The organism is Nonlabens sp. (assembly GCF_039941875.1).
GTDB lineage: Bacteria > Bacteroidota > Bacteroidia > Flavobacteriales > Flavobacteriaceae > Nonlabens.
In genome coordinates this window covers 1-57,671 of record NZ_JBDVDQ010000011.1, presented here as the reverse complement: position 1 = coordinate 57,671, position 57,671 = coordinate 1, and the positions used below count along the sequence as shown (strand labels likewise).

The 57,671-nt window shown below is 33.9% G+C and carries 58 protein-coding genes and 1 other RNA gene (1 of these 59 running past the window's edge); 27 read left to right on the top strand and 32 right to left on the bottom strand.

Features of this window, described 5'->3' with window-relative positions:
• Together ABJF08_RS06755 and ABJF08_RS06750 are read left to right on the top strand one after the other, a co-directional pair.
• Positions 1–32, top strand: the 3' portion of a protein-coding gene (locus ABJF08_RS06755; protein ID WP_348115322.1) for a histidine kinase. It extends 2,800 nt beyond the left edge of the window; 32 of the gene's 2,832 nt are visible here — the last part of the coding sequence; its start codon lies beyond the left edge, outside the window; its stop codon occupies positions 30–32.
• Entirely contained in the window at positions 19–756 is a 738-nt protein-coding gene (locus ABJF08_RS06750) for a LytTR family DNA-binding domain-containing protein (RefSeq protein WP_348115321.1), read from the top strand. The genes ABJF08_RS06755 and ABJF08_RS06750 overlap by 14 nt, the downstream gene beginning before the upstream one ends.
• A gap of 542 nt (positions 757–1,298) precedes the next feature.
• Here the strand turns inward: ABJF08_RS06750 and ABJF08_RS06745 are convergent.
• From ABJF08_RS06745 to ABJF08_RS06730, 4 genes are all read right to left on the bottom strand, one after another.
• Complete coding sequence (locus tag ABJF08_RS06745; protein WP_348115320.1) at positions 1,299–2,135, bottom strand: hypothetical protein; 837 nt, start codon at positions 2,133–2,135, stop codon at positions 1,299–1,301.
• 188 nt (positions 2,136–2,323) lie between these two features.
• The gene (locus ABJF08_RS06740; RefSeq protein ID WP_348115319.1) at positions 2,324–3,127 is read right to left on the bottom strand and encodes a hypothetical protein; all 804 of its coding nucleotides are present in this window, start codon (positions 3,125–3,127) and stop codon (positions 2,324–2,326) included.
• Between the two features lie 92 nt (positions 3,128–3,219).
• The gene (locus ABJF08_RS06735; protein ID WP_348115318.1) at positions 3,220–3,978 is read right to left on the bottom strand and encodes a LytTR family DNA-binding domain-containing protein; all 759 of its coding nucleotides are present in this window, start codon (positions 3,976–3,978) and stop codon (positions 3,220–3,222) included.
• Between the two features lie 3 nt (positions 3,979–3,981).
• Positions 3,982–5,733, bottom strand: coding sequence for a histidine kinase (locus ABJF08_RS06730; protein WP_348115317.1), 1,752 nt, complete (start codon positions 5,731–5,733; stop codon positions 3,982–3,984).
• A gap of 229 nt (positions 5,734–5,962) precedes the next feature.
• On the opposite strand from ABJF08_RS06730, the gene ABJF08_RS06725 reads away from it, so the two are divergent.
• Together ABJF08_RS06725 and ABJF08_RS06720 are read left to right on the top strand one after the other, a co-directional pair.
• Positions 5,963–7,363, top strand: coding sequence for an exonuclease domain-containing protein (locus tag ABJF08_RS06725; RefSeq protein ID WP_348115316.1), 1,401 nt, complete (start codon positions 5,963–5,965; stop codon positions 7,361–7,363).
• A gap of 141 nt (positions 7,364–7,504) precedes the next feature.
• On the top strand, positions 7,505–7,630 hold the full coding sequence (locus ABJF08_RS06720) for a hypothetical protein (protein WP_348115315.1): 126 nt from the start codon (positions 7,505–7,507) through the stop codon (positions 7,628–7,630).
• Positions 7,631–7,678: 48 nt separating this feature from the next.
• Here the strand turns inward: ABJF08_RS06720 and ABJF08_RS06715 are convergent, their stop codons facing one another.
• From ABJF08_RS06715 to ABJF08_RS06695, 5 genes are all read right to left on the bottom strand, one after another.
• Positions 7,679–8,113 carry a hemerythrin domain-containing protein gene (locus tag ABJF08_RS06715; protein ID WP_348115314.1) on the bottom strand — a complete coding sequence of 145 codons (435 nt, stop codon included), beginning with the start codon at positions 8,111–8,113 and terminating at the stop codon, positions 7,679–7,681.
• A gap of 3 nt (positions 8,114–8,116) precedes the next feature.
• Positions 8,117–8,617: a pyridoxamine 5'-phosphate oxidase family protein gene (locus ABJF08_RS06710; protein WP_348115313.1), complete on the bottom strand. Its 501-nt coding sequence runs from the start codon at positions 8,615–8,617 to the stop codon at positions 8,117–8,119.
• A gap of 139 nt (positions 8,618–8,756) precedes the next feature.
• Complete coding sequence (locus ABJF08_RS06705) at positions 8,757–9,746, bottom strand: YihY/virulence factor BrkB family protein (RefSeq protein WP_348115312.1); 990 nt, start codon at positions 9,744–9,746, stop codon at positions 8,757–8,759.
• Between the two features lie 83 nt (positions 9,747–9,829).
• Positions 9,830–10,960, bottom strand: a complete 1,131-nt coding sequence (locus ABJF08_RS06700; RefSeq protein WP_348115311.1) for a DUF2891 domain-containing protein — start codon at positions 10,958–10,960, stop codon at positions 9,830–9,832.
• 189 nt (positions 10,961–11,149) lie between these two features.
• The gene (locus ABJF08_RS06695; RefSeq protein ID WP_348115310.1) at positions 11,150–12,817 is read right to left on the bottom strand and encodes an alpha-amylase family glycosyl hydrolase; all 1,668 of its coding nucleotides are present in this window, start codon (positions 12,815–12,817) and stop codon (positions 11,150–11,152) included.
• A gap of 133 nt (positions 12,818–12,950) precedes the next feature.
• Here ABJF08_RS06695 and ABJF08_RS06690 point away from each other — a divergent pair, with 133 nt between their 5' ends.
• Positions 12,951–13,826, top strand: a complete 876-nt coding sequence (locus tag ABJF08_RS06690; protein ID WP_348115309.1) for a sterol desaturase family protein — start codon at positions 12,951–12,953, stop codon at positions 13,824–13,826.
• 27 nt (positions 13,827–13,853) lie between these two features.
• Here ABJF08_RS06690 and ABJF08_RS06685 read toward each other — a convergent pair whose 3' ends face one another.
• The 5 genes from ABJF08_RS06685 to ffs form a co-directional block, all read right to left on the bottom strand.
• Complete coding sequence (locus ABJF08_RS06685; protein ID WP_348115308.1) at positions 13,854–15,137, bottom strand: hypothetical protein; 1,284 nt, start codon at positions 15,135–15,137, stop codon at positions 13,854–13,856.
• A 4-nt stretch (positions 15,138–15,141) separates the two neighbouring features.
• Positions 15,142–16,446 carry a hypothetical protein gene (locus ABJF08_RS06680; RefSeq protein ID WP_348115306.1) on the bottom strand — a complete coding sequence of 435 codons (1,305 nt, stop codon included), beginning with the start codon at positions 16,444–16,446 and terminating at the stop codon, positions 15,142–15,144.
• Positions 16,447–16,706: 260 nt separating this feature from the next.
• Complete coding sequence (locus tag ABJF08_RS06675; RefSeq protein ID WP_348115304.1) at positions 16,707–17,183, bottom strand: hypothetical protein; 477 nt, start codon at positions 17,181–17,183, stop codon at positions 16,707–16,709.
• On the bottom strand, positions 17,173–17,976 hold the full coding sequence (locus ABJF08_RS06670; RefSeq protein ID WP_348115303.1) for an SDR family oxidoreductase: 804 nt from the start codon (positions 17,974–17,976) through the stop codon (positions 17,173–17,175). The genes ABJF08_RS06675 and ABJF08_RS06670 overlap by 11 nt, the downstream gene beginning before the upstream one ends.
• A 51-nt stretch (positions 17,977–18,027) precedes the next feature.
• Positions 18,028–18,127, bottom strand: an RNA gene (ffs, locus tag ABJF08_RS06665) — signal recognition particle sRNA small type.
• Positions 18,128–18,214: 87 nt separating this feature from the next.
• Between ffs and ABJF08_RS06660 the strand changes: the two genes are divergently transcribed.
• Genes ABJF08_RS06660 through ABJF08_RS06650 form a run of 3 tightly spaced genes read left to right on the top strand, consistent with a single transcriptional unit; the run spans position 18,215 to position 21,206 of the window.
• Positions 18,215–19,264 (top strand): glutaminyl-peptide cyclotransferase, encoded by a 1,050-nt coding sequence (locus ABJF08_RS06660; RefSeq protein WP_348115302.1) that lies wholly within the window; start codon positions 18,215–18,217, stop codon positions 19,262–19,264.
• A complete protein-coding gene (locus ABJF08_RS06655; protein WP_348115301.1) occupies positions 19,264–19,671 on the top strand; it encodes a thioesterase family protein in 408 nt (135 codons plus the stop codon). The genes ABJF08_RS06660 and ABJF08_RS06655 overlap by 1 nt, the downstream gene beginning before the upstream one ends.
• Positions 19,668–21,206 (top strand): hypothetical protein, encoded by a 1,539-nt coding sequence (locus ABJF08_RS06650; RefSeq protein ID WP_348115300.1) that lies wholly within the window; start codon positions 19,668–19,670, stop codon positions 21,204–21,206. Before ABJF08_RS06655 ends, ABJF08_RS06650 begins: the two co-directional genes overlap by 4 nt.
• A 491-nt stretch (positions 21,207–21,697) precedes the next feature.
• Here the strand turns inward: ABJF08_RS06650 and ABJF08_RS06645 are convergent, their stop codons facing one another.
• The 8 genes from ABJF08_RS06645 to htpG all read right to left on the bottom strand — a co-directional run bounded on the left by ABJF08_RS06645 (position 21,698) and on the right by htpG (position 31,527).
• Positions 21,698–23,161, bottom strand: coding sequence for a hypothetical protein (locus ABJF08_RS06645; RefSeq protein WP_348115299.1), 1,464 nt, complete (start codon positions 23,159–23,161; stop codon positions 21,698–21,700).
• 3 nt (positions 23,162–23,164) lie between these two features.
• On the bottom strand, positions 23,165–24,694 hold the full coding sequence (locus ABJF08_RS06640) for a CsgG/HfaB family protein (RefSeq protein ID WP_348115298.1): 1,530 nt from the start codon (positions 24,692–24,694) through the stop codon (positions 23,165–23,167).
• A gap of 22 nt (positions 24,695–24,716) precedes the next feature.
• Entirely contained in the window at positions 24,717–25,145 is a 429-nt protein-coding gene (locus tag ABJF08_RS06635; RefSeq protein WP_348115297.1) for a curli production assembly/transport component CsgF, read from the bottom strand.
• Positions 25,146–25,163: 18 nt separating this feature from the next.
• Entirely contained in the window at positions 25,164–25,874 is a 711-nt protein-coding gene (locus ABJF08_RS06630; RefSeq protein ID WP_348115296.1) for a CsgE family curli-type amyloid fiber assembly protein, read from the bottom strand.
• A 3-nt stretch (positions 25,875–25,877) separates the two neighbouring features.
• Positions 25,878–26,372, bottom strand: a complete 495-nt coding sequence (locus ABJF08_RS06625; RefSeq protein ID WP_348115295.1) for a hypothetical protein — start codon at positions 26,370–26,372, stop codon at positions 25,878–25,880.
• Between the two features lie 68 nt (positions 26,373–26,440).
• Positions 26,441–27,721: a hypothetical protein gene (locus ABJF08_RS06620; protein WP_348115294.1), complete on the bottom strand. Its 1,281-nt coding sequence runs from the start codon at positions 27,719–27,721 to the stop codon at positions 26,441–26,443.
• A gap of 78 nt (positions 27,722–27,799) precedes the next feature.
• Positions 27,800–29,083 carry a hypothetical protein gene (locus ABJF08_RS06615; RefSeq protein WP_348115293.1) on the bottom strand — a complete coding sequence of 428 codons (1,284 nt, stop codon included), beginning with the start codon at positions 29,081–29,083 and terminating at the stop codon, positions 27,800–27,802.
• A gap of 554 nt (positions 29,084–29,637) precedes the next feature.
• Positions 29,638–31,527 carry a molecular chaperone HtpG gene (htpG, locus tag ABJF08_RS06610; RefSeq protein WP_348115292.1) on the bottom strand — a complete coding sequence of 630 codons (1,890 nt, stop codon included), beginning with the start codon at positions 31,525–31,527 and terminating at the stop codon, positions 29,638–29,640.
• Between the two features lie 532 nt (positions 31,528–32,059).
• Here htpG and ABJF08_RS06605 point away from each other — a divergent pair.
• The 7 genes from ABJF08_RS06605 (at position 32,060) to ABJF08_RS06575 (ending at position 37,229) form a co-directional block, all read left to right on the top strand.
• Complete coding sequence (locus ABJF08_RS06605) at positions 32,060–32,605, top strand: hypothetical protein (RefSeq protein ID WP_348115291.1); 546 nt, start codon at positions 32,060–32,062, stop codon at positions 32,603–32,605.
• A gap of 4 nt (positions 32,606–32,609) precedes the next feature.
• Positions 32,610–33,254 carry a hypothetical protein gene (locus ABJF08_RS06600; RefSeq protein ID WP_348115289.1) on the top strand — a complete coding sequence of 215 codons (645 nt, stop codon included), beginning with the start codon at positions 32,610–32,612 and terminating at the stop codon, positions 33,252–33,254.
• Positions 33,247–34,044: a histidine kinase gene (locus tag ABJF08_RS06595; protein ID WP_348115288.1), complete on the top strand. Its 798-nt coding sequence runs from the start codon at positions 33,247–33,249 to the stop codon at positions 34,042–34,044. Before ABJF08_RS06600 ends, ABJF08_RS06595 begins: the two co-directional genes overlap by 8 nt.
• Positions 34,041–34,784, top strand: a complete 744-nt coding sequence (locus ABJF08_RS06590) for a LytTR family DNA-binding domain-containing protein (protein WP_348115287.1) — start codon at positions 34,041–34,043, stop codon at positions 34,782–34,784. Before ABJF08_RS06595 ends, ABJF08_RS06590 begins: the two co-directional genes overlap by 4 nt.
• A gap of 74 nt (positions 34,785–34,858) precedes the next feature.
• Entirely contained in the window at positions 34,859–35,581 is a 723-nt protein-coding gene (locus ABJF08_RS06585) for a class I SAM-dependent methyltransferase (protein ID WP_348115286.1), read from the top strand.
• An 87-nt stretch (positions 35,582–35,668) separates the two neighbouring features.
• Entirely contained in the window at positions 35,669–36,448 is a 780-nt protein-coding gene (locus ABJF08_RS06580; protein ID WP_348115285.1) for an SDR family oxidoreductase, read from the top strand.
• Between the two features lie 70 nt (positions 36,449–36,518).
• Complete coding sequence (locus ABJF08_RS06575; protein WP_348115284.1) at positions 36,519–37,229, top strand: flavodoxin family protein; 711 nt, start codon at positions 36,519–36,521, stop codon at positions 37,227–37,229.
• A 1-nt stretch (position 37,230) separates the two neighbouring features.
• Here the strand turns inward: ABJF08_RS06575 and ABJF08_RS06570 are convergent, their stop codons facing one another.
• Positions 37,231–38,253, bottom strand: a complete 1,023-nt coding sequence (locus tag ABJF08_RS06570) for a hypothetical protein (RefSeq protein ID WP_348115283.1) — start codon at positions 38,251–38,253, stop codon at positions 37,231–37,233.
• A gap of 9 nt (positions 38,254–38,262) precedes the next feature.
• Positions 38,263–38,862 carry a DNA-3-methyladenine glycosylase gene (locus tag ABJF08_RS06565; RefSeq protein ID WP_348115282.1) on the bottom strand — a complete coding sequence of 200 codons (600 nt, stop codon included), beginning with the start codon at positions 38,860–38,862 and terminating at the stop codon, positions 38,263–38,265.
• Positions 38,863–38,915: 53 nt separating this feature from the next.
• On the opposite strand from ABJF08_RS06565, the gene ABJF08_RS06560 reads away from it, so the two are divergent.
• On the top strand, positions 38,916–39,770 hold the full coding sequence (locus ABJF08_RS06560; RefSeq protein WP_348115281.1) for an OmpA family protein: 855 nt from the start codon (positions 38,916–38,918) through the stop codon (positions 39,768–39,770).
• Positions 39,771–39,817: 47 nt separating this feature from the next.
• Complete coding sequence (locus ABJF08_RS06555) at positions 39,818–40,957, top strand: DEAD/DEAH box helicase (RefSeq protein WP_348115280.1); 1,140 nt, start codon at positions 39,818–39,820, stop codon at positions 40,955–40,957.
• A gap of 80 nt (positions 40,958–41,037) precedes the next feature.
• Here ABJF08_RS06555 and ABJF08_RS06550 read toward each other — a convergent pair whose 3' ends face one another.
• Positions 41,038–41,748, bottom strand: coding sequence for a DM13 domain-containing protein (locus ABJF08_RS06550; RefSeq protein ID WP_348115279.1), 711 nt, complete (start codon positions 41,746–41,748; stop codon positions 41,038–41,040).
• Positions 41,749–41,952: 204 nt separating this feature from the next.
• On the opposite strand from ABJF08_RS06550, the gene ABJF08_RS06545 reads away from it, so the two are divergent.
• On the top strand, positions 41,953–42,624 hold the full coding sequence (locus tag ABJF08_RS06545; RefSeq protein ID WP_348115278.1) for a hypothetical protein: 672 nt from the start codon (positions 41,953–41,955) through the stop codon (positions 42,622–42,624).
• Positions 42,625–42,635: 11 nt separating this feature from the next.
• Here the strand turns inward: ABJF08_RS06545 and msrB (ABJF08_RS06540) are convergent, their stop codons facing one another.
• On the bottom strand, positions 42,636–43,010 hold the full coding sequence (gene msrB / locus ABJF08_RS06540) for a peptide-methionine (R)-S-oxide reductase MsrB (protein WP_348115277.1): 375 nt from the start codon (positions 43,008–43,010) through the stop codon (positions 42,636–42,638).
• 105 nt (positions 43,011–43,115) lie between these two features.
• Positions 43,116–43,649 carry a peptide-methionine (R)-S-oxide reductase MsrB gene (msrB, locus tag ABJF08_RS06535; RefSeq protein ID WP_348115276.1) on the bottom strand — a complete coding sequence of 178 codons (534 nt, stop codon included), beginning with the start codon at positions 43,647–43,649 and terminating at the stop codon, positions 43,116–43,118.
• 132 nt (positions 43,650–43,781) lie between these two features.
• Between msrB (ABJF08_RS06535) and purE the strand changes: the two genes are divergently transcribed.
• The 5 genes from purE (at position 43,782) to ABJF08_RS06510 (ending at position 47,482) form a co-directional block, all read left to right on the top strand.
• Positions 43,782–44,276 (top strand): 5-(carboxyamino)imidazole ribonucleotide mutase, encoded by a 495-nt coding sequence (gene purE / locus ABJF08_RS06530; protein ID WP_348115275.1) that lies wholly within the window; start codon positions 43,782–43,784, stop codon positions 44,274–44,276.
• Positions 44,269–44,508, top strand: a complete 240-nt coding sequence (locus ABJF08_RS06525; RefSeq protein ID WP_348115274.1) for a hypothetical protein — start codon at positions 44,269–44,271, stop codon at positions 44,506–44,508. The genes purE and ABJF08_RS06525 overlap by 8 nt, the downstream gene beginning before the upstream one ends.
• A gap of 82 nt (positions 44,509–44,590) precedes the next feature.
• Positions 44,591–46,654, top strand: coding sequence for a M3 family metallopeptidase (locus ABJF08_RS06520; protein WP_348115273.1), 2,064 nt, complete (start codon positions 44,591–44,593; stop codon positions 46,652–46,654).
• A gap of 14 nt (positions 46,655–46,668) precedes the next feature.
• Entirely contained in the window at positions 46,669–47,232 is a 564-nt protein-coding gene (locus ABJF08_RS06515) for a sigma-70 family RNA polymerase sigma factor (protein WP_348115272.1), read from the top strand.
• Between the two features lie 4 nt (positions 47,233–47,236).
• Positions 47,237–47,482 (top strand): hypothetical protein, encoded by a 246-nt coding sequence (locus ABJF08_RS06510; RefSeq protein WP_348115271.1) that lies wholly within the window; start codon positions 47,237–47,239, stop codon positions 47,480–47,482.
• 49 nt (positions 47,483–47,531) lie between these two features.
• Here the strand turns inward: ABJF08_RS06510 and ABJF08_RS06505 are convergent, their stop codons facing one another.
• Complete coding sequence (locus ABJF08_RS06505) at positions 47,532–48,368, bottom strand: hypothetical protein (protein WP_348115270.1); 837 nt, start codon at positions 48,366–48,368, stop codon at positions 47,532–47,534.
• Positions 48,369–48,505: 137 nt separating this feature from the next.
• On the opposite strand from ABJF08_RS06505, the gene gcvP reads away from it, so the two are divergent.
• From gcvP to ABJF08_RS06490, 3 genes are all read left to right on the top strand, one after another.
• Positions 48,506–51,349, top strand: coding sequence for an aminomethyl-transferring glycine dehydrogenase (gene gcvP, locus ABJF08_RS06500; protein WP_348115269.1), 2,844 nt, complete (start codon positions 48,506–48,508; stop codon positions 51,347–51,349).
• A gap of 160 nt (positions 51,350–51,509) precedes the next feature.
• Positions 51,510–52,082 (top strand): hypothetical protein, encoded by a 573-nt coding sequence (locus ABJF08_RS06495; protein ID WP_348115268.1) that lies wholly within the window; start codon positions 51,510–51,512, stop codon positions 52,080–52,082.
• 174 nt (positions 52,083–52,256) lie between these two features.
• Positions 52,257–52,631: an ester cyclase gene (locus ABJF08_RS06490; RefSeq protein WP_348115375.1), complete on the top strand. Its 375-nt coding sequence runs from the start codon at positions 52,257–52,259 to the stop codon at positions 52,629–52,631.
• A 131-nt stretch (positions 52,632–52,762) separates the two neighbouring features.
• On the opposite strand, the gene ABJF08_RS06485 is transcribed toward ABJF08_RS06490, so the two are convergent.
• The 4 genes from ABJF08_RS06485 to ABJF08_RS06470 all read right to left on the bottom strand — a co-directional run bounded on the left by ABJF08_RS06485 (position 52,763) and on the right by ABJF08_RS06470 (position 56,044).
• Positions 52,763–53,740 (bottom strand): hypothetical protein, encoded by a 978-nt coding sequence (locus ABJF08_RS06485; RefSeq protein ID WP_348115267.1) that lies wholly within the window; start codon positions 53,738–53,740, stop codon positions 52,763–52,765.
• The gene (locus ABJF08_RS06480; protein ID WP_348115266.1) at positions 53,715–54,755 is read right to left on the bottom strand and encodes a cytochrome c peroxidase; all 1,041 of its coding nucleotides are present in this window, start codon (positions 54,753–54,755) and stop codon (positions 53,715–53,717) included. Before ABJF08_RS06480 ends, ABJF08_RS06485 begins: the two co-directional genes overlap by 26 nt.
• A gap of 72 nt (positions 54,756–54,827) precedes the next feature.
• Entirely contained in the window at positions 54,828–55,622 is a 795-nt protein-coding gene (locus ABJF08_RS06475) for an MbnP family protein (protein ID WP_348115265.1), read from the bottom strand.
• A 71-nt stretch (positions 55,623–55,693) separates the two neighbouring features.
• Complete coding sequence (locus tag ABJF08_RS06470; RefSeq protein WP_348115264.1) at positions 55,694–56,044, bottom strand: hypothetical protein; 351 nt, start codon at positions 56,042–56,044, stop codon at positions 55,694–55,696.
• A gap of 357 nt (positions 56,045–56,401) precedes the next feature.
• On the opposite strand from ABJF08_RS06470, the gene ABJF08_RS06465 reads away from it, so the two are divergent.
• Positions 56,402–57,460: a ketoacyl-ACP synthase III gene (locus ABJF08_RS06465; protein ID WP_348115263.1), complete on the top strand. Its 1,059-nt coding sequence runs from the start codon at positions 56,402–56,404 to the stop codon at positions 57,458–57,460.
• Positions 57,461–57,671 lie beyond the last annotated feature (211 nt).

Sequence of the window (57,671 nt, the reverse complement as noted above, 5' to 3'; positions counted from 1 at the left end):
ATCTTAAAAAATTAAACAATGAAAACATATAGCGCTATTATCGTTGATGATGAGTTCTCAGCATTGCAAAATTTACATAATAAGATACTAAAAATGAGTAGTCAGGTAACGGTAATAGAAACCTTTCAAGACCCTAAACTTGCCATAGAATCGATTATTAAAAACACTCCAGATATTCTTTTTCTAGATATCCAGATGCCTGGTATGACTGGCTTTGAATTGCTACAACAGCTCCCTACTCTATCTTCACAAGTTATATTTTCTACCGCTTACAATGAATATGCTCTAGAGGCATTAAAGTTAAACGTTGTAGATTACGTTCTAAAACCTGTAGATAATGAAGAGTTAAAAGCAGCGATAAATAAAGCCATATTCCACATAGAAAAAGTTACCGCAGACCAAAATGAAAATCTAGTACAGCTTCTTAACAAGATTATAGATCGCGATCACAAACTTAAAGTACCTACACAAAAAGGTATTTCATTCATTCCACAAGAAGAAGTCATGCATCTAGAAGGCTATGAAGGATATACTAAGATACACCTCGCAGATGGCAAAGTACTGACCAGTTCCTACAGTTTGGGAAAATTCAGCAGTTATCTAGACGACTACTTTTTTAAATGTCACAAATCTCATATTGTAAATATAAAAGCAGTGCGTGCCTTTGAAAATGAAGGATATGTAGTCTTAGGAGATGACTACCGCGTTCCTATTACTAAGACGTATAAGCAAGCGTTTTTAGAATTGTTTAGTTAGGATAGGTTATTTTTCCCGAAAGCGAATAATAAACAGCACTTTTCTATTTTTAGAAGATAAAAAAAGAACAGTTGTATAGTTTTATTTTTGTATTTATTGATTGTTTTATATCTAACTGAGTAACTAAATACTATTACATTTCATAGATAGATATATAAGAATCCTAAAATATAAATTAGTTGCGTCCAGACCTAGTAAAATCATTTTGTGTAATTAGACACCTAGTAGTTCGTGAATTATTTCAAGAAATATACAATCTATTTGATCCATGTGTAAGCTTCCACTTTTCAGCGAAGCCTATACTTCCAATGGGTATTTCTTTAGAACTACTGACTACTGACTAATAGATATATACTGATTAATATCAAACCCACATCTTCTGTTTAAAAAGTATAGTGCTCTTAGCGATAAGATTTATCTAGTTTCATATGAATGAAACTTAGAATATGAATCACTAACCTTTTAAAAGCTGAATTAATAAAAAAAGCCTGAAAATTTCTTTTCAGGCAGAATGAATACATCAATTATATATTTATAATTACTTAAAAACACCCTAATAAAAGAGAATTACAACCATCAAAATCTTCTTCTTCATCATCAAAAATTCCATTATTGTTATCATCTTGATCATTTTCATTAATAACACCATCACCATCGCAATCACATGGAGAAATTGTTGATGATGATCCACCACCTGCATCACCAATAGGAGGAGTTATTTGAGATGGATCACCTACTCCATTATAACTAGGTCTACAACTTTCCACATTTGTAGGATTAGGCACAGAATTATAATTTGCAGTTGTATCTACTCTATTAAATCCATCTGGAAATAAACTATTATCTGAAGGTACTAGATCTGTAACTTTAGTAATATTCATATTTATAAGTCCCAAATTGGATTCAGTAATCCAATCAAATGGAATACTAATTGAATGGAAAGATCTTGCTGGTATAGTTAGCGTTCTAACTTCGAAAACGTAACCTAATCTTTCAAACTCTACTTTGACAAGCCTAGCATAACTTGATCTTTTTTGAGCTGTAACATATAGATCATAATTAAGACCTTCATAAGTTATACCTGCGTAAGTTGTTCCTCCACAGCTAGAGTTAGGCATTAATATTCCAATTATGTCTTGCTGCGATAATATAGTTTGTTCCCCTACTACAGGTACTTTTTCAACTCTGTTTTTTAAATGGAATAAGCCATCCGATTCCTCAATTAAAAATGGGTTATGTTCCAATATTAGTTGTTTTGCTTTGTTTACACTTATCTCAGAGTAATTAGTACTTGATGATACATTTGTTAAAATTTCATCACTGTCATCATCACAAGAAATCAACAGTGTTAAAAGAACAAATAAAAATATTTTTTTCATAATAAAAAATTTAAAAGATTCCTACTCATTCGCTTTTCGGTTACCGCGGTATTCAATGAATTATTTTTTTGAATACGTTGGTAAAAATAGAGAGCTACTTAAATCAAAACACATCATATACATAAGTTGAGGTAGGTTTTTCATATTTGATTATTCCTCGTTCAAATTTGAAAAAAAGAATAAAAAATTTATTCAAAAAGAGTTCCGTCATCTGAAGAAACATGTTTTTTCATGTAATCGGTTAATTCAAAATTCTCAAAAGTACAATTAGAAGGTCTACTCAATACAACAAATTTTTCTTGATATGTCATTACATTATTAATATTCATTGGATAAGAATAAAAATAATTAATTTGATTAGTATAACGGTTAAAATTTTCTATAGCTGTTTTAAAAATCACATGCCCCTGACTATATTGGTTCTCATTTAAAGGGTGTCCTACACTATAAAAGTCACCACCTGTATATTTATTAGGAATGTATAATTCCACATCTTTACTTAAAAGTAAATTAATGTGAGATTGAACGCTAACCCCATCTGATATTCCTTGATTCCCAGAACTATTAGTAGATGGATTACTAGAAATGGGAGGTTGTACTTTTGGAGGCCATTTGGAGCTACCGTCTGGAAATGTAACTAAGTCAGAAAACAAAGAATTTGTATAATAAAATCTATAAGTACTAGATAATAAATTATCACTACTCAAATCTATAATATCTGATAAACGAACTACTCTATTTGATTGATTCAAATTACTTAAAACACTCGATCTAAAAACAGGGTTATCCCTCATCATTTCAGAAATAATGTAAGAGTTTTTTTTCAAAGCATTAAAATAATTGTAATCATTACTACAATTTGTAATAATCATTCTTTTGGATATAGCAGATGGTCTTTTCTTTTGAACCTCAAACCTCTCTTCTTCTATACTGTCTGATGAGCAACTGATTATTGTAACAGTAACAAATAATAAAAAAGATATTTTTCTCATAATTATAATATTTTAATCAATAATAATATCTGATATCATTAAATAAGTTTGGACTTTATATTTGACTACTATGATTTCAAATTTGGATTATATCATTTCATTTTTGACATAACTAATTTCAAAATACTCTCTTTATTTCTTCCAGAAACAGGAATTTCAATTTTGTCTTGTAGTATGATAGTTCCTGATTTTAAAAATTTAGTTACGTATTTTGTATTGATAATATAAGATTGTTGACAACGTACAAAATTTAGTTCTGGTAATAATTCCACTGCATATTTTAAAGGCCTAGAAATAAGAATAGATGACTGACCATCTAAATAAAATGTGGTGTAATTCCCCTCTGACTTGCAATACATTAATCTATCTAGTTTAACTAAATGAACTGTATCTGATGTTTTTAAAACAATATGTTCTTTTTTTTCAGTGTTATAAAATTGTGAGGCTACTTCTGTACTTTCTTGTGTGGAATTTCTTTTCTTTTCTTTTCTATTAGAAATTGCTTTATTCAGAGCTTCTTCAAGTTCTTCCTCATCAATAGGTTTTAATAAATAATCTAAAGCCCCTAATTTAATTGCTTGAATTGCTTTATTATCAAAACCTGTTATAAATATAATTTCAAAATCAATTTTTTCTAGTCGTTTTAAAATATCAAAACTGACTCCATCTTCTAATTCTATATCTAGCAAAACTATGTCTGGTTTTATCCTATTGATTAATGCTAAGCCGTCTTTTATAGAAGCTGCTTGTCCACGAACATCTATTATATTTTGAAAATTTTTATTAATTTCTTCTATTAAAAAATCACGCACGTATTTCTCGTCATCTATAGTAATTAATTTTAATGCCATAATTTATTTACTTGGTATATTGAATTTAATAATAGTTCCTGAATTTTTAAATGTATCTAAAAAAGAGATTTTAATCTCTTTACCTGTTGATTTATTTATAAAATCAGAAATTAATTTAATTGACATTGATTTTTTTAAGCTATTATTTTTTTCCATATACCCTACTCCATTATCAGAAATAATGCATTGAAGATATTTTTTTTTACCAGATTTTTTAAATCTAAGATCCAAGATTATTTTTCCTTCATAATCTATTCCTTTAAAACCATGTTCCACAGCATTTTCTATAAACGGCTGAATTAACATAGGTGGAATATGTATCATATCATCCCTCAACTCTTCATCTATATTTAATTCATATTTAAAAAGCTCTGGAAATCTTAATTTTTGAAGATCTAAATAGTTTTCTATCACTTCAACTTCATCGATTATTGATACATAGTTTTGAGTAGAATTTTCTAAAATCCTCCTCAATAATCTAGAGAATTTAGTAATGAATTTAGGAGCTACATGAGGGGTAATTCTAATTAGATTTTGTATACTACTCAGTACGTTAAAAATAAAATGAGGGTTCATTTGCGACCTTAACAGACGTTGTTGAAACTTAAGGTTCTGAATTTCATGATCTCTTTTTTGCTTGAAAACTAAAAATAGTATAACCAAAATAATTAAAATCAGTACTGACGCTGAAATAATAAAAAGGTTCCTTAACTCCAATTTGTCTAATTCTGCTTGTTGGCTAGTTATTAGCAATTGTTCTGATATTTCTTTTTCCTCAGTAAGTAACTCCAACTCTTTATTGAATTTAATACGATATGACTCTTGTTGGTCCTCATTAATTTTATCTATTAATTTTTCAATCCTATCATTTGAAGCATTTAAACCTTTGGCTAATCTAAGTTCATATTTAAAAACACTTATTCTTAAGTCATTTTCTACTTTTTGTTGATTTACATTTCTGAAAGAATCTAAATATTTTTGTGCTGCGTCATATTCTCTCAATTCTATATATGATTCTGCAATGTTTGCATATTGAGTTGCAATTTCAGAATATTTACCATCAAGTCTAGATTCTTTAGCTAATAGCAACGATTTATTGTAAAAACTTATAGCTTCTCTAAAATCATTATCATAAAATTTTTGAATCCCCAATTCTGTGTAAACATATCTTTGTTCTAATGAATCTAAACCATCATAAAACTCTAATTCCTTTATCAAATTATTAGCTTTTTGCTTAAGTCCCAAACCGTTAAGAATATCTTTTTTAAAAATAAGCGCTGTAACAATGGCATTATTGTCACCACTTTTATAGGCTAGTTCGAGATATTTTTCATTAGCTTTTAAAGCGTTATCAAACTGACCAGAAGATAGATACAAATGCTGTTCAGTATTAACAACCATTTCATTAAATCTATCCTTTGGCAATAAATTCTGCTCTTTAAATTTTTTTAAAATAGATATTGCATTTCCATATTCATTCTTAAATTTATATAATCCCATTAAATTAGTATAGTATCTAAATTGGGTATCTACATCATTTGTTTTACAACTATCAATAGCTAACTTATAGAATTCTTTAGCTTTTTCTAAATCCCCATTTTTATAATAAGTGAGACCTTTATTGTAATATTTATCTGAGATGGTTAAACTATCAGTATGATCTTTCTCTATGAAATCTTTCTTATTGGAAAAAGAAGTTTTTTTATCACAACTATAAATCAAAATTACTAATAGGAATAGTTTTGTAAATCGCAACACTTTGGTTTATTTAAAATGATAAAAGGTAACTTACTAATAACATGTGATTAACCGAATTAATGATCAATCTTATATTTTCATAAACTGTATTCAGAAGCTAAAATAATTAAAACATATCCGCTTTCGCGAAAGCGAGATCAAAACAATCTATGTTAAAACTATTTCACAGCTCTATTTATTTGGAATTATTCCATAAATTTGGAACATTTCCAATTTATAAGCCTGCGTGAATTTTAAAGAACAAATTTATAGTATAGTAGATATTGAAACTACTGGTAATAGAATGAGTGGTAATCGCATTACAGAAATTTGTATTGTGCGACTGCTAGGTGATCAAGTACTCGAGAAATACACGACTCTAGTAGATCCAGAAACATTGATTCCAGATTTTATAACTGGTCTTACCGGTATTGATAACGAGATGGTTGCAGCTGCGCCTTTATTTGCCGAGGTTGCCGAAGAAATTGAACGCATGACACGCGACAGTATTTTTGTGGCACATAATGTTAACTTTGATTACAACATCATACGTAACGAGTTTAAAAAGCTGGGGCATGATTTTAAGCGTAAAAAACTTTGTACCGTAAGACTTTCTAGAGAACTTATTCCTGGAATGAATTCTTATAGCTTAGGTAAACTGTGTAATTCTCTTGGCATCTCGTTAAATAACAGACACCGTGCAGAAGGTGATACTGACGCTACCGTCATTCTATTTAAAAAACTACTGGAAATAGATCTAGATGGTACTGCTTTTACTAATTTTTTAAAAGGCAGTAATAAAGAAGGTACTTTCCCACCGCACCTAGATCGTGCACAATTTCATGATCTCCCAGAAGTGCCTGGTGTTTATCTTTTTAAGAATCAAGCTCGTAAAGTTATTTATGTGGGCAAAGCTATTAACTTGCGCAAGCGTGTACTTTCTCATTTTTATTCTAAAACGAGTAAGTCTTATTTAATGTGTCAGGAGATTCATTATATAGAACACATACCTACTGGTAATGAGCTGGTTGCTTTATTACAAGAAGCAGATTTAATTAAAGAATACTACCCTAAGTTTAATAGTGCACAAAAAAAACCGCGCAAGGCTTATCAAATTTTACATTATAAAAATCAACTGGGTGTTATTCAATTTGCTGTAGGACTGGTTAAATCTTATGACTATTCTGTCGTTACACATTATGATCGTGCTCATGCGGTAGAGCAATTAGAACAACTGTGTGCCGATTTTAACTTATGTCCTAGATACTGTAGTTTTAAAACACCTGACGATTGTACAAATCATTATAAATTACAAAAGTGTAAAGGAGTTTGTAAAAAGGAAGAGTTAGTGTCTCTTTACAATATAAGAGCAAACCAGGCTATCACTGCCCTACACAACCAGAATCCTAACTATATCATTAAACAAAAAGGTAGAACTACTGAAGAATCTTGCTTTGTGATGGTTAAAGATGGAGAGTATCAAGGTTATGGATTTGTAGATCAATATGCCTCTATTTCTTCTATAGAAGACTGTGAAGATTATATAGATCGCAAGGCTGCTAACTATCATACCAACCAGATTATACGTTCCTATCTCAAAAAATATGGAGACCAAAACGTCGTTTACGAAACGGCAGAAATAGCGTAGCCTGTAATTTTCTATTTCTGTTGTGTTATGTCATGGTTAATACGCCGTTAAACTATGGAATAAACATAAATCTAGTTAAATTTTAAGAATTATTTAAAAACTATTATGCTTGCATGGTATTATTTTTAACAAAAAAAAGCCATGGATTTAATCACCTCAAAAAACGGATACAGCGACTATAAACGAAAGACTATCGAAGAACAGGATGATGCTAATGAAGAGTCTCCGAAGCAAAGTTCTAACACACCTTTTAAAAGTTATTTATAAATAAAAAATCCGATCTAACGATCGGATTTTTTGCTTTCTAGATTATATCTATCTATTTTCTTTCATGTAATCTTGATAGTCCATAGCAAGATTCTTTTTTTCTGTTTCTTTAAGAGCTTTACCAGCTAGTTGAAAAACTTCTTGCTCTTCCTCATCTAGGTGATGCTCTATCTGGTGAGCTAGTTCTTTCATGTAGACCAGCCATGCGCTGCTACTTCTATCTGTTTCTTCTATTTTTTCTACTAACTCATCCATTTCATGATGCTCTGCTATACCATGCCTCGCTTTTTCTTGAGTCATATCTACTTCTAATAAAGGTACATAGAAGTGTCTTTCTTCTGCATCTTCATGCAGGGCTAGTTCTTTTTTTAATTTATCAAAAAGTTCTTTTCTCTTATCGCTATCTCCACTAGTTTTTACTAGTTGATCAATAAGGTCGCGTTGTATCTCGTGATCTTTTCTTAGTGCTTCAAAAATATTCATAACTTACAGTTTTAGATCTCCAGATTCTCCTATCTCTGTTTCATCGCCGGTAATCTTAGTATAAGCTAGTTTTGCTAGTGTTACTAATGCATTAGTCTTACTGTCCCAGTAATGACCTTCTTCTGGTGTAAATATTAGAACCGTTAATTCTGGATCGTTTTTACTTTCAAACCAATTGTTATCTAAATTATCGTAATATTTTTCAATCAGTTCTTGATTAGTAGAGATGACCGTAGATCCATAGACGCTTAAAAACTCTTTAGAGTTGGGATCGCTATAAATCAACTGTGTTTTACTAGAAGTATGAATATGAGCATTATGCTCGCTGCTGGCTTTACTAAAAAAGATTACATCACCATTATCTAGTACGTCTTTAGAACTCATAGGAACGGCAGGTACTGGTGCAGTACCTAAACTAGTAAGCATCATGGCTGTTTTTATGTCTCTAGATAGTTCTAAATATTTCTCTCTTGCTTGTCTTTGAGTAAGGTTTTCTGTGCTCATTTTTTATTTTAAATATAGAAACAATTTTGTAATCCTTTTCCTAATAAAATATGAATTAACGAGACTTTTAGAATCTAATGAGCTCATAAACAAGCGGTGATTATGAGTAGTCCGCTTTCGCGCAAGCGGTCTAATTGCCTTATATATTATTGTCGTCTGATCGGAGTAAATCTTTTATATCATCATCACTTACCTCTTCACCTTTATCGGTAATAACCAGTTCTTCTTTATACTTTAACGCTTTAGAATTGGGTAGAATCCCATCACCATAACGGTTTACATAGACCAGAATAAACTCTGCTCCATAAAAGAGAATTAAACAAGAATAAGAAACCCAAAGAAGCAATAATACGATAAGTCCTGCGGCTCCATAAGCACTTGCTGGTGAGGATTGCGTAAAATAAATCTCTAATAAAAACTTACCTGTTTCAAATAAAACACCAGTTAATAAAGCACCTGGCCACACCATTTTCCATTTTAATCTAGCGTCTGGTAGGTATCTAAACATAAGGCCAAAAAGTACCGATATGATTCCTAACGAGACCAAGTAATTAACTACTAAGGCCAGTTTTCCTAGGTAAGATGCGATATGTTCTTGAATCCAGTCTTGTAAAATTCCTATAACTGCAGACAGAATAAAACTAATTAAGATCAAAAAACCTAGAACTAATATGAAACCAAAACTCTTTACACGATCGGTTATTAGTTTCCACCACGGTGTTTTAGGGTTGATCTTAAGTTTCCATATTTTATTAAGAGCCAATTGCAATTGATAAAAGACTCCTGTAGCGGCAAATATTAAGGTTGCGACACCTATAATCTTTGCAAACCAACTGTCTTGATCTGTACTAGCTGCTTGTAGCATACCGTTAATATCCTCTGCAGCATCATAACCTATAAGTGAGGTTAGACCAGATGTTAATCTACCTGTTGCTATCTCTGTATCCCATACTGAGCCTACTAGATTAATGAGTATGACTATAAGACCAGGCAATGCTAGAATGGTATAATAAGCAACGCTGGCGCTTAATTGCCACACGTCTTCATCATTCCATTTTTTTGCACTACTCCACAATAAAGATGGTAAATGTTTCCATTTAAATGTTTCAGTGGCTGATTGTATATTCATAATAACGAATTAACCAACTATTTCTTAATTTACCACAAGGATTAATTATAGTTTAACGATCTTATAAAGAATCGTGTGATAAATTAGTTGTTTTTTGCATTCTGCAATGCATAAATAGCAAAACTTCCTAACCAGTGTCCGCCAGCATAGTCATCAGCAACTAGATTAGGTAGGGTATTAGTTATGTGAGCATCTGCAGTTTCTTTGAGATTACTGTATTGTGGGTATTGAGCTGCTAGTCCATAAAGTACCCAAGCACGACTCAGGTTTAATCCATCTATGTGGACTAATTTCCCATCTGTACGGTCAGATACTTTACCTATTTCTATGTCTAAAGTTCCACTTTCTATGCCTGGTAAAAATTCTTTAATCCACTTATGAAAAGCCATTTCTGGTAATATTCTTCTCATTATATCTACTTCTTCTAGACATGGTGATAAAAAATCATAACCACTAGGCTCCCAAGAAATAGGACAGTCGGTATCTTTTAAATAAAAATCTCTTGCTCTAGATTCAATATTATTTTTAAAGGCACTATTTTGAGAATGAACCGCATAGTCATGTGCAAATGCCATCCCAAAAGCCGTATTAGAATGCTCTCCTACACGTATGGCATAATTTAATTTAGGCAAGTATTCCATATACCTAGTCACTATAACATCTGTTAAAGGTTGTAAAATCTCAGAAAACTTTTCACCTTCTACACTATCCCATGAATCGAGTTCTTGCTGCAATTTGAGCAACCATGCCCATCCATAAGTACGCTCAAAACTAGTATTGTTTGCGGTATTAAAATAAGCTACCTCTACTGCTATATTCTCTATAGTCAGGTTGTTATGAATCTTAAGTAATAACTCTTCTCTTTGCTCCAGTTCTGGAAAGTTTTTCAATAAAGTTACTGCACTCCAGTAGCCATGTACAGCGCTATGCCAGTCAAAACAGCCGTAAAAAACAGGATGTTGTACCGTCGGTCTTTTTTGATCGGTAGGGCTAGCCGTTACATGTCCCATTTTATTAGGATACTCTGTTTCTATGCAGTGCAGCGGTAATTGCGCCAGATTATTAGCTTGTTTTAAGGTTAATTGGGGTGTAGGAATCTTATCTGCGATTTCTACATTTGGTGTTTCAGCAATTTTGTCATCGGTTGCAGACGTTTCAAAGTTTTTACAACTTATAACCGTAATTGCTACTAAAGCATATATTAAATATTTCATCTTTATTTTCTATTCAGTTTTTAAAGATAAAACATTCTTTATGTATGTTGTTCTATACCGCTTTCGCGAAAGCGGAACCGAAACCAACTATTTAAAATTATTTATCACTTATCAAATTCTAACTTTATTATAGATAGTAACTTACTGCATCATAAAACCAAAGCAGACTAAAATGAAAAGCCCCTAATTTTACCATTGCTCTAAAAGAACAACTCCATTTTCTACCATTACCGTTACTTTTCCATTAACTACAGGCAGTTTTTTTGCTGTGTAGGCGTTGCGTAATCTAGTCGCTTTAGGGAATACTTTTTTTACATCTATTTCTAACTTACCGTTATCTAATCCGGCGCCTATCAACACGATATCTCGATGGTTATTTTTATCATAGAATCTAGCGGCAAGGGTACCATTTCCATCGTGTTCTAGAGAAAAATGCTCTCCAGCACCTACTGCCACATGGTTGCTACGGTATTTCCCCAAAAGTTGCCAGTGTTTGAGTACTTCTGGATTATTGTGGGTCCATTCCATTTGAGATCTTAATGTCGCATCACCATGCGTGCCTTCTATAATTAAAGGTCTAGCGATCTCATCTCCATAATAAATTTGGGTCATTCCTGGCGTAAGCAGTAATTTTGTTGCAGATTCTATTGTTTTTACACGTGACACATCAAAAGGCTGTCCATCATCGTGAGAACTTATGTAATTCATAAAATAGGCCTCACTATTAGGATTTTCTTTTAAAAGTTTTCTTCTAAAACCATCATACCTTTTAAAGAGTTCTTTATAATTTGCAACCGCATGATTTTTAAATCCAAAATTAATAAGTGCATCATAACCAGCATCAAAGTAATCTACCTCTACATCAGAAAATGGATAAACTCTTCCACCACTTACCTCATAACCATAGAGCTCGCCTAGTATAAAAAACTCATCGTCATGAATGGTTTCTTCTGGATGGTTTTTCTTCCAGCCGTTATAAGCAAGTCTAGCCTGTTCATTAAAAGTAGCCCATACCGACTCTTCTACATGTTTTACGGTATCTATTCTAAAACCATCTACGCCTGTTTCTCTAGCATAGTCTGTCACCCATTTGATCAAATAATTTGTTGGTGTTTTCTTTAAACCTGTAGTGGTAAAAAATTGATCTAATTCTTTTATTTCTTGATCATATCTACCTTCTTTCTTCCATTTTTCTATAAGAATAGCAGGTAGTTCTACCTCTTGCGTGCTATCTGTTCTTAAATCTGGTAAATTATTAGTCAGTGTACAGGTAACTGCTGTCTCTTGATCTTGATATGTGCAACTAGGTCCTGTGCGCACCCATTCTTCTGGCCATAAAGGATCTTGTTTTGTTACCGGTCCAGTATGGTTAATTACTACGTCTAATAAAATTCTTATATCCTTATCGTGTGCTTTTTTAACCAGTGTTTTAAACTCTTCTAGCGTACCGTAAGAAGGTTCTACGGCTGTCCAATCCTTTGCCCAATAGCCGTGAAAGGCATAGGAATACCCTGTACCTTCATCTACACCGCCATGGATTTGCTCCCAAATAGGGGTTAACCAAATGGCATCTACACCTAAATCGGTAAAATATCCATCGTCTATTTTTTGAATAATACCTGCAAAATCACCTCCATTAAAACCTCTCAGCTTTCCTGTTTTTTCATTTCTTTTTATGAGGCTGTCGTTAGATCTATCTCCATTATTAAATCTATCTGTTAATAGAAAATAAACATTTGCAGCACTCCAGTCAAAGTACGCTTGCTCCTCTTCTACCTGAGCTATTTCTTTGTTTGCTGTTTCTTTGCAAGAGGTAACTAATAGAATTAAAGTGACTAGGTATAAAAACTTTTTCATGAACACATATTTATACGGTAAAAATAAAAGAACATGATGATATTATACCATTATAGATTTCTAATATAATACAACGTTATCGTAATGCTTTTTATGTACTAATTTTATGCTTGATAAAACAGCCTAGAAGATCATGGAAAAATATATAGACATCTTTACAGACTCCTTTCAAGGATATGCGTCTTACCTATGGGGTGAAATTATGAACCCTTCTTGGACCAATTACTTTTACTGGTTGTTAGTGATTTCTTTACTGGTTTTTGCACTAGAGATATGGCTGCCGTGGCGTAAAAATCAAAAGATACTTCGTAGAGATTTTTGGCTGGATTTATTCTACCTTTTCTTTAATTTCTTTCTGTTTTCTTTAATAGGTTACAATGCTGTTTCCGACGTATTTGTAGAACTTTTTAAAGATGGACTGGCACAAATAGGCATTACTAACTTGATAGCTATAGAAGTACACACCTTTCCTATATGGGCGCAGCTTTTAATCATGTTTATTATCGCCGACTTCATCCAGTGGAATATTCACAGACTATTACATCGTGTTCCTTTTTTATGGGAATTTCATAAAGTGCACCACAGTATTAAAGAAATGGGCTTTGCGGCACAATTTAGGTTTCATTTTATGGAAACTATATTGTATAAATCCTTACAGTATTTACCGCTGGCAGTTATAGGCTTTGGTATCGATCAATTTATTATTATACATATGATCGCTGTATTTATAGGACACTTAAATCATGCTAACTTAAATTGGGATTACGGACCTTTAAAATACATTTTGAATAATCCTAAAATGCATTTGTGGCATCATGCAAAAGAACTTCCTGAAGGTGTTATTTATGGAGTTAATTATGGACTTTCTTTAAGTTTATGGGACTACATTTTTGGCACTGCACACATTCCTTATCACGATGGAGAATTAGAATTAGGTTTTCCTGGAGATGAGGATTTTCCCGATGCTTTTCATGAGCAATTAATAGAACCTTTTAAGAAGGATCATTGATGTGAGTTCCGCTTTCGCGAAAGCGGACTAATAATGAACTATAACCTCAAAAAAGTCATTTGTAGAAGAACCGTAAACAATTTCAGTATCATTACCACCACCGTCTACAAAGGCTTCTACCTCTATCGTATACATTGTACCAGTTGTACTACCTGTTAATGGAACGTAGCCTTTACCATTAAGATACATAAACCCAGATGCTATACTACCGATATTAGTACCGCAGGTATACATTTTTGCAGTCTGTCCTACCACACGACCATTAACCTTTATTCTCACGCCGTATTTCCTAGGTAAACCATCAGTTATACCTGCACCACCACTTCTATTTACAGAAATGGAATTTTGATATACAACCTCTAATAAACCATCCTCAAATAACTGCTGAGTAGTGGTATAAATCACTCTAGATTGAGCGCCTAATGTAGGACTTCTGAATCTAGTTGCAGTATTTAGATAACCAGATTCAAATTCAAATTGTGGCAATTGAGTAATGTTAGGAGTAGGTTCTAATGTAAACTCTCCATTACTATCTACATAAAGAACTGATTTATCTAAACCATTATTATAAGGGTGAGAACTATCTAGGCTTTCTATTCTTATTTTACTAGATACTCCTTGAATGTGCAATGAAGCGTCTAACGGAGCAGTACTTGCTATTCCTATTCTATCTATAGAACTATCTATTTCTATGATGGAACTAGAAGAGCTTTCAATTGTTAGATCAACATCACTTTGATTAGGATTTAAAGTTATTCCTGTAGTATTAGAACTAGATAAAAAATCAATATTATTTGCGCTGAATACTAGATTATCACCAGTAGAATAAGCTCCTAAATCTCTATTTCTAATGCTCCAACTAGGACTAGTTATAGCGCCATCATTGTAAGCTAGAAACCTACTATCTGTCGTGAATTCTAGTCTTGGTATTCCTGCTGTTGCAAGAATAAATGATCTAGAATCTGTAGTTCCTAAGAAGTTAGAAACTGGTATATCTTTATCTCCATATGTGGACCAGAAGAAATCATTATTTATATGATTCCACTTTGTTCCTGTCCATGAAGTAAAACCTTTTCCAGAAATCTCGTTAGTATTATATATCAATACAGATTCTGTTTGCGATCCTACTGGTAAAGTATACGTTTCAAAATTATCAACTGAAATACGAGGTATTAAAAAACCTTTGTTCTCTGAGGATATATCAAGAAGTGTTTCTGGTTGTGGATCGATAGTACCTATTCCTACTTGCGCTGTTACCGTTAAAATATTGCTGATTAATAGCGCTGTAACGATTATATTTTTAAAGCTCATATCCTTAATATCTAACTAGAACTTGAAATAAATCATCTCCATTACCACCATAAGTACATCTAGTAGAAGCGGTATTACCATAAACTTCTCCATAAACCTTTATATCATGGGTAGTACCAGTAACGGAACCTGGTAATTTTACATATCCATTTCCATTAAGAAAAAATGGCCCATTAACTATAGCTGTTCCTGAGCTACTCCTACTGGTATAAGCATCACCTTTATAAGCAACTTTTACACCATCTATTAATACATAAATACGATATAATCTCGGCCTACCATCATATATAAGATTATTAGACGTATCTGTTATAGTTACACCAGCCTGGTAAACCACCTCTACTAGTGCATCACGCGTTAAAGTAACCGATGTACTGTAAAGTTCTACCTGAGTTCTACCTGTAGAATTATTGTCTATAACTACTGGCGTTGATAAGAAAGAGGTATTATCTTCTACCATTTGTGTTATCACGTTAGATCCTTCTATACTTAACTCACCATTAGAATCTACAAATACAGGCTTAGAAACAGTTCCTTTATTATTGGTATTATTAACCGCATTAAATGCGTCTATTCTAACCGTACTGTTGCTACCACCTATATGTAAAGTTGCTTGCGGATTATCTTGAACTATACCTATCCTATCCGTTGCAGCATCTACATATACCATGTGAGACTGACCTTGTGACGCTATACGTGTATTGATATTTGCTTGGTTTTTATTAAGAATAATTTCTGGATTTGAAGTACCATCTAACTCTATCATGTCATTTCCTGCAGCAGATATATTTAACTTATTTGCCGCACTAGAATAAATACCTGTATCATTATCAGAATGAAAAGAATAAGTAGGTTGTGATGCGGTACCATTGCTAGAAGCCAGAATCTGACCAGAACTAGTAACTCGTATTTTCTCAACGCTATTAGTCGCTATTACTAAATCTTGAGCATCTTTAGTACCTAGATAATTCTCACCAACTGCTGTACCTGGAGTTGTACCTGCATTTCCTTTTTTACCCCAGAAAGAACCGGTACCTACTGGAACCCATTCCACACCAGACCAAAAATAAAATCCTTTGCCCGTAGTAACATTAGTATTATAAACTAGAAGACTTTCTGTAGCACCACCTGTTACTGGTGCAATAGTAGATAGATCATCTATATCCACACGTGGTACTAGCACACCTTTGTTTGTACCAGAAACGTCTAGTGCTGCATCTGCAGCTGGCACTTGTATATTGATCCCTACTTGAGAATAGGAATAAATACAAGTAAAAAATAAGACAATAGAAAAACCGTATTTAATCATTACTGTGGTTTAAGTTGAAAATTTGAGTGGTACAAAATTAACAACTCCTTAACGTAGACAAGATTAATGCAAAACAAAAAAGATCACTTTTGTTAAAACAATTAAAAACATCGATTAACGGTATAAGAACTAAGAACTAAGCTTTCTATCTATAAAAATTCTCAAATGCTATTGGTAGGCAATTAATAGAACCTTTTAAGAAGGATCATTGATGTTTATTACGCTTTCGCGAAAGCGGAGTTCCTGAAAATTATAAGATATTAATAAGCACCAGGGCTATAAATCACCTTTTCAAAACCTATTAAATCGGCAATTTTTTCTGTTTCTTGGTGAGCTATATCCTTATCTTTTAATTGTTTAATCAACAACTTTTGATAATGATCTTTACTTAACAGCGTAATGCGATACACCATCTCACGAGAAGAAGAATTTACCAGTGTAGTGTGACTTCCTAAACTAGTTTTTTCGGTAATTTCAAGAACCGTAATATGAGGAAACTGGTCTAAAGATTGCCATTTCCCGAATTTTATAAAAAAGAAACTATTGTATTCTTTTAATTTTTTATTAGCTGCATCAATGGATACACCTTTTGTAGAGAAAACGATAGCAAAACCTATTAATGATATAAAGAATACTTGAATACCGTTAGTCACTAGACCTATTATTCCTATAACAAAGATAAGAACACCTAAAAGCCGTGTTACTGGTGGGAAGAAATTACTTACTTTAAAGTCCATAATGCTTTTTAAGCATGTTTTCATACGTCTTTTCAGGAAGGATTTTCTTTAGGAAAATCGAAAACTTCTGTAAAAAGCTACCTACTTTATAATGAATACCAGGATTAGGCTTTTGTAAAATATCATAAATCTGTTGAGCTACTTCTATAGGATCCTGGCCATCATCTACATGCTCATCGATTAACTTTAGGGTATGTGCGTAGCCAGATTCATAATCGCTACCTGATATAACCGGAGCATGAAATCTACCAGCGGCTATATTAGTAGCAAAATCCCCTGGCGCTACATTACTAAAATGAATATTAAGATGTGCGCATTCCATACGATATGCTTCGGTTGCTATTTCTAGCGCACCTTTACTTGCACTATAGATACCACGATATGGTAAACCCATATAACCTGCGATGCTGGTTATATTAATAACGCGTCCATATTTTTGTTTTCTCATTACTGGTAATACCGCTTGTAAAACTCTCAATGGGCCATAAAAATTAGTATCCATTGCGTTTTTAACCTCGTCTATAGGAGTTTCTTCCATAGGCCCTGTAATACCTACACCAGCATTATTAATAAGTACATCCAGTTGTCCTTCTTTTTCTATTAGAAGATTTACCGCTTTATTAATAGAGTTTTGGTCTTGCACGTCTAGCGCGAGTAACTTTATAGAACTGTCTGGATAACGATCTGGATTTCTACTTGTGCCGTAAACGGTATAATTTTTATCTTGAAGAAATAATGCAATGGCCTTACCTATACCAGAAGAACCACCGGTAACCAATACTACTTTTTTCATAAAATATTTTAAAAACTAAATGTGAAGAAATCACAAAAAAGGAGAAAGAAAAAAAGGCAAGCTACCTACATCACACCGCTACGACCACTTACCTTTGCTGCGTTCCCGCCCTGGAGGAGTTCAGCAGGAGCTGGTTGTGTAGGACTTGCCCGTTGCAAATATACAGTCTAGTTTTACTTACACAAAGGTTTTTCCCATGCTTTTTTATAACTATCTTTCGACTTGATAAAAAAATATTATGAAATTGAAAAATTCGGTTTTACTAATCGTAGCAGTGATCTCATTATCAAGCTGTAAAACAGACATAGAAACTTTTAAAGAAAATTATAAATTAGAGGTTTCTAATTCAAAATTAAAGTGGAATGAGGACGATACGGTCCAATTATCGCTGATTGATGACGCATCTATCGGTGCAGATAGTATTATATGGAGTCAAAATGATGCCATTATCGATGGTGCTGGTGGAAACTCGCTTTCGCGAAAGCTGAAAAATCAACCTTATGGTAATCTTACTTTTAAAGCTACCATATATAAGGACGGTATGAATACTACTGTAGCTACCAAAATAAAAAGAATACCTGCAACAAAAGCAAAAATCTACAAGTACAATATTCTTAACACTTATGTGCATCAAACCGATGCCTATACTCAAGGACTAGAGTTTTATGGAAACGCCCTTTATGAAAGTACAGGACAATTTAAAGAAAGTGATATAAGAATCACAAATGTAGAAACTGGTGAGGTTACAAAAAAAGTAGATTTACCTGCTAGTCAGTTTGCAGAAGGAATGACTATACTTAATAATAAGGTGTATCAACTAACATGGCAAAGTAAAATAGGTTATGTTTATGATATGGACTTAAATAAAGTCGATGAGTTTAAATACAACCGCAGTATGGAAGGCTGGGGACTTACTAATGATGGTACATACCTTTATAAAAGTGATGGTACTTCAAAAATATGGAAGATAGATTCTAATACTTATGAAGAACTAGGCTACATAGAAGTAGTAAGTGCCGATGGTGTGGTGTCTAAAATCAATGAATTAGAATGGATAGATGGTAAAATCTATGCAAACGTTTATACTACTAACCTTATAATGGTTATTAATCCTAAAAATGGTGTGGTAGAAAGTGCGATTAACTTGAATAGCATCACTAAAGAAATTCCTAATTATTCTGAATCTGATAACGTGCTTAACGGTATTGCATTTGATAAGAATAACAATAGACTTTTTATTACTGGTAAGAGATGGCCTAAAATGTTTGAAATCGAAATAGTAAAGTAATGATTCAAGCTGATCTACCTGTTTTTAAGAAAAGACGTATTGCTACTGAAGAAGAAATAGATGACCTAGACCATGTAAATAATGTGGTTTACGTACAATGGGCAAATGATATCGCTACCGAGCACTGGACTACCGTTGCTACGCCAGAGATGCTAGATACCTTTGGTTGGGTAATGTTAAAACACTGTATTGAGTATAAAAAAGCGGCAGTTCTAGGTGATAAAATACTGATTAAAACCCAAGTCGGTAGAGCAACAAACGTACGTTATGAGCGTTACATTGAAATATATAACGAGACCACAATGGACTTGCTAGTTAAAACAACATCTGACTGGTGCGCGATTGATAAAAACGGTAGACCTATTAAAATCTCTCAGGAAATGAGAGACCTATTTGAAACAACATGAAATATATAATTACCGTCCTTATTAGTATCATTACTCTAGTTAGCATTTCTTCTTGTAGAAATGATTTTGAATTTACCGCCAGTACAGGAAATTTAGAATTCTCTCAAGACACCATATATTTAGATACTGTTTTTTCAAACATAGGTTCTAGTACAAGAACTTTTAAAGTATATAATCGCAGTAGTGACGACATTGTCATTCCTAGAGTTGCTCTTAACCAAGGTACTAACTCTAATTACAGACTGTCTGTAGATGGAGTACCTGGACAGGTATTTGAAAATGTTGAATTACTTGCAAAAGATTCTATGTTCGTCTTTGTAGAAACCACAGTAGACATCATGGACTTTACATCTGACACTGAATTTCTTTATGAAGATACTATAGAATTTGATGCTGGTGGTAATCTTCAAAAAGTAGAATTAGTGACTTTAATAAAAGATGCTGTTTTTCTTTTTCCAGAGCGCGATGCTCAAGGTGTAGAAGAAACTTTATTGTTAGATACAGACACTGATGGTAACGAAACACGCATTTCTGGATTTTTTCTAGATGATGATCAACTTAATTTCACCAATGAAAAACCGTACGTTATATATGGTTTTGCAGCCGTGCCATCTAACAAGACACTCACCATAGATCCTGGAGCTAGACTTCACTTTCATTCACAAAGTGGAATTATTGTGTATAATGAAGCTACTTTAAAAGTAAATGGAGCTTTATCCACGACAGAAGATCTCGAAAACGAAGTGATTTTTGAAGGAGATAGATTAGAACCTCTTTATGAAGATATAGCTGGACAATGGACCGCTATATGGCTTACTGCTGGTAGTAAAGATCATGAAATTAATTATGCCACCATTAAAAATGCAAGCGTAGGTATTATTATGGATAGCTCTAACACTACTTCTAACGGTGCTACTTTAAAAATGAATAATTCTAAAATATTAAATAGTTCTAATACGGCATTGTTAGCTACCACAGCATCTATAGAGGCTAGTAATTCTATATTTCATAATTCGGGACAGTCTACTGTAATTGCTAGACTAGGTGGAGCGTATAACTTTAATAATTGTACGATTTCTAATTACTGGAATAACAGTTTCCGTCAAGACCCTACTCTATTCCTAACTAACATTTTCCCAAACTCAGATCTATCAGCAGACTTGCTAGAAGCTAATTTTACCAACTGTATTATTTATGGAGATCGCAATATTGAGTATGCATTACTAGATGATCAACTCTCTACATTCAACTTTAAGTTTGAAAATTCTTTAATGAGATTTAATGATTTCTCAAACAGTTTTGATGGTTTTCCTTCTTATGACATCACTAATTCAAGTCTTTATGAGAACTGTGTATTCAATGAAGACCCATTATTTGAAGACGAAGATGCTTTTCAATTACGTATAGATAATATGAGTGGTGCAAATGGCATTGCAAACCCTGCTACTTCCACTACTCTAGATATAGAAGGTAACACAAGGGCCGTGTCTCCAGATGCTGGTGCTTTTGAAAGTGTAGATTTATCTACTAATTAATATTTCTAACCATCACGAGTATAAAATTACTTTAAAAAAGCTGTAACGCTGTTTTGCTTAAAATAAGTCGTCTATTTATTAAAAATAAACATGGCCAATTTTCAATAAAAATTGTTGACGGTTAATTTTTAATAAAATAGCCTATCTACATTTCAAGCTCTTTATCGATCAAATGCGTTAATTCAAAGAAAAAACACTTCTTTTTAACATATTTATGCTCATACCACATACATATAGTACATTTGTCCTGTCTAATAAAAACATACGTTTTTGATAGATATTTAGAATTGAAAGATGCCTGGAATGAAGTCCCTATACTTTTTCCAGGCATTGTTTTTTAAATCCTCTTTCAATAGAATACCATAAAGGAATAGCCGCAGTACATTGAAGCTGCGTAAGTATCAATCTCATCTATCCATGAAATGGAATATTGCTCAGATACTCCTTTCAAAAATCACATTTACGCAAACATGATTATAAATAGATGTCGACTATTCCCAGTCTGGCATTAATCCATTAGTAAAAATATCTTCTCTTGTATCTATGGTATCCACTTCTAATACCTGAAGAGTTCCTTGCGTAATACCATCGTTATCCTGATTATAGACTATTATTTTAGATTCGGTAGGTGAGAATCTAGCATCCAGATCATTAGTCCCTGGATCTTTATTAAAACTAACTCCTAACTCTACCATGGTATTTAGGTTGTATATAAATGCCTGCGTATTGAGCTGTCTGTAAGCACTATTCTCAAAACCAGTAATATCTCTGGTATAAAGTATTCTAGAATTATCGGCACTTAAGTCCAGTCCACCTACAGCACCGTTTAAACCTGTAAGCACTGTATCTACTAATGCACCTGTTGTATTAATCAACAAAATCTCGCAATTGTAACCACTTAAATCATTAGTTTTTATAGCTATTAAAGATCCATTTACATCTACCTCAGTAACCAAATTACCAGTGCTTTGATACACCATAGTTGTACCAGTACCATCTAGATTAACGCTATATAATTTATCTTGTGAAGGATAGTAAATTTTTGCACCATCAGACGACCATGAAATATCTATTTCTTCTAGATTAAATCCTGCCACTGGCACTTGAGTAGAAACCTGTCTTATATTATTACCATCTGGATCCATGACAAAAACCTGAACTAACGCTCCTACACTACGTAAGAATGCTATTTTATTTGCCACACGACTTACTCTAGGTCTCCAGCTATTAGAGTTTACCGATGTTATAGCTACCTCAACACTGTCTTCATCACCGCTATAGATGACATTATTACCATTTACTTTTTTTACAAATAGAAATCTATTTACGGGAAAATTTGCCGTTGAGAATGTGAATAATTCACTATTTACATCTTCATTGATACCATCATTTGCCGTTACCTGCCAGAAATAAGTCGTTCCATAATCTACCGTAATATCTAGAGTCGCATCTGTAATATCTTCAAATGTTTGTACCGTATTATCGCTTGCATTTCTTAGAGTTACTTTGTATGTAAGTACATCGTCATCAATGTCAGTACCAGTCCACTCAAGTGTGAGGTTAAATGATAAATCTGTTGCGTTATCAGCAGGTGCATTCAACACCGGTGCATTAGGTGCGCGATTATTTGCAGTTTGTGTTCTCAATTCATAAACCAACTCTACCTCGCCATCTACTTCTATTGTAGCAGACTCAAATGCCGTAATATATTCATCTTTTTCTGCTTGGACGGCATATTGACCAGACTCTACTTCTATCTCAAAATCTCCATTTACATCTGTAAATACCGAGCTAGTATTAGGGTTTGTAGATATTTTTACGTTTTCAAGAGGTAAAAAAGTAATTTCTTCTACCACTTTTCCACGTATCACACCGGTACCGTTTACGTCTATTAAATCTTCACTACAACCAGTTAGAAGTAGTAGTGATATTAGCATTATTAAAAATCCTTTCATCATCTAATTATTTTCTTGATTAATTAAAGGAGTTTGTTGTGTGTTTCGCTTTCGCGAAAGCGAATCTCCCTCAACATCTTGTTTTAAACTTTCTTTGAGAGCCTTTTTTTCCTTGCGCTTTTGTACTCTTCTTGCTTTACGTTTTTGACGTTCTATATTGCTCTCTTTAGCTTTATTATTTCCTAAGTACACGTTTAAACCCAGTCCAAAGCGATAATATTGATCATCTAATTTACCTGAGACTAGGTTATCTAGATCGTCAGCAAAAACATTATTGTATTCACCAAAAACTGTAAATCCAAAGCTGGGCGAGAACGCATATTCAAAACCTATACCTGCCTGTACCTTAAGATCTGTCTTGTCAAAATTGTTAGCAAAATTGAGTCCGCTACCTAAGTAGGCATATGGGGAGAACTCTTGATAAGGTAAAACAGTTAACTCAAGATTTAAATCTGAAGATGCAAACTCTCTATTTAATAAGTCGGTATTTTTTAATCTGTATTTACTCAATACACCACGCACGCCTATATTAGGTGTGAGGTTATATTTAAGACCTCCAGATAAAGCATATTCATAACTGGCATCAGGTAAATCTCCTTTTATGTAAGTACCACCTGCGCTTAAATCTGCTCGCCATTTACTTCTTCTTTCTAAAAACTCTCTTTGATAGACATCAGTTCTTTCGGCTATTTCTTTTTCCTTGTAATAATCAGAAACCATTTTTTGCGCGACTGGCATACCTCCTTTAGGAAACCATAATTGTACCGTTATACCTTCTATAATAAGAGACTCTACTGCTTTTTCTATAGCTTCTTTAATTGCTAGTTGTCCTGGTTCATTTCTTGTAAAACCAGTTTCAGCTTCTAGTAATCTTTGAAAACTTACATATCTGAAAAGATTAGCATCTACCGCTTGTGAGTATATAGATTTTGATACATAAACGGTCTTCATAATCTCACCAGACTGTGTAGAAACGGCACGTAAATAAATAGTTACTCTATCCTGACGGTACTCTGTAGAACCTCCGGCACCAAAATATCTGGCACCTACACCACCAGTTAATACATTTGTGTCATAAGAAACAATACCACCTTCTATCAATATACCTGCATAAAGCAAAGGAGGTAAATCTTCAATAGGAGTTTTAGTTTTTGCAGCATAATCTTTGCGCGTGTTTAAAATAATACCACGTTCATTAATTAGATTACCTATATTCTCTCTCTCTATGGTTCTAAACCATTTAGAATCTTCGAGCGCTTTTATTAAAATAGTAGTTCCTCCTTGAGTAACAGCATTGCTAAAACTACTTCCTACCTCACTGAGTTTATACTGTCCCGTTTGATCTTCAAACTTATAAACTCCTACCACAGCTTTGGCAGCAGGTTCTGGTAATTCTTTTAATCGAGTAGTAGCTTCAGTTATCTCTCCTATACGAGCTTCTTGGGTATCAAATGGCTGGTTGAAATAAGCACCGCAACTAGTAAATAATGCGGCACACAACAACAGCCCGATTTGTTTTAATCGGAATTTCATAAATAAAATATTTGAGTAAACCCTACTGGTTAGGTACTATTACCTGGGTTTGATCTCCTGTAGTAGTATCGAGTATATTTACTACCAGTCCTTCTAAAGATTCCAGAATTTCTACCTCTAAACTACCAAAAGAAAATACTCCTGGAGATAATCCTGTTGATGTATCAAATTGTAAATCTAATAGCGATCTAGACAGCTGACTAAGTATCTGGCTGTTTATACCTGCAGCAAAACTATCTAATGCAGATGTATCGTCTGCAGCTTGAGCTTCTGCTGGGTCAGTAAATTTATTTTGTAATTCAGCACTTTGTACCAGCCACTGATAGTTAAATGTATCACCTCCAAAAGCTGGATTAATAGGTTTATACACAAATTGTTGAGCATTAAGATCATTTGCCATAAAACAAATAGAAAATAACAATACGAGCGATGTTGTTAATTTTTTGAGCATGATTTAAGTTTTAATTTATTATTGAGCACTTTTTAATTTCTGTAATTCTTGATACACAATACTGATCGCTTGATCTCCCATTGCTTTTATATATTCTTTTTTAGGATTTAAAAAGAATTGAAAAACTAATTTATATCCTAAATAGATCTCTATTCTAGAGCTTCTGCCCTGTCCAAAGACCTCTTTTATTTTCACAGTTTGATTACCTTTTAACTGGTAATAATTATATCTACCATAGAAGTAGTCATAAAATTTACGTCCTGGGCTAGTTCGTGTTTTATTTTCAACTATTCCTAAAAAAATGATACCATCATAGGTATCTACCTCTGGTTTATCTAACTGACGAGTATAAGGGGCTATTCTCTCTATAGATTTTCCTATCAACTTATCATCATAATTATAAATAAGCAGCATGATGGTCAAAGTTTCTGGTATGTTTAAATTAACTCTAGTGGTAGCTAGAACTACTTTGTTTTTTGCATTTAAGACACCACTTCCCTCTTGCTTATTTTTTGAAATATTATTCAAAGAATCTTTTTTAATAACTGATAACTCGTACCTCAATCCTGTGTTGAGATCTGTTAAATTTTCAGCTACACCTTTAATGGTTAAAAATTCTGACTTTTCTTCCATTTGAATATCTGCCTTTATCTCACGGTTGTATAAGGATTGTTGCGCATGGCAAGTGCTTGCAACTAGTAATATTACTATCGTGAAAAATTCTTTCATTTTTTAATAATGAAGTACATATACAGCAGCACCTGTACCGGTTTGATTAATCTTTAATCTCTCAGAGATACCGTTGGTACCTACACTTATAGCTGTGTTGTAATTTCCATTTTGATTTAATTGTACCTCATGATTTTGAGCACCGTGTAAACTATAGTCTAAAAACAAATTACTGTTTCCTATTTGTTGCACTTGCTCTCTAACTCTTAAAGCATTTATTTTAAGATTAGAAATATTAAAGTTTCCATCTTGCACTATGGTAACCTCTGCATTATCAGAAGCTATTTGAGATATGGCAGTATTATTAAGACCTACTTGCGCTATAAAAACAGAATTTTTTAAAACGGGAGTTTGTTGTATTTGCTGGTTTGCAGCATAATTCAATTGTGAGTTATTAGTCTTAAATGAAACATCAGAGATCACCTCTTTATCGTCGACATAATTTTGAGAATAACCACAAACAGAAAACAATACAAATAATAAAACTACATTTTTCATAATTTCAGATTTAAAAAACAAGGATAATCGCGAGTAGCAACTCGCGATTATCTTGTTAAAAATTATTTTTAGAAACTGTGTGCTGCAGTAGCTGCTGCTCTTTTCATTTGAGCAGTTAATGCTACGTTTGCATTTCTTTGAATTACTACAGCGCTATTGCTACCTGAAGTTGCTGCAGGCGCTCCACTTAAAGGATTGTTTTGATTCACAACACTTACTTGTCCATTTCCAGTCTGGTCTACAACAGCCATGTTTCCATTAGCTCTTTGATTGATAACAGAAGAGTTATCAAAACCATTCTGGATAGAAGTTGCTATGTTACCTGCAACCTGACCATTTGCTTGAAAAATACTTGAGTAGTTATCATCTTGATACTGCTCTTGAAAAGCTTGGTTATCATTTCCAGCTTGTGTAGATCTAGCTTCGTTATTATTACCAGCTTGATACTGCTCTAGAGAGTTATTTCCTCCAGTAGAAAGACCTATTAAGTTTTGCTCATTTACAGCAATGTTACCAGTTCCTACTTGCTCTTGAAAAGCAGAATCACCTACTAATCTTTGAGAAGAGTACGCTTCATTTAAGTCACCTTCTTGAACTTGTTGTGTAAATGCATCAGTTGCTTGTACAGCTGCATCACCTTGATCAGACTCTGCATAGTTACCTAAACCTAAACTACTTGAACCACCGTCTTGAATCTGAATCAATTCATTGTTATCACCATATTGCTCACCTATAGCAACATGTCCTGCACTTTGGTTAGGATTTGCCCCTTGAGACTGGTAAGATCTGTTACCTACGCCAGCTGCTTGGTCATTTCTTTGAAGTATAGAAGCTTCATTGTTATCCCAACGTTGCTGTACCTCAGCATAGTTTTCCTTACCATCTTGATCTACAAGAGCAAGGTTACTCTCACCTTGTTGTGGCGTATCTGCACCTTGTTGAACTAAAGCTGCGTTATCCAACCCTACTTGGACACCAAAGTTTTCATTCAAATCTCCTTGCTGAGTTACTGTATAAGCATTTCCTTCACCAGACTGAGCAATCTCAGAATAGTTAAGGTGACCACTTATACTAGGCTGTACATTACCCCATTGTAATACTGTAGCAGTGTTACGGTTAGTTGCATTTGTACCAGTTTGTGAGATAAAAGAACCATTTGCAGTACCTTGTTGGGATACAAGAGCATCACTACCTGTTCCTTTTTGATCCACATTAGAATAGTTACCACCTACAGTCGCTGCTGCAGTAGGAACTGTTTGTTGTGCAGGACTCGCTATTGTTTGTGGTGTCTGTGCTATTGCTACAGTACCAGCAAGAAGTGCTGCTACACTTAAGATAATTCGTTTCATAATAAATATTTAGATTGAGTTGATTTGTAAAAAAATCCAACATCTAAATAATTAGATGTTGGATAAGGTTTCTTCTTTTTAGAAGTTATGAACTTTAGTTGCTGCTGCTTTTTGTATTTGAGCAGTTAAAGAAACATTTGCATTTCTTTGGATGATAGTAGCTGTGTTACTTCCAGACGTTGCTGCTGGAGAGCCATTTAAAGGTGCATTTTGATTAACAACACTTACTTGACCGTTACCAGTTTGATCTACCATAGACATGTTTCCATTTGCTCTTTGGTTGATTAAAGAAGAGTTATCAAAACCGTTTTGAATAGATGTAGCTATGTTACCTAAAACCTGGCCATTACCCTGAGTTATTTTAGAGTAGTTATCATCTTGATACTGCTCTTGAAACGCTTGGTTATCATTACCATTTTGTAATGATCTAGCTTCATTCCCGTTACCAGCTTGGTACTGATCTACATAGTTATCACCACCGTTTAAAGAACCACCTAAATTTTGCTCATTAACAGCCATGTTTCCATTTCCTAGTTGCTCTTGAAAAGCAGTATCACCTACTAACTTTTGAGAAGAATAAGCTTCGTTTAATTCACCTTCTTGAATTTGTTGAGCAAAAGCACCTGTTGCTCCTGTAACAGCATCACCTTGGTTAGACTGTGCATAGTTACCTAATCCAGTAGGACCACTAGAAGCACCATCTTGAATTTGTACCAACTCATTGTCATCACCATATTGCTCACCTATAGCAACATGTCCTGCACTTTGGTTAGGATTTGCCCCTTGAGACTGGTAAGATCTGTTACCTACTCCAGCTACTTGGTCATTTCTTTGAAGTATAGAAGCTTCATTGTTATCCCATCTTTGTTGTACCTCAGCATAGTTATCCTTACCATCTTGATCTACAAGAGCTAGATTACTTTCTGCCTGTTGTGGAGTGTCCGCACCTTGTTGAACTAACGCTGTGTTGTCCAACCCTACTTGGACACCATAGTTTTCATTCAAATCTCCTTGTTGAGTTACTGTATAAGCATTTCCTTCACCAGACTGTGCGATGTCAGAATAGTTAAGATGACCACTTATACTAGGTTGTACATTACCCCATTGTAATACTGTAGCAGTGTTACGGTTAGTAGCATTTGTACCTGTTTGTGAGATGTAAGAACCATTTGCTGTACCTTGTTGAGATACTAAGGCATCACTACCGGTTCCTTTCTGATCAACATTAGAGTAGTTACCTCCTACAGTCGCTGCAGATGTTGGTACTGCTTGCTGTCCAGGATTAGTAATTGTTTGCGGTGTCTGTGCTATCGCTACAGTTCCTGCAAGAAGTGCCGCAACACTTAGGATTAATCGTTTCATAATAAAATATTTAGAATTAATAAATACACATTCATTGAGCATGAAACAAGAAAACCTTACGCGTTTAATCGTTCATTGAACATACGTTCTTTTAATCTATAGGGACTTTATTATTACTCGGTTGTAGGGATAACCTTGTAACTGTCATAAACATTTGCAGGGATGCTGTTTACTTTTGACATGGTAAATATAGGCGATGATTTTAATGCTATGCAAATACCTTTTTTGACTTATAATGGGTATTTTCTGTTACCTGAGGCTTGAAAATCGAGTAATGACAATACTTAAGCTTAATATGTTAAAAAACAATGTTTTAGATATAATACACGAATACTCTATGTAATACACAAAACAGAATGTTAAAAACCTCTGTTTTTTAATCTTAATTTAACAACTTGTAAGTATTAGACTACATAATAATGCAGATTTATGATTATTAAAACCAATTTTTATTAATTTCTCATCAAATGATGATAAGCTGCTATATATAATTAAAAAAAAAGAGCATGCTTTACAGCATGCTCTCTAATAAATAAATTATTCTTTCTAACGATTTATTTAATTAAACCGTAACTACGATTAACAAATTCTGTTAATTTTTCACCTTTAAGTAATCCCTGAGATAATTTTGCAAGATCAACTGCTTGCTGAATTAATCCAGTTTTCTTAGCTTCATCTTTCTCATTAAAGATAGCTTGTACTAGATCATGATTACCATTAACCACTAGGTTGTGCATGTCAGGCATGTTACCAAAGCCCATCATACCGCCACCACCAGACGCTTGCATTTCTTTCATACGTCTCATGAATTCTGGCTGTGTGATAATAAACGGTGCTGCATCGCTGCTCATCGCCTCTACCTGTACCGTATATTCTGCATCCTTTATGGTATCAGTAATTACTTTTTGAAGAGATTCTTTCTCCTCATCAGATAATTTAGAAATTTGCTCTTCATCTTTCTTGATAAGATTATCAACATGATCAGCATCTACTCTTACAAAAGAAACATTCTCTTTAGATCCTTCTAACTTCTGCATTAAGTGCGAGATAATAGGAGAATCTAATAATAGTACTTCATAACCTCTTTCTGTCGCTGCTGCTACATAAGAATGTTGAGCCTCTTTATTTGAAGTATAAAGAATTACGGTCTTACCATCTTTATCAGTCTGTGCATCTTTAATTTTTTCTACCAGTTCGTCCCATAAGTAATAAGAACCATCTACAGTAGGATATAAAGCAAACTTATCTGCTTTATCAAAGAATTTCTCTTCACTCAACATACCGTACTCGATAACGATTTTTATATCGTTCCACTTTTCTTCAAAACCTTTACGATCTTCATTGAAAAGACTCTTTAACTTATCGGCTACCTTACGAGTAATATAGCTAGATATCTTCTTTACAGCACCATCTGCTTGTAAGTAAGAACGAGATACATTTAATGGAATATCTGGAGAATCGATAACACCACGCAACATGGTTAAAAATTCTGGTACAATTCCCTCGACGTTATCTGTTACATACACTTGATTTTGATACAGTTGTATGCGGTCCTTCTGTACATTAAGATCCTGAGTCATCTTAGGGAAATATAAAATTCCTGTAAGATTAAAAGGATAATCTACGTTAAGGTGTATATTAAAAAGAGGCTCTTCAAACTGTGTAGGATATAACTCACGGTAAAAACCTTTATAATCTGCTTCTTCTAACTCGCTAGGCTGTTTAGTCCATGCTGGAGAAGGGTTATTGATAATATTATCTACCTCTTCAGTAGGTGCCGCATCATCTTCAGCAGCTCCTTCTGGTTTTTCTAGAGTCTCAGTTCTAGTACCAAATTTGATAGGCACTGGCATGAACTTGTTATACTTATTAAGAAGCTCTGTAATACGGCTTTCTTCTAAGAATTCAGTCTCGTCATCAGAAATATGAAGTATAATCTCCGTACCAAAATCTTCTTTAGTCGCAGGCTCTAGCGTATAATTAGGAGATCCATCACAAGTCCAGTGTACCGCATCGTCACCTCTAAAAGATTTTGTAATAATCTCTACCTGGTCTGCTACCATAAAAGCAGAATAGAATCCTAGACCGAAATGACCTATGATACCACTATCTTTTGCAGTGTCTTTATATTTCTCTAAAAACTCCTCAGCTCCAGAAAACGCTACTTCATTAATATATTTTTGTACCTCATCTTCAGACATACCTAGACCTTGATCTATAATATGAAGCGTTTTTGCTTCTTTATCGATCTTAATCTCTATTTTTTGATCACCCAGCTCTACACTGGCCTCACCTATTCTAGCAAGGTGTTGTAATTTAAGTGTGGCATCAGTTGCGTTAGAGACTAATTCTCTTAAGAATATCTCGTGATCGCTGTATAAAAACTTTTTAATAAGCGGGAAAATATTTTCCACCGCTACGTTAATGGTTCCTTTTTGTGACATATTATTTTATTGTTCTATTAAGTTTATATCTGTTCCGCTTTCGCGAAAGCGGAATTATTAATTACCTCTTGCCTATTTCAAGCCTTGTACCATTTAAAAGAATACGACAACCTGACAGTTTAATTATAGTTTTAAAACTACTGATTATCGACCCAAAGCTACCGTTGCTGTACTGGCCATTTCATAAACCTTAATGTAGGTACATATTTGTATCGCCCATTGTAAGGAAATGTATAGATTTTAGGGGAAGAGTCGTGGCGAGCAATCGTGCGGCTTTTCTCTTTTTTAAGAGAGTTTTTAACGAACTAATACATACAAACTTTAAGGACAACACTTTATCAATTATGGATGACAATAAAATTAATACCCATTTAAGGTCTTATGGAAAATACAAGAACATATGTCAGTCTACGCATTTTCTTCTTGTAAAAATGAGAAGTATTAATTCATAACAAATAATGAAAAATTAAGAATATTAACTTAAAGAAGTTAAAAACCTTAATTTTAACAACTAACCCAACTCACCAAAATCATGAAAAATAACATTCTTAAATTATTGTTTTTATTAACCATCGCTATAAGCTTAACTTCTTGCGAGTGGATTAACGATACTCCTAAACATAATGATCCAACACCAGAAGAAATAGCTAAGAATTGGAACAAAACAAATGGTAAAATCTCTAATAAAGAAGCAAACCAACTAGAAGAGAATTATAAGAAATTACTTTACAGTGGCTCTAGAGATTCTCTAATCGATGCAAATGGTGAGGTATATAAAGATACTAGAGAAGTCTGGTTTAAGCTAGAAGATCTTAAAAACTATATTGCTTATATAGAGCAACATGGTAAGGATAATAATTATGATCAATTAGGTATAAGAGTCTATCTAGGTACTAAAGAACCTATCAAAGATGGCAAGGCTGTTACTACGGTATTCTTTTACGGGACCGGACACCCTAATGGTCCTGCTTTAGAAAAAAGTACTACACAGGTAGGTGTAGATACTAACATCCCGGGAATAGATGGCCTTAATAAAGGAACGTCTGGAATGCCACCTAAGGATTTAAAATTACCATAGTCTTATGCAGCACGACTATACATATTATTACATTTCTACAGCCATAATTTATGCGTTGATCCTTATTACCACATGGGTCGCTGTTAAAAACTGGAATTATTTGAGTAAAACAAAGGAATCGATATTTCTACCTTTTCTTTGTTTTACCATAGTCATAGAAATAACAAGTAATTACTATGTATGGGTCCTTGTTAAAAATGCATCTATAGTTCTAGATTTTTATACATTAATCGCGATGCTATTTACTATTTACTGGTTTTACTCTTATTTGAGAATAACATGGCTGGCAATAGTTAGTACTATATTAATGATAGTTAGTTATCTAGTAAGTATTTACTATGTAGAGTCTTATGTAGACGAGTTACCTGCTATAGTAATTGCTGCAGCGTTGATTATAACGCCTAATGTTTTTATCTTTTTTAATAAAATGTTGCTCAATAATAAGGTTAAGAGATATGCTAATCACAGGCCGTTTTGGATTAGTATAGGCTTATTCGTCTTTCACATCAATGCGATGCCGCTAGCGTTATTTTTACCCAACCTTAAAAGGTTAACTTGGCAAGTTAGTGGTGTATTAGTTTTTATAAACCTTATAATGTATGGTTGTTTTATTTATGCTTTAAGTTTGAAATCTGCTAGAGATGAATAATTACGACTACTTTATAGGTGCTTTTATATTTGTATTGGTTATTACTATCGGTATTATCTCATTGTTTATCACTTTTAATAATAGAAAGAATCAGTTACTTAATGAAAAACTAGAAGAGCAACTAGCCGCTCAAAAGAGACAACATACGAGCGAATTAAACGCACTACGCAGTCAGTTAAACCCTCATTTTGTTCATAACAGTCTTAATGCAATTCAATACTACATACAGCGTAATGAAGTAGAGATATCAGAAGATTATCTGACTAAGTTCTCTAAACTCATGCGTCTTTTCTTTGATTATTCTAGAAAGAAAATCATCACTCTAGAAGAAGAAATATCGTTTCTAAATAAATATTTACAAATCGAAAAATTAAGATTTGAAGATAAAATAAGTTACAGCATAGAAGTAGATAGCGACCTGGATAAAGAAAACATCTTTATACCAACCATGATTTTACAACCCATGTTAGAGAATGCTGTTAATCATGGTGTATTTCATAAAATAGGTGCTGGACATATTATTATGAGCTTTGATCAACTACCTGAAAAAGACGGTTACAAAGTTAGTATTATCGACGATGGTATAGGCTTAGAAAAATCAAGAGAAATTCAAAAAAATCAAAAAGCCAATACCAAAGCACATAGTAGTGAAGTAATAAAAGAACGACTAGACATTTTAAACGAAAGTCAAGAATGGTCTATAGATTATCAAATTATAGATCGCTCCATACATAAAGGAAAATCTGGCACAGCGGTTTACATGACTTTTAAATACATCGAGGAAGAATGAATATAAAGACCATAATCATAGATGACGAGCCTAAAGCTATAGCTATTTTAAAGAATAAGATTGCACGCTTTTGTCCAGAATTAGACGTAGTAGCTACTATAGAAAAACCTCAAGATGCTTTTGATATTATCAGTGAATTGCAACCAGATCTTGTTTTTATAGACATTGCCATGCCTGGTATGAGTGGATTTGAGGTATTAAAGCAGTTCTCAAATCCTAATTTTGAAATTATTTTTGCCACGGCATTTGATCAATATGCCCTCGATGCGATTAAACACTGTGCGATAGGTTATCTAGTTAAACCTATAGATAATGAAGATCTAGTAGAGGCAGTAGATAATGCAACACGCAATATTGCTGATAAGAATGCACTAGAAAAGAATAAAATTCTAATAGAAAACCTAGGTGTTCAAAAATTTCAAAAAAAGAAGATCGTTATTCCATCTACTGAAGGTCTAGAATTTGTAAAAGTAAAATCCATTACCCATTGTGAAGGTGTAGACGGTTATACTAAAATTCATTTTATAGATGGTAAACCCATACTAAGCTCACACAGTATAGGACATTTTAAAAAATTATTAGATCATAAAGATTTCTATCATGTGCATAAATCTTATATTATAAATATGATTTTTGTAGAGCGTTATTTAAACGATGGTTACGTAGTTTTAGAAGGCAACAACAGTATACCAGTATCTAGAGCAAAACGCACCGACTTTTTAAATCAGCTCAAGGGTTAATTAATTCATACTTCAACTATACTAAGAAAGGCTATTCATTTCTTAAAGCTTAATTTTGTTTTAAAGATATTAAAGTGGATATAAAAACAGATCTGTACGGTAATGCATTAGTAGACTTTCATCGCGGAAACTACACAGAAGATATTACAGTTTTAAGCACCACTATGGAAGATGATGTCATGCCACTTCCTTATCTTTTTAGATCTTATGATCAAATGCCTGCTTTAGAAAAGAAAGCTTTACTCCTCTCTACAGGTACTGTCCTAGATGTAGGTGCTGGCGCTGGTTCTCACTCCTTGTACTTAGAGAGTAATGGACTTACTGTTACCGCAATAGATCAAAGTCCTGGAGCTATAACTGTTTTAAAAGAACGATTAAAATCTCCTGATTCTAAAATAGTTCTAGAGAGCATATGGAATCATAAAGAAAAGTACGACACGATTCTTCTACTCATGAATGGTACTGGCATTTTTGAAAAACTATCACGAGTTACTTCCTGTCTAGAGAATTTAAAAAACCTACTGAATGTAAACGGACAGATTTTAATAGATAGCTCTGACCTGAGGTTTCTTTATGAAGACGAAGAAGATGGCGGCCTATGGGTAGACCCTAACAAAGAATATTATGGAGAAGTTACTTTCTCTTTACAATATAAAGAGGCAGAATCTGCATCATTTGATTGGTTATATATGGATTTTGAACTTCTTAAAACGCATGCTCAAAAAGCTGGATTAAAAGCAGAGCTTGTTCAAAAAGGAGAACATTATGACTATCTCGCTCGTCTTACTAGAATTTAACATACCTCTCACACGCTGTTAAACTTGAAATAAACGCAGCTACACACCTACAACAGTTCATTATCTTTATGTTTTAACATAAATAAAATGAAAACTGCATTAATAACCGGTGCCAGCAGTGGTATAGGTAAAGAACTCGCAAAAATACATGCTTCACGAGGTGGTCATCTAGTTATCATAGCTAGAAGTGGTGAGCAATTGAGATTACTTAAAAAAGAATTAGAAAACCAATATGGTGTTTCTGTTCATGTTATCGAAAAAGATCTTACAAATCATAACGCTACACAAGAAATTTATGACCAGGTAAAAGCAGCTGGTATTCAAGTAGATTATTTGATTAACAATGCCGGCTTTGGCGGTATAGGTAAGTTTCATGAAAGAGATTGGGCTCAAGATCAAAATATGATCCTGCTCAACATTACGGCATTAACACACCTATGTCGTTTATTTATACCTGATTTTATAGAACGTAATGAAGGTAAAATACTCAATACATCTTCTACAGCGAGTCTTATGCCAGGACCTATGCAGGCAGTTTACTTTGCAACTAAGGCCTTTGTAACCTCACTTAGTAACGCACTTTCTCAAGAATTATCACACACTAATATTACAGTGACTAATTTAATGCCTGGCGCTACAGATACTGATTTTGGTAAAACATCGGGAATGGATAAAACCTCTTTGTTTGAAAACACCGCTACACCTCTAGACGTCGCTACGACAGCCTATAATGCAATGATTAAAGGTAAAATGGATATAAAAGCAGGTCTTTCCTTCACGCAAAAAGCCATGCTCCATACGCTAGCCATCACGCCTAAAAAGGTGGTTCTAAAAATGGTAGAAAAAATGCAACAACCTAAAAATTAATAAATATTTAAAAATAATAGTTCCGCTTTCGCGAAAGCGAGATCTAAATAATCCTTAAAAATTATAAATGATGAGCAAACCAGATTTTTCAAATTTAAAAGCACTTTATATTAATTGTACACTTAAAAAATCTCCAGAAAAAAGTCATACTAAAGTTTTAATGGACGTTAGTGCAAACATCATGAAAAGTGAAGGTGTAGACGTTGAGCACATTCGTTTTATAGATCATGATGTAGCTACAGGTGTACAACCTGACATGACTAAACATGGTTGGGACACCGACGCGTGGAATGATATTTATAAAAAAGTGGATGCTGCAGATATTTTAATTATCGGTACTCCTATATGGTTAGGTGAGAAGTCGTCACAAGCGCAATTATTAATTGAACGTTTATACGCCATGAGTGGACTTACTAATGATAAAGGACAGTATATATTTTATGGAAAAGTAGGTGGTACTATTATCACAGGTAATGAAGATGGTATTAAACACTGTGCGATGGGGATTTTATATTCTATGCAACATGTAGGCTATTCCATACCACCGCAAGCAGATGCTGGATGGATAGGAGAAGCTGGTCCTGGACCTAGTTATGGAGATGATGGTAAAGTAGGTCTGGATAATGATTTTACTAAACGTAATACCACATTTATGACTTATAATTTAATGCATCTTGCAAAAATGCTTAAAGAAAATGGCGGCTATTCCACTTATGGAAATTCTAAAGAAGAATGGAATAATGGTAATAAATGGGCTTTTGATAATCCAGAATATAGGTAGACTAATCTATTAATGTAGCTATATAAGTTACAGGATAATCGTACATATCACCTTTAACATCTATCAGGTACATATTTGTACCTGGTAGTTTTCTAGAGGTAACTCTATGAGAACCTACTACGTTTCCATAGTTCTTAAAAGTAGTTACCTGACCTTCTATTTCTAATTCATAGTATTCAAAGCCCTTTGTGTAAAAGGAACCAAAAACAAAGTGATTACCACCAGAACTGCCGTTACCAGTAACTGCCTGGTCCGTTATTTTTATATGGTTTCTATAATCGGTGATGTATTTTTTTGCTCGATCACATTCTAGGTATTCTGATAACATTTCATGACATGTTTTTCTATCACCATAAGCACTGTCCCATAGAGGTCGTGGTAGGTTACTAATTTGATATTCATGATTTGCATAAGTTAGAAAGGTAGTTCCCAGAGTATTCTTAACGCATAGTAAGTCAGAAAGCACTTGCTTTTCAAACGCGTCTGCAGCGCGATGATAGCTTAAAGAGTCATTCTTCATAGCTATTTGATAACTTAGACTGTCTGGAAATTTATGTGTAGCAAACGGTCCATTTTTTGCCAACTCTTTCTCTAGATCTTCTTTAAATTTCTCCCCATTAAAAGGGTGTTCTGGTATTAAAACAGGTGTTGCATTTATATGATCAAATCGCTCTAACTCACCTTTTTCATTATAACGATAAAACTGTCCTCTTTTATTTACGAAGGTGTTTCCTGAGACAGAAACAGAGTCCAATATATTTAAATTCTTATCAAATTTTGCTATAACTTTTTTACTATACCTATCTGTATCTAATATTTCAACATAACCCATCAACTCATTATTACTGGTAGTATAAATGGTATCTATTCTCATACTAGTAGATTTAATCGATATCTTATCATTAGAATGGTCTGGAAAAGCAGCCATTTCAGGAAATTTATCATCTTCAGTTCTAGTATAACCACAACTAGTAAGTTGTGTGAAAACTATAGAAACGATAATAATTCTGATTAAATTTTTCATTTTGCAAACTTAACGCTTACTTATAAATTTAGACGTGTTTAAATAAAAACGCCAAGGCAAATCTTTATCTTCTTGTGCATAATCTATACCTATTCTGGCGGTGGTTGTGATCTCGCTTTCGCGAAAGCGGAACATATCATTCTCCTCTATCCACACTTGGTCTCCGGTAAGAAAAGCACCGTAATGAGATTTATCTAAGGCAAAAGCTTTACTGAAATTACCAGGTCCAGAAGTGAGTGTTTTATCTAATTTTAATTTATTGCGACGTTCTAACATTACCTCTACTCCATCTAACGGTTCTACAGCACGTATTAGAATTGCATCTGCCTGATCTTTAGAATTAGTTATAATATTAAAAAGATTATGGATACCGTAGCATAAATAAACATAAGCAACGCCGCCGTCTTCATACATCACCTTGGTACGGTCTGTAAACTTACCTAGATGTGCATGACAGGCTTTATCGTCATAACCTCGGTAGGCTTCTGTCTCTGTGATAATACCAGATGTCAATTGATCATCTACCATAGAAACGATCTTTTTACCTATTAAGTCTTTAGCAATGGCAACGACATCTTCTTGTAAATAATAACTTTGTGGTAACTTCATTTTTTAAAAATAAAATAGAAATAGGTGCGTTGCACAAGGAATAAGATGATTTTATGAAATACTTTACTCTACTACTTTTTTGGATAAGCGGTTTATCGTGTGCTCAAGAAGTTCAAAATCAATTTTCTATCAATTTTAAAACTGATAGTTATAAAGTTAACAAAGCGGACACTAAAGATTTACTCAACTCCATAAACACTGGTTCTAATAAGGTCGTAAAAGAAATTACTCTTATAGGTTATTGTGACGACCGTGCTAGCAACGATTATAATCTTAAACTAGCATCTCGCAGGGTTGATGCCGTTAAGGATCTCATTATAGAACATACAAATATCACCGATTCTATTTTTAATCTGGAGCCTGTAGGTGAATTGCCTCTTTATTCCAGCATCCATAAAAGTCAACAGAGAGCAGATAATAGACGTGTTGAGATTATGGTATTCTATAAATCTGACGCACCTGTAATAATTGAAAAAGAAAAGTCGGTAGTAGATATAGAATCGTATGATGTATTTACAGACAGTCTTCAAGTAAATGATAATCTAGTTTTTAACAATGTCATCTTCTACCCTGGCACACACCGATTAAGAGAAATTTCTTATCCTGTAATGGACTCAATTATCAACTCTTTAATTATTCATAAAAAGTACGAAATAGAAATACAAGGTCACATATGTTGCAACGGTTTAAATGAACCTGGACTTGATAAAGACACCGGACAGTGGAATCTCTCTACTGCTCGAGCAGAGCAAATTAAGAGATTCTTTGTAAAATACGGCTTAGACCCTACTCGATTTACTACTATAGGAAAAATGGCCAATTTTAAAACCGGCAAAAGCGATTTTTATGACCGCCGTGTAGAATTACACATCACAGCGATAAGAGAAAACGAGACAGAAAACGAATAACAAAAGCATTGAAAATCATTTACCTTTGTAGCTTGTAAAAAACCTATATGTCATTTGAAAAATTAGGACTCGATCCTGCACTTATAAAATCCCTTAACGATCAGAATTTAACACAGCCTACTCCTATACAAGAACAGGCTATTCCTGTTATTCTAGAAGGAAAAGATGTGTTGGGTATCGCAAAAACTGGTTCTGGTAAAACAGCTAGTTATGCGTTGCCACTTCTTCAAAATTTAAAAGGCATTAAATCTAAGAACAGATTCATAAGTGGTCTTGTAATGGTACCTACTCGAGAACTTGCTGTACAAGTGAGTGAGGTGATTAAAACTTTTTCTAAAGCACTAGACCAACCTCTTATCACGATGCCTGTTTATGGTGGTGTGAGTATTAATCCTCAAATGATGAAGATGAATACGGTAGACGTACTGGTCGCTACGCCAGGACGTTTAATAGAACTGGTAGAGGCTAACGCTGTGGTTCTTAAAGAATGTAAGGTTCTTGTACTGGACGAAGCAGATAAAATGCTCTCTCTAGGTTTTAAAGAAGAGATGGATGCTGTCCTTTATCATTTACCTAAAAAGAAACAGAATCTACTATTTTCGGCTACTTTAAGTCGTGAAGTTAAAGATATTCAAGAAGGATTATTGACTGATCCTGTAGTCATAGAAATTGAAGAAGCAGAGCAAGATTATTCTCTTATCAAACAATTAGGTTACCGCGTTACTGAAGAAAAAAGAGGTGTTCTCTTAAGACATCTTATTGAAGAGCATGATATGCAACAAGTGTTGATCTTTTGTTCTTCTACTTATCAAGTAGATCATGTTAATGATAAGCTTAACGTTAATGGAATAAAATCCAAAGCCATACACGGTAAAAAAACTCAAGGTGTGCGTAATGCAAATCTAGAAGCTTTTAAAAATCATGCAGAAACTGGTGTGCGATGTCTTGTTACTACAGATTTACTTTCTCGTGGTATAGACATTGAATTCTTACCTTATGTAATTAATTATGAATTACCTCGTTCTCCTAAAGATTACATACACCGTATAGGTAGAACTGGTCGCGCAGAAAATGCTGGTACAGCGATCTCTTTAGTTTCTAAAGGAGAATCTAACCATATGAGAACTATTCAAAAGAAAACCAAATTAAAAGTCTGGATGGAAGATCTTCCCGAGTGGAATTCTTAACAACTTGACCTAAATAAATACAAAAAGCGATACTTGTACAAGTATCGCTTTTTTCGTTTTAGTATCACCTATACTATTAGTTAACTCTTTTTGAGCAACTTTATAGTAGACATAGAATTCTCCTCGTCTGTTATTCTGACAAAGTAAGCACCGTCTTGTAAATCCTGAATCGAGATTCTTTCTTCAATGTTTCCTTTTCTTGAATATACTTGTTTACCGAGTATATTATAAATAGAAATTGATTGAATAGCCGCTGCAGAATTGCTTTGTATAGTAAGATCATTTACAGCAGGATTAGGTGCGATAGAAAATTCTGTTTTTTCAATTAATTCATTAGATAAGGTACAGTTAGAGCTATCTATGGTTGTAAATGATCCAAAATCCCAAAATTGATTGAACTGTAAACAATAGAAAAATACCGTTTGATAGTCTGCAATACTGACATTACTAGGTAAAGCTGCTGTATAACTAGAAGCACCAGAAAAACTAGAGACGAGACCTATTTCTATTCTAGGACTGTTCAAGAAGTTATTAGGTACCGTTAACTGACTGTCTGTAAATGTACCACGATCTACTAAGAATATTCTAACATCTGGACCAGCCGCTGTAGAAAAATTGTTCCCTAGATTCACTGATACTGTATTGTTTGCATTAAGAACAACATCTATATCCCCAGATACATCATAATTAGGAACGGTATTATTACCGAAATTGCTCGCAGGTTGTGAACATTGCGCTTGTGCAAGTCCTATGGTGAATAAATAAGTAATTAATAAAGTAATTTTTTTCATGAGAGTCCACTTTTAAGTTTGATCAAATGTCATAAAATAATATAACAATAAGATCACAGAAAGATTCTTTAAGTATCTAATTACTGGTACATATCTAGTAATATATAGCATTGAAAATTGAATTTATTTCCCTGCCACAACACTGTAGAGCTATTTCAAAAAAGGAATTCAATAAAAGGCACAAAGATTGATAAACTTTGATTCATGAAAAACCTACCTGCCTTATTATTCTTATGTGTACTCATTTTAACATCTTGTAAAACAGACACAAAGATTCCTATTGAGGAGTCTAAACAATTTGATTACCGAGCTTATTTGTTGAGAAATAACAATAATGTGCCTTTTATCCCTATTGATATTGATCAACCCCAAGATTCTCTTTTTAAATTAGTTAACATACATACTAAAAAAGATTGTACAGATTTCTTACGTTTTAATACTGTTGTAGAAAACGATACCATTACTGTACTCAACCAACAAAATTGCAATATGTTTTGTGGTTTATATTTTGAATACTCTATTTATGTATTTCCTGAAGAAATAATCTGGGGAGAAAATGGAAATATGTCACTTTCAGAAATTAAGTCAGATTTTCTTAAACATATGGAAGAATATAATGACCTATATTCTTATTCAAATGATATAAAATTTAGTATTACTAATTATTCTGACAATCTATTATTGACTAGAATTATTTATTATAAGGTGATTAATACATATTTAGAATTTATGTCACAAATTGCTGATAATAAATACTCAAAACCCTTAGAAGAATTAACAATTTATCAATTAGATCAATTAAAAAAACATTATCAATTAACTTTAAGTTTTAGAGAATTTCCACCAGAACCTCAAATAATGAAAGATCCTAATTAAATTTAAACGACCTACTCTTTCTTAAAATCCAGACTCAAACTATTCACACAATGTCTTATTCCTGTCGCTGTAGGACCATCGTTAAAAACATGACCTAAGTGACTACCGCAATTTGAACACATAATCTCGGTACGTATCATACCATGTGTGGTATCACGTTTGCGTTCTATCGCTCCTTCTACCTCATCGTCAAAGGAAGGCCATCCACAACCTGAATCAAATTTTTGATCTGATTTATATAATTCATTACCACAAGCCGCACAGCTGTAAACACCACTATCATAGTGCGTGTTGTACTCTCCTGTAAATGGTCTTTCTGTTCCTTTCTCTCTTAACACATGGTATTGCTCTGGAGTAAGTTTGTCTTTATATTCTTGTTCTGTCATGATTTAAAGTTCTTGAATTTATTTAGTTTTCGCAATAGCGATACAAAAAAAAGCTCTCGACTTATTAGTCCAGAGCTCTCTTCAAATCTTACGCAACTTGTATGTTTATTTTCTTAAAGGAGGCAATTCCTGACCTTGTGGTATAAAATCTAAAGCTACACCATTTATACAGTGGCGTTTACCAGTAGTTTTTCTAGGACCATCGTTAAATTCATGACCTAGGTGAGAACCGCAAGTGTTACATTTTAATTCGGTACGAGCATATCCTATTTTATAATCGGTATCGCGCTCTACCTGTCCTTCTATCGCTCTATCATAACTAGGCCATCCTGTACCAGAATCAAATTTATGTGCGTTATCATAAACCGGTGCATGACATGCGCCACATACTAGTGTACCTGGAGCATATTGCTTGTTAAGTGAGCTAGAATGTGGACGTTCTGTTCCAGCTTCTCTCAACACATTGTATTGAGATGCTGTTAAAACTTCTTTCCACTCTGCATTAGACTTCTTTACCTCATACACTTTTTCTTGTTGCATGTGATCATGAGAAGAATTCATTGCGATCTCTTTTGAGGTATTATTACCACAAGAGACAAAACCTATTGCCATGATGGCTATTAAAATATGTTTAATCATCTGTCTTATTTTTAGATATGGTAAAATTACGTACTAAAAGCGCTTACAGTTGTTGCAATACTGTTAAGTATTGTGTCAATAATATCACAATTTCGTTTTAAAAAACTGACCTCATATTTGTAAATTTACCTCATGAATAAAAAAGTAGCTATTATCATGGGGTCTACGAGCGACCTTCCCGTGATGCAAGACGCCATAGATGTTCTTAAAGAACTAGAAATAGAAATTCAGGTAGATGTGGTAAGCGCCCATCGCACACCAGAAAAAATGTTTGAATTCGGTAAAAAAGCCCATGAAAACGGTATCGCGGTAATTATCGCAGGTGCTGGTGGTGCCGCACACTTACCAGGTATGGTAGCCAGTTTATCTCCATTACCTATTATAGGTGTACCGGTTAAATCTAGCAATTCTATAGACGGTTGGGACAGTGTTCTATCTATTTTACAAATGCCAGGCGGTGTACCTGTGGCAACTGTTGCCCTTAATGGCGCAAAGAACGCTGGTATTCTCGCTGCACAAATTTTAGGTGCCACGCAAGAAGACGTACGTGAACGCATTATAAATTATAAACAAGGACTTAAAGAAAAAGTCACTAAGGCAGCTGCACAAATGCGTGAAAATGTCTAGAGCTTTTCAAATAGCCTCTATTTTTATTATCGCCTTAACCGCATTATGGTTCGGTTATGAGATGATGTTGAGACACTCTGTCCAGTGGCATTTCTTAACCGCAGGTGGTATTAATTTCTTGATGGCAGTCATCATTAACAGGCAGTACACACAAAAAGATTACAACTACCTGGGCATCATTCATGGAGTCCTTATGGTTAGCCTTTTTGGCTATGGCTATTTTTTCGTTTAACTACTTTGTTTAACCTTCAGAAGATAAAGTTTAACAAAATAGTAATGACTTTCTTCTTTCTGACCATTACTTTTACACTTATATGAGCACAGATAACAATCCTTTATTACAAGAATTTAATACTTTTCATAACACAGCACCTTTTTCACTAATCAAGGAGTCTGATTATGAGTCCGCTTTCGCGAAAGCGATACAAATAGCAAAAAAAGAAATAAATTCTATCACAGAGAACACAGCAGCACCTTCTTTTGAGAACACGATAGAAGCGCTAGATTCTTCTGGAGAGACACTAGGACGTATATCCAGCATCTTTTTTAACCTAAACAGTGCAGAAACCAATGACGAAATCCAGCGAATAGCTCGTGAGGTGAGTCCGCAGTTATCTGAATTTGGGAATGATGTAACTTTAAATTTAGATCTTTTTAAGCGTGTAAAAGCAGTTTATGATCAAAAGAGTGATCTAGATTTAACTGAAGAACAAAAAACACTGTTAGATAAACAATACAAGCGTTTTTCTCGTAATGGTGCAAACCTAACCGACGATAAGAAAGTACGTTTAAGAGAAATAGATAGCGAGCTTTCAAAGTTAACTCTTGCTTTTGGTGAGAATGTGCTTGCAGCAACTAATGATTTTGAAATGCATCTAGAAGACGATTCTAGACTTGCAGGTTTACCAGAAAGTGCAAAAGAAGCAGCTGCAGAAACTGCAAAAGCAAAAGATAAAACTGGATATGTTTTCACGCTGGATTACCCCAGCTACATTCCATTCATGACTTATGTCGATGATAGAAAACTGCGTGAGGAGATGTCAAAAGCTTTTGGTGCCAAGGCTTACAAAGACGATCATGATAATCAGGAGAATGTATTAAACATAGTACGTTTAAGATATGAACGTGCGCAGTTATTAGGTTACGAAACGCATGCACACTTTGTATTAGAAGAGCGTATGGCAAAAACACCGGAGACTGTTATCCAATTCTCTCAAGAGATTCTAGAAAAAGCAAAACCGGCTGCACAGCACGATTTTGATGAGTTGACTAATTTTGCAATCTCTATTTCTAATCAGTCAGAGATTTCGGAACCGATAACCAAATTAGAAAAATGGGATGCCGCCTATTATTCAGAAAAATTAAAGCAGCGTTTATTTAGTCTAGATGACGAGTTATTAAAACCGTATTTTAAATTAGAAAATGTTATTAATGGAGTCTTTGAAATCGCTAGTCGTTTATACGGTCTAAGTTTTGAAGAAACTCAAGAAATAGAAAAGTACCATCCTGATGTACTTACTTATGTGGTAAAAAATGAGGATGATAGTTTAAATTCTATTTTCTATGCAGACTTTTTCCCACGTAAAGGAAAACGTAATGGTGCCTGGATGACTTCTTTTAAAGGACAGTGGCATGATGCAAATGGAACTAATGTAAGACCACATGTTTCTAACGTATGTAATTTTACGAAACCTACTGCTACAAAGCCTTCTTTACTTACTTTTAATGAGGTGACAACTTTGTTTCATGAATTTGGTCACGCACTACACGGTATGCTAGCCGATACTAAATACCAAAGTCTATCAGGAACATCTGTATTTTGGGATTTTGTTGAGTTACCTAGTCAGGTACTAGAAAACTGGTGTTATGAAAAAGAAGCATTAGAGATATTTGCGAGACATTATGAAACTGACGAGGTAATACCTCTTGAGTATATAGAAAAAATAAAATCAGCGGCTAATTTTCAAGAAGGATTGCAAACTTTAAGACAGCTTTCCTTTGGAATGTTAGATATGAACTGGCATGGTATAGACCCAACTGGAATTACAGATGTAAAAGCTCATGAAAGAAAAACATTTGACCAGACAGATCTTTATCCAGACGTAGCAAGTAGTTGTATGAGTACTTCTTTTGGACACATTTTCCAAGGTGGTTACAGTGCAGGATACTATAGCTATAAATGGGCAGAAGTTCTAGATGCAGATGCTTTTGAAATGTTTAAAGAAAACGGAATCTTCGATCGTACTACGGCTAAGAAATTTAGAGATCATGTTCTTTCCAGAGGTGGTACAGAAGATCCTATGTTATTATATACTCGTTTCCGCGGAAACGAACCTAAAATCGATGCTCTTTTAAAGAGAGCTGGTCTAATAAGTTAAAACTGTTTATTAAAATGCCAGAAGTTAAATTAATACCAGAAAAATGGGTGGACCGTTATGGTGACTACCTCTTTAATTTTACCATAAGTAGGGTTAATGATCCTATTATGGCACAAGATCTGGTATCTGAAACTTTTCTGGCAGGATTAAAAAGCGCACATAGATTTAAAGGGAATTCTACAGAGAGAACCTGGTTGATTTCTATTCTTAAACGTAAAATCATAGATTATTATCGCAAGATAAATTCTAATAAAGGAAAGGCCGAAGTACGTATGAGCTATCTTTCTAATAGCGACCAAGAAGGTGACTGGATGGAAGAAAAAGCTCAGGACTTGCGTAACCCTAATGTAGAAGACACTATTGAACAAGAAGAATTAGGAAAAGCACTTGAAGAGTGTATCGCTTGTTTACCAGAGAGATATGCCACTATATTTGTTCAAAAAACAATAGATAATTTAGAAACTGATACGATATGTAAGGAACACGATATCACAGCGTCTAATTTATGGGTTATAATTCATAGAGCTCGAGTACAGCTTATGGAATGTATGAACAAAAAATGGCACAAAGACAACTAATCTGATGGGTAGATTTTTTATAAACTGCGACGAGGCAAAAATTTTAAGCACAAGAGAACAATATGGAGATCTTAACCCTAAGGAAGCCTTCCGTCATAAATTACACTTAGGACACTGTATAGGATGTAGATCGTTTCATAAAAATAATGAACGTTTCCAACGTAAACTTAAAGGGCTTAAATGGGTTGCTCTTTCTGACACTCAAAAAGATTCTATTAAAAAACGAATAGCAGAGTCGATGAAAAAGTAACACATCTTAAAACACATATTTTAAAAAAGAGCCATTCGGCTCTTTTTTTTTATGTCACCCAGTATAATGCTAGCCAAAAAACTGGTATGGCTTCTACAAAGAAACTGACATAATAATCTGATTTAAATTTATCTGAAAACCATATCGCAATGGCTGTTATCACATAAATTAATAAAGGAATAAAATAATAAGGGAATTCATACTGCATGAAATAAAAATGATGCAATAAGAAGGCACACAACAATAATAACATCCCTAAATATTTTGTTTTTCTAGTTCCTACTAGTTGTGGGATAGTTTTTAAACTAGGAGCATCGTACTTTAAATCGCGTATTTCAAAGGGAATCAATAAACTGAATACAAATAAGAATAACTCAATAGATTTTATGATATAAGGCGTCCAATTTATATCATTCCCAGGTTGCCAGTTCACAATCTCTGTATAATTAGAAAAAACTGGTAGTAACATGATAACCAGCCACCATACCAGTACCACAGTAACTACCTTTATAATAGACATTAACCTTAAACTTTTTTTATGGTAAAATGGTATCACATAAAAAAGAGATAATAGTCCTGATATAAGTAATACTATATAGGCTAGTAGAGTTTCAAACAGTAATAAATAGGCTCCAACTAGCGCGCTAATCACTGTGATTGCAAAGATTCCTTTTTTGTATTTAAAATCTCTATTATCATAGACCAGTGTCGCATACTTTATAAAATTATAACCTATGACAACAAAGCAAAAACCTAACAGTGCAAAGTCATCACTCAGTTTCACAAAACTATAGCAATGAAACACATACAGTAATGCTACAAAGCAAATTGCCACGTGCAAACTACTACGTATATAAAAATCTAAAACGGTTTTCAATAACCTCATGGTTCAAATTTACAGCGCATAGTTAATAACTAGGTTAAAAAGGTTGAAAAATACCTATAAATCTAGACTAACCCTTGTTAGTTAAGATATCTTAAACGACTACTTTTGCACTATCTTAAATAGACCATACAAGTACTATGAATACAGATCGTTTTGCCCTAAGACATATTGGACCACGCAAGGCAGACCTTGCACCCATGCTAGAAACTATAGGAGTTGATTCTATAGACCAGTTAGTATATGAGACAGTCCCAGATAACATACGCCTTCAACAAGATTTACAATTAGATCCTGCGATGAGTGAATATGAGTTTTTATCTCATATTAAAAAACTAGGTGATAAGAATAAGCAATTTAGATCTTACATAGGTCTAGGTTACAACGCACCTATAACACCAGCAGTTATCCAACGTAACATTCTTGAAAATCCAGGTTGGTATACCGCTTACACTCCTTACCAGGCAGAGATTGCTCAAGGACGTCTAGAAGCCTTATTAAATTTCCAGACCATGATTACCGATCTTACTGGTATGGAACTGGCTAATGCTTCTCTATTAGATGAGTCTACTGCTGCTGCAGAGGCTATGACTTTACTTTATTCAGTTCGTGAGAGAGCTCAGAAAAAAGAAAATGTTATAAAATTCTTTGTAGACCAAGATGCTTTACCACAAACTAAAGAGCTTTTAAAAACTCGTGCTATTCCTCTAGGAATAGAATTAGTAGAAGGTAATCCTCAGGAAATAGATGTAAATGCAGGATACTACGGTATTCTTTTACAGTATCCTGGTGCTAGTGGTAATGTGGTAGACTATACTGCTTTTGCAAAAAAATGCAAAGAAAACAATATACGCATAGCAGTTGCTGCAGACATTATGTCGTTAGTATTGCTAGAAGCTCCAGGACACTGGGGTGCAGATGTTGTTGTGGGAACTACACAACGTTTTGGAATTCCACTAGGTTATGGAGGACCACACGCAGCGTACTTTGCAACTCGTGAAGAATTTAAAAGACAGATTCCTGGTCGTATTATAGGTGTTACTAAAGATACAGATGGAAAACGTGCACTGCGCATGGCGTTACAAACGCGTGAGCAGCACATTAAAAGAGATAAAGCGACTTCTAATATTTGTACGGCACAGGTTTTACTAGCTGTTATGGCTGGTATGTACGGTGTTTATCACGGACCACGTGGATTGAAGTTTATTGCAAATAATTTACACGCGCAAACTGCAACTCTTGCAGACGCTGTAGAAAAACTAGGTATTTACCAGACTAACGCAAACTTTTTTGACACTTTGAGTTTTAAAGTAGATGCCGAAGCTGTTAAAAAAGAAGCTCTTGATTTAGAGATTAACTTCTATTATCCAGATGCAGACACAGTTCAGGTTTCTTTAAATGAAACTACTTCTCTTGCAGACTTGAATGATATTGTTTCCGCTTTCGCGAAAGCGGTTTCTAAAGACTTCACTCCTATCACAGAATTGTTAGAAAAAACTCACTTAGGTGCAGGACGTCAGACAGACTTCTTAACCTATGAGGTATTTAACTCTTACCATTCTGAAACAGAGTTGATGCGTTACATCAAGAAATTAGAGCGTAAAGATTTGGCTTTAAATCACTCGATGATTGCATTAGGATCTTGTACGATGAAATTGAATGCTGCAGCAGAGATGTTGCCGTTGTCTAATCCGCAATGGGGAAATATTCACCCATTTGTACCGATAGATCAAGCAGCTGGTTATCAAGAAATGTTGAAGAAATTAGAACTTCAATTAAATGAGGCAACTGGTTTTGCAGGTACTTCTTTACAGCCTAACTCTGGTGCGCAAGGAGAATTTGCAGGTTTAATGGCTATACGTGCTTACCACCACAGTCGTGGAGATCAACATAGAAACATATGCCTTATTCCATCTAGTGCGCACGGTACAAACCCTGCTAGTGCAGTAATGGCTGGTATGAAGGTTGTTGTAACTAAAGCGCTAGAAAACGGAAACATCGATGTGGATGATTTACGTGAGAAAGCAGAAAAGCATAAAGATAATTTAAGTGCTTTAATGGTTACTTATCCATCTACTCATGGAGTTTATGAAAGTGCGATTAAAGAAATTACAGGACTTATCCATGAAAACGGTGGTCAGGTTTATATGGATGGTGCTAACATGAATGCGCAAGTTGGTCTTACTAATCCTGGCAACATCGGTGCAGATGTATGTCACCTTAACCTACACAAAACGTTTGCTATACCACATGGTGGTGGTGGACCAGGTGTAGGACCTATATGTGTGGCACCACAACTTGTTCCATTCTTACCTACTAATCCTGTCATACCTACAGGTGGTGACCAAGCTATTTCACCTATTAGTGCAGCCCCTTTTGGTAGTGCATTAGCATGTTTAATATCTTACGGCTATGTATGTATGCTAGGTGCCGAAGGTTTAAAACGATCTACAGAGTATGCTATTATCAACGCAAACTATATCAAAGAACGTCTTAAAGGTAGTTATGAATGTCTTTTTACTGGAGAGAAAGGTCGTGCTGCTCATGAAATGATTATAGACTGTCGTCCATTTAAAGAAAATGGTATAGAAGTAACAGATATTGCAAAACGATTAATGGATTATGGTTTTCACGCTCCTACTGTATCTTTCCCAGTGGCAGGTACTATGATGATAGAGCCTACAGAGTCTGAATCTAAAGAAGAAATGGATCGTTTTTGTGATGCGATGATTTCTATAAGAGCAGAAATTGCAGAATCTTCTAAAGACCAGCCTAATAATATACTTAAGAACAGTCCACATACTTTGCAAATGATAACTAGTGATGACTGGGATTTACCATACACTAGAAAGCAAGCTGCATATCCACTAGACTACATTGCTGACAATAAATTCTGGCCTACCGTACGTCGTGCAGACGATGCTTATGGAGACCGTAATTTAATGTGTACTTGTGCTCCTATGGAAGAGTATTTAGAGGATTAAATAGGTTTTAGGTTATTAGGCTTTAGGTAGTCTAGAAATCTGAAATACATATATATAAAACCGAATCAACAAAAAGTTGATTCGGTTTTTTTTTGATTATTTCATGTAACAAAAATCAATTTATTTGTACCTATAAAATAAACCAACCACATTAAATTCATTGATAAAACGTTTTGAAAAATACAGACCTGAATATTCAGTAAAAAACATAGGTATAAAAAGATATATCTTAGGAATAGTATATGGTATAGGTTCCAGTATTGTTCTATTTATTTTATTTGGTCTCTTTACCCAATTAAGTCATGTAAGCATAAGATACCATGACGATTTTTCTATGACCATAATCCATGATCAATTCACAAATTATTATTTTGTTTTAATGGGACTTACGGTCTCAAGCATGGGGTTTTTATTTTGCAATCAAATATGGTTAGGTTTCACAAATAAAATAAGAACCGTAAAACGCCGTCAAAGACATGCTCAAAATTTAGTGTTTTATGTGGTATTCTTAGTACTCATGTTTCTTACTCGTATGACTACTATATTCGTAGGACTTGATATAAAACTCTATGAAGATTTTCAAATAAGCTCTTATTTATTGCCATTATACCTATTTTTATATAGTTGGATTATAGTCTCAGGTGTTTTTAAAATCAAAAAACAATTTTTCTTTAGTTTACTAGGTTTCGTAATTCTAGGATTCCTACTAAGCATCGTAAAAATTCAAATCTAATTCAACTTCTAAGTACTATAATTAAGAGAAAAGACTTTACCAAAAGAACTATGCTTATTAAGATATTTAGATCTATAAAATCAAAAAAGTGACGTCAGCTGAGTTTTTGAAGACTATATGATCAACTCAATATTTTTAAATCTATCTTTAAATATGAGCTTTAAAGAAACACCTATGAATTCATTAAATAAACAAAACGCTATAAATTTCTATAGAACAGCTTATGAAGGCAATCCTCGTAAAGCGATAGAGCTTTATGTAGGTAAAGATTACATACAACACAATCCAGATGTGGCAAATGGAAAGCAAGGTTTTATAGATTATTTTGAAAGGATGCAAGTAGAGTATCCTGATAAATCTATCAAATTTGTAAGAGCGATTACAGAAGATAATTTAGTCGCTTTACACACACACCAAATATGGCCTGGAAACGATCAATACGTGACTATGGACTTCTTTAGGTTTGATGGTGATGGTAAAATTGTAGAGCATTGGGATTCCATACAGCAAATACCAGAAAAATCGGCAAACCCTAACACGATGTACTAAACATCTACTACATAGATTATGGGTTAAAATGTTGGTGTTTATTCCGCTTTCGCGAAAGCGAGATTAAAAATAAAAACTTAATCAAAGAACTGATCATTAGGTCTATGATTAAGTTTTTATGTGTTCTATAATTAGTTCAACACAAAATTAGCATACAGTAAAAATTTATTTTGGGATTCAACATCACCACCAAAAAGGTCTTGAACTATAGGCAATGTATAACTAGCTCCTAAAACAAATTGATCAAATTTATATTCGGTACCGATACTGCCGTTAAAAATATAACCATCTGTATCCACGAGTTGCTCGTCAAATTGCTCGATAGAATCATAAACATCTGCAGATAGGCCTAGAAATGGACTCAAAGCAGATTTAGTAAATGGTATGTTATAATACGCATTTGAAGAAACACTGAATTGGTTACCAAATCGGTATTCGTTTTTATTCTCTGTTTTAAAATAATAGGTGGCTAGTGTATTGATTCCTAACTTATTTTTAGAATAGGAATGAGATATAGATGCTAGTACATCTACACTACCAGTACCTACTTGAAAACCAGGATTGATACGATCTGTGAGTTCTTCTTCAAATTCTCCTGTCGGTAATTTTACACCCAAACCAAAGTTGAGTTGATGACCGGTAGGAACTTTATTTTCAAAAATCACTTTATAACCTTCTGGTTTTTCATAAAAAACATGCTGATACCATCCTATGACAGTCACATCTCCTAGTCCACTTATATGTTCTGAACCAGTATTACGTTTTCTTGATAAGTCTTGAAAAGGTACCATCGCATTTATGGAGAACTTTTTAGATAGAGGCACTTTACTCCATATTTGATAGGTATTAAAATTCTCCTCACTTGTAGGTGAATTTACAAAAATACCATCTCGAGATTCATAGGACTGGTGGATATAACGCAGTCCTATAAAACTTACATCATTGAGTGTCCCAAAACCAGAACTACCACTAGAGGTAGTACAGCCACAAAGGTCACAAAATATTTTTTCTAGATGCGGTGGGCAAGCCGCATAACTAGAGATACTGAATAATAGTCCTATGGATAGGGTAATAAAAGTTTTATTAAAATTCTGCAAAGCGGTCGTCATTTAAAAATTCTTGATCAGTTAATGTTTCTAAAAAAGCAATGATGCTCTCTTTTTCATAAGCTGTTAAATCGATACCTAGACTACCGTCTGCTTTTACTAGTGATGGATCTATAGTACCAGTATCCACCATACCTGAGGAATAGTGATCTAGAACAGATTCTAAGTCTGACAGACGTCCATCATGCATATAAGGAAAAGTGACCGCTACATTTCTTAAACTAGGCACTTTAAACTTATATAAGTCTTCTGGTATTTCTAGAAGATTATACCTTCCTAAATCATTTAATCTAGGATTAACAGCTAGACCATTGTTGCGGTAGCTTTGATCTGTTTGTAAAGAACCAGCATGGCAGCTTGTACATTTTTGGTTAAAAGATGCAAAACCATCAGCTTCTATAGTAGTGTAGACCGCTCCTTCATTGCGTTCTACTTTATCATACTTTGAATTTGAAGAAACCATAGTTACCATAAATTGAGATAACGCTTGTAATAGATGGCTAGAGGTAATCTCTCCATCTTCAAATGCTTTACTAAACATGTTTCTATAACCTTCGTCTGCCTGTAATTTACCTATAACGTTAGATAATGTCTCGTTCATTTCTAGCTCACTAGTAATAGGAATAATAGGCTGTAAATCGAGGTGCGATGCAGCTCCATCCCATGTAAATGCTTCTTGAAAACCTAAATTCTGAATAGGCTGTGCGTTTCTAAAACCTATATTTCCATTTACTCCATGACTTAAAGTATGTCCATGATGCGTAAAAGCTGATGCCTGCTCGTGACAAAAAGCACAAGCTATTGCTCCATTAGAAGATAAATCTCCTTCGTAAAAAAGAGCCTTACCTAAAGCTATACCGTCTTCAGTTAAAGGATTTACATCTAGATTATAAACAAGATCAGGAAAATTACTTGGTGTTTCAAAAGATACAGGAATAGGTTCGTAACCATTTTCTATATCATTTTCTGTACAAGAAATCATAAGGATCCCCAGTGCAAATAATATATACTTTTTCATATCAGATAAACTCATAGTAACAACTAGAAGGGTTTATGTAAAACCCTCCTAGCAGTATTACTATAAAAATTATTAGTTATGAATATGGTCTACACTGAAACTACCCATAAAGTTATTTGCGATGATAGGAGTTTCTATTTCATTAGTATGTACCTGATCATACCCATCTGAAAAATTCAATGAAGTTGCTCCATCTAGAATTTGAAGGATGTCAGTTACTAGGTGAATCTCTGCATGAGAATCTTCTCTTACTCTTGAAGTATTAGGTAAGTCTAATGTGATTTCTCTATAATTATCTAGAGATGTCCCTACACTACCCATGTGTATATTAACCGGTTGATCTGTTACGGTAGCGTCAGAATAAGTTCCATCTAGGCGCATAAATTTATATCCAGATGCCCATGACCAGAACATACCTGCGTCTTGCGCTACTGTCAAGAAATCTCCTTGACCTGCAGCACCTTGAGCAAATCTAGCCTGATCTACACCGATTCCAAAAGAGATCTTTGTATAGTTAGCAGCTGGTACATTATCTAGTTCTACATATATTTCACCTGCATTATTTGCATTTGCCTCATCAATAATAAAAATATTATCACTAGTTGGGTATTCAAACTCCACTCCATTCTCGTCTGTTAACTTGATGTTACTAACGATGTATTTAAGTGTTTCTAATTTAAAAGATTCTCCATTAGATTTAGAAAAAGAAGAGTTAAATATAAAATCCTGATTACCAACAGCATTATCAAACTTAACAGTAAGTTCTCCTGTTTGGTTAGATAGGTTTTCCATTGCGTCATCGTCAGATGAACATGATATAATAGCGATGCTTAGAGCTAGTGCTCCTATAGTTTTTGAAAAATTCATTTTTTAAGTTTATTGTAGACGCGATCGAAGACTCACGTCTAAAGTCTTTGTAATAAAAACGGAAAATAAACTTATGAAATGGGTGGCTTTAAAGGAGCTTCGTACCAGTTATAACTATATAATAATTGATAAGAGAAATTAATAGAGTGATCTTTATAAATGAAATCACTATCTATTTGTAACGTTTGTGGAGTTTCTAAAAACACAGGGAAAAAAGCATGTGCTTCTATGCTTTTAGAATCATCTGTTTCAGAGTCGTTAGCTGCGATAAGTTTTTTAGCAAGAAAACATTTACCATCACATTTTAATTGTGGTCGTTCTTTGTTTACACAGTAATTCTCTATAATGTAATCCATGTTTGTTCCATAATATACAAATTGCCCTACGTAGTACATAGGTCGCAATGCAAATGAAATAAGCATCAATATGATTATAAAATTTTTCAGGTTTCTTGAATTATTTTGCAAATATAATGTTAGCATCTAAAAAAAAGCTCATATTTCTTAGATTAAAAAACTATTACTTTTCTAGCTATACAAACCATTCTTAACTCTCATAATTTATAATCCAATACACTCTAGTTGATCTATAGAATAAAAGAAAAATCAGCAAAATAAGCTGGTTTACTATTCATCGCATTATATATAATGCAAGAAAAACACCTATTCTTTGATTGATTCTCAACAAAGTGAAAAATACCACATATTCCGTTGTTAATAATTAGGAATGAACATCATAAATCACTTTTTTTGTTATCCCTAAGTTTGAAAAGCAGGTTAATGAGAGCAAAAATCACTGGTGTAGGAAGTCATATTCCCGATGTAGTTAGAAAAAATGAAGAGTTCATGAATCATGAATTCTTAAATAATGATGGTAGTTCTTTCGGTAGCGATAACTCTACTATTATTAAAAAATTTGTTGCGATAACTGGAATTGAAGAGCGCAGGTACATGAGTGATGAACTTGTTACCAGCGATATAGCAACACTTGCTGCTATAAAAGCAATAGAAGATGCAAATTGTGATCCAGAGACGCTAGATTTTATAATTGTGGCGCACAACTATGGTGATATAAATTCTGATGGTGGTTCTAGTGATATGGTACCTAGTCTTGCGAGTCGTGTAAAGAATAAATTAGGTATTAAAAACCCTGCATGTATTGCATACGATGTTCTATTCGGTTGTCCGGGATGGATTCTAGGTGTTACTCAAGCAGATTCATTTATAAAATCAGGACTTGCTAAGAAAGTACTTGTTATAGGTGCAGAGGCTTTGTCTAGAGTTGTAGATCCGCACGATAGAGACTCTATGATATATTCTGACGGTGCTGGTGCAGCAGTTTTAGAAGCTAGCGACGATGAGCATGGTATTATAGGACAGGCTACAGCAACTTATACAGAAGAAGAAGCTTTTTTCATATTCAATGAAACTTCTTATAATAAAGAAATACAAGATAAGACCAAGTACATAAAAATGTATGGCCGTCGTATATATAACTTTGCATTATCCAAAGTTCCAGAAGGTATGAAAAGTGCTATGGAACAAGCTGGTGTAGATATTAAAGATCTTAAAAAGATTTTTATACATCAGGCTAATGAAAAAATGGACGAAGCTATAGTGGATAGATTCTATAAGCTTTATGACATGGAAGTTCCTAAGGACATCATGCCTATGATTATCCATAAATATGGAAACAGCTCTGTAGCAACAGTTCCTACTGTTATGGATCTAGTTATTCATGATAAAATGCCACAACACAAAGTAGAAAAAGGCGATGTAGTTATGTTTGCTAGTGTAGGTGCAGGAATGAATATAAATGCCATAGTTTACAGATACTAGAATCTATCTAAGATTTAAAAAAAAACACCCCTTAAAATCTTAGATTTTAAGGGGTGTTTTTTTTAAAACCTTGTCCCGTCCTAGAATAGCGATACACTAAAATCTTAGTGTAATGAAAACACCTATAAACATTGGTTATGTGAAACGTACCCAAAAAGACTACTCGCTTTCTTTTAAGCTTCAAGTAGTAGAAGAAATTGAATCAGGACGA

Bases quoted from the DNA above. Each gene is read 5' to 3' on its own strand.
- ABJF08_RS06680 (WP_348115306.1), bottom strand. From the start codon at position 16,446: ATGATTAAATACGGTTTTTCTATTGTCTTATTTTTTACTTGTATTTAT.
- ABJF08_RS06545 (WP_348115278.1), top strand. From the start codon at position 41,953: ATGAAAAACCTACCTGCCTTATTATTCTTATGTGTACTCATTTTAACA.
- ABJF08_RS06510 (WP_348115271.1), top strand. From the start codon at position 47,237: ATGGGTAGATTTTTTATAAACTGCGACGAGGCAAAAATTTTAAGCACA.
- ABJF08_RS06715 (WP_348115314.1), bottom strand. From the start codon at position 8,113: ATGAATATTTTTGAAGCACTAAGAAAAGATCACGAGATACAACGCGAC.
- ABJF08_RS06525 (WP_348115274.1), top strand. From the start codon at position 44,269: ATGTCTAGAGCTTTTCAAATAGCCTCTATTTTTATTATCGCCTTAACC.
- ABJF08_RS06655 (WP_348115301.1), top strand. From the start codon at position 19,264: ATGATTCAAGCTGATCTACCTGTTTTTAAGAAAAGACGTATTGCTACT.
- ABJF08_RS06490 (WP_348115375.1), top strand. From the start codon at position 52,257: ATGAATTCATTAAATAAACAAAACGCTATAAATTTCTATAGAACAGCT.
- ABJF08_RS06640 (WP_348115298.1), bottom strand. From the start codon at position 24,694: ATGAAATTCCGATTAAAACAAATCGGGCTGTTGTTGTGTGCCGCATTA.
- ABJF08_RS06565 (WP_348115282.1), bottom strand. From the start codon at position 38,862: ATGAAGTTACCACAAAGTTATTATTTACAAGAAGATGTCGTTGCCATT.
- ABJF08_RS06650 (WP_348115300.1), top strand. From the start codon at position 19,668: ATGAAATATATAATTACCGTCCTTATTAGTATCATTACTCTAGTTAGC.
- msrB (WP_348115276.1), bottom strand. From the start codon at position 43,649: ATGATTAAACATATTTTAATAGCCATCATGGCAATAGGTTTTGTCTCT.
- purE (WP_348115275.1), top strand. From the start codon at position 43,782: ATGAATAAAAAAGTAGCTATTATCATGGGGTCTACGAGCGACCTTCCC.
- gcvP (WP_348115269.1), top strand. From the start codon at position 48,506: ATGAATACAGATCGTTTTGCCCTAAGACATATTGGACCACGCAAGGCA.
- ABJF08_RS06470 (WP_348115264.1), bottom strand. From the start codon at position 56,044: ATGCTTATTTCATTTGCATTGCGACCTATGTACTACGTAGGGCAATTT.
- ABJF08_RS06505 (WP_348115270.1), bottom strand. From the start codon at position 48,368: ATGAGGTTATTGAAAACCGTTTTAGATTTTTATATACGTAGTAGTTTG.
- msrB (WP_348115277.1), bottom strand. From the start codon at position 43,010: ATGACAGAACAAGAATATAAAGACAAACTTACTCCAGAGCAATACCAT.
- ABJF08_RS06590 (WP_348115287.1), top strand. From the start codon at position 34,041: ATGAATATAAAGACCATAATCATAGATGACGAGCCTAAAGCTATAGCT.
- ABJF08_RS06625 (WP_348115295.1), bottom strand. From the start codon at position 26,372: ATGAAAAATGTAGTTTTATTATTTGTATTGTTTTCTGTTTGTGGTTAT.
- ABJF08_RS06620 (WP_348115294.1), bottom strand. From the start codon at position 27,721: ATGAAACGAATTATCTTAAGTGTAGCAGCACTTCTTGCTGGTACTGTA.
- ABJF08_RS06630 (WP_348115296.1), bottom strand. From the start codon at position 25,874: ATGAAAGAATTTTTCACGATAGTAATATTACTAGTTGCAAGCACTTGC.
- ABJF08_RS06675 (WP_348115304.1), bottom strand. From the start codon at position 17,183: ATGGACTTTAAAGTAAGTAATTTCTTCCCACCAGTAACACGGCTTTTA.
- ABJF08_RS06580 (WP_348115285.1), top strand. From the start codon at position 35,669: ATGAAAACTGCATTAATAACCGGTGCCAGCAGTGGTATAGGTAAAGAA.
- ABJF08_RS06550 (WP_348115279.1), bottom strand. From the start codon at position 41,748: ATGAAAAAAATTACTTTATTAATTACTTATTTATTCACCATAGGACTT.
- ABJF08_RS06570 (WP_348115283.1), bottom strand. From the start codon at position 38,253: ATGAAAAATTTAATCAGAATTATTATCGTTTCTATAGTTTTCACACAA.
- ABJF08_RS06695 (WP_348115310.1), bottom strand. From the start codon at position 12,817: ATGAAAAAGTTTTTATACCTAGTCACTTTAATTCTATTAGTTACCTCT.
- ABJF08_RS06555 (WP_348115280.1), top strand. From the start codon at position 39,818: ATGTCATTTGAAAAATTAGGACTCGATCCTGCACTTATAAAATCCCTT.
- ABJF08_RS06690 (WP_348115309.1), top strand. From the start codon at position 12,951: ATGGAAAAATATATAGACATCTTTACAGACTCCTTTCAAGGATATGCG.
- ABJF08_RS06475 (WP_348115265.1), bottom strand. From the start codon at position 55,622: ATGAATTTTTCAAAAACTATAGGAGCACTAGCTCTAAGCATCGCTATT.
- ABJF08_RS06615 (WP_348115293.1), bottom strand. From the start codon at position 29,083: ATGAAACGATTAATCCTAAGTGTTGCGGCACTTCTTGCAGGAACTGTA.
- ABJF08_RS06560 (WP_348115281.1), top strand. From the start codon at position 38,916: ATGAAATACTTTACTCTACTACTTTTTTGGATAAGCGGTTTATCGTGT.
- ABJF08_RS06520 (WP_348115273.1), top strand. From the start codon at position 44,591: ATGAGCACAGATAACAATCCTTTATTACAAGAATTTAATACTTTTCAT.
- ABJF08_RS06710 (WP_348115313.1), bottom strand. From the start codon at position 8,617: ATGAGCACAGAAAACCTTACTCAAAGACAAGCAAGAGAGAAATATTTA.
- ABJF08_RS06515 (WP_348115272.1), top strand. From the start codon at position 46,669: ATGCCAGAAGTTAAATTAATACCAGAAAAATGGGTGGACCGTTATGGT.
- ABJF08_RS06600 (WP_348115289.1), top strand. From the start codon at position 32,610: ATGCAGCACGACTATACATATTATTACATTTCTACAGCCATAATTTAT.
- ABJF08_RS06750 (WP_348115321.1), top strand. From the start codon at position 19: ATGAAAACATATAGCGCTATTATCGTTGATGATGAGTTCTCAGCATTG.
- ABJF08_RS06745 (WP_348115320.1), bottom strand. From the start codon at position 2,135: ATGAAAAAAATATTTTTATTTGTTCTTTTAACACTGTTGATTTCTTGT.
- ABJF08_RS06720 (WP_348115315.1), top strand. From the start codon at position 7,505: ATGGATTTAATCACCTCAAAAAACGGATACAGCGACTATAAACGAAAG.
- ABJF08_RS06575 (WP_348115284.1), top strand. From the start codon at position 36,519: ATGAGCAAACCAGATTTTTCAAATTTAAAAGCACTTTATATTAATTGT.
- ABJF08_RS06740 (WP_348115319.1), bottom strand. From the start codon at position 3,127: ATGAGAAAAATATCTTTTTTATTATTTGTTACTGTTACAATAATCAGT.
- ABJF08_RS06645 (WP_348115299.1), bottom strand. From the start codon at position 23,161: ATGAAAGGATTTTTAATAATGCTAATATCACTACTACTTCTAACTGGT.
- ABJF08_RS06670 (WP_348115303.1), bottom strand. From the start codon at position 17,976: ATGAAAAAAGTAGTATTGGTTACCGGTGGTTCTTCTGGTATAGGTAAG.
- ABJF08_RS06660 (WP_348115302.1), top strand. From the start codon at position 18,215: ATGAAATTGAAAAATTCGGTTTTACTAATCGTAGCAGTGATCTCATTA.
- ABJF08_RS06735 (WP_348115318.1), bottom strand. From the start codon at position 3,978: ATGGCATTAAAATTAATTACTATAGATGACGAGAAATACGTGCGTGAT.
- ABJF08_RS06700 (WP_348115311.1), bottom strand. From the start codon at position 10,960: ATGAAATATTTAATATATGCTTTAGTAGCAATTACGGTTATAAGTTGT.
- ABJF08_RS06605 (WP_348115291.1), top strand. From the start codon at position 32,060: ATGAAAAATAACATTCTTAAATTATTGTTTTTATTAACCATCGCTATA.
- ABJF08_RS06635 (WP_348115297.1), bottom strand. From the start codon at position 25,145: ATGCTCAAAAAATTAACAACATCGCTCGTATTGTTATTTTCTATTTGT.
- ABJF08_RS06465 (WP_348115263.1), top strand. From the start codon at position 56,402: ATGAGAGCAAAAATCACTGGTGTAGGAAGTCATATTCCCGATGTAGTT.
- ABJF08_RS06485 (WP_348115267.1), bottom strand. From the start codon at position 53,740: ATGACGACCGCTTTGCAGAATTTTAATAAAACTTTTATTACCCTATCC.
- ABJF08_RS06480 (WP_348115266.1), bottom strand. From the start codon at position 54,755: ATGAAAAAGTATATATTATTTGCACTGGGGATCCTTATGATTTCTTGT.
- ABJF08_RS06685 (WP_348115308.1), bottom strand. From the start codon at position 15,137: ATGAGCTTTAAAAATATAATCGTTACAGCGCTATTAATCAGCAATATT.
- ABJF08_RS06705 (WP_348115312.1), bottom strand. From the start codon at position 9,746: ATGAATATACAATCAGCCACTGAAACATTTAAATGGAAACATTTACCA.
- htpG (WP_348115292.1), bottom strand. From the start codon at position 31,527: ATGTCACAAAAAGGAACCATTAACGTAGCGGTGGAAAATATTTTCCCG.
- ABJF08_RS06595 (WP_348115288.1), top strand. From the start codon at position 33,247: ATGAATAATTACGACTACTTTATAGGTGCTTTTATATTTGTATTGGTT.